Raw genomic sequence first — 57,671 nt, 5'->3', positions numbered from 1 at the left:
GCTTTAGCCCAAATTTTATACCATTAAATTTGACCTTTCAAATTACAGTCGGCCGCTCAGTTTGGGTTCTATAATCTGATGCCGGCTGTTATTTTGAACTAATTGATGGTCCTGAATTGTTTTTGCAGGGAGGATGGTTAAATTATAATCGGGGAGGAGGGTAGTATACCCCCACAAAGTAGAAGAGGTTTCCGAGCTATTTTTTTGCCGTTTCCACCAACTCCAACTGATCTACACTGACATTGGTGGTAAATATCCCGTAATTCACTACAGCCTTATTCTTTTCAAGACTATCTATACTTCCCACAGCTTTGCCGTCTGTCATCCTAACCCGGTCTCCAACTTTTAAAACTGGTCGAGGCGCGTTCCTTTCTTTGATTTGGACTTTCTTTTTCGCAACTTTCTTCTTTTGCCTGATTACTTTTACCTTTTGCTGTACCTCCTGGGTAACTTCAGCTTTTTTTATACGGGCTTCCTTGGCTTCTGCAGCAGTCTTTTTCTTTCGTTTACTATTCTCTGTCTCAACTATTCGCAGTAATTCCGAAACCAGAGGCCGTTTCTTCTTATCAAGAAAGTATTTCTCTGCAGCCTTATTTACTTTATTTCCCAAATGAATCATCCGCTGGTCATGATCATACAGCTCCTGATAATTTTCGAGCTTGGTTTTAATCTTGGCATTTAGTTTTTCTAGTTTATCCGCTTCACTTCTGGCTTTAGACTCTTCAAGTTCCAGTCTGGAGCCTGTTTTAGCCATCTTGGAGCGCTCTTTTTGCAACTTGGCTATAGTGGCATCAAAACGCAATTTTCCTCTGGCCACTTTCTTCTTTGCTTTGTTTATTAAATGGTAAGGGATGCCATTTTTTTGTGCCACCTCAAATGTAAATGAGCTTCCCGGTTGCCCCAGCTCCAATTGAAATGTAGGTTCAAGTGTTTTGGCATCAAAAAGCATATTGGCATTTGTGGTATGTGGCAATTCATCTGCCAGGGCTTTTAAGTTGGCGTAGTGCGTGGTAATGACGCCATATGCGCCTCGTTCATAAAACACCTCTAGAAAACTCTCGGCCAGGGCTCCTCCTAATTCAGGATCACTTCCAGTACCAAATTCATCAATCAGAAACAAAGTATCTTTATTACACTTCTTTAGAAAACCCCTCATATTTTTTAACCGATAGCTATAAGTGCTTAAATGGTTTTCAATGGATTGGTTATCTCCAATATCCGTAAGAATAGTATCAAATAAACAGACCGAACTTCTTTCATGAACAGGAATTAGAAGCCCTGATTGAAGCATTACTTGAAGTAATCCTATGGTCTTTAATGTGATGCTTTTCCCGCCGGCATTAGGCCCTGATATCACAATAATTCTGTTCTCAGGATGAAGTTCAATGGTCTGGGGCCAGGTCTTTTCCTTATTGCTTATGTTAGCTATGTATAATAATGGGTGATAGGCCTCTTTTAAATAAAGCCTGTTTTCCTCATTAATCTCTGGCATAATTGCATTTATGTCTCTGGCATAACTGGCCTTGGCGGCAGTAATATCTATATGTATCAGATAATCCTGATAATCGGATAATAGAGAAGCATATGGCCTGATTACGGCGGTAAGTTCATTGAGAATGCGCTGAATTTCCTCCTTCTCATCAAATTCCAAATTATTCAGGGCTCTACTATGTCTAAGCGAGGCCTCGGGCTCAATATATATGATACTTCCGGTCTTACTACTGCCCATCACTGTGCCTTTCACTTTCTTGCGATACATCGCCTTTACAGCCAATACCCTTCTGTTATCGACTACAGACTCCCTGATTTCATCTAAAAATTCAGAAGCCTTATACGTATTTAAAGCAGCACCAAAGCTTTGGTTGATTTTTGCCTTGACACTATTGATCTCCTGCCTGATGTTTTTCAAAGTAACCGAGGCATCGTCTTTTATTTCGCCAAAGCGATCAATTACGGAATTGATTAGCTCAGGAATTTCAGTATTATTTTCAACTTCCTCCGATAACTCCAGAAGGAGGGGGTAATATTCTTTAAATTTTTTAAAGAATTTTTTGTGAGTATTTACCGTGATACAAATGGCCCCAATACGCCTAAAGCCCCCTAATTCGAGTGTGGTATTTTCTATCTTCAGCAATTTCAATTCAGATGATATGGGGTCGAAACTGTGATTCGGGATGCGATTCTCATTGCTGAACGAAGCAATGTACTCAGAGGTTTGCCCTAACTGAGTTAGGATTGTCTGCCTGTCTGTGGAAGGCCTGATCGCCATAATAGCAGCCTTTCCCAGATCGTTATGCGAACGCTCGGTAACCTGTTCCAAAACTAATGGCAATTCCAGGTCCTGTAAGGTTTTGGTGAGTATAGCAGCCATTTTTCCACTTTAGATTGGCAAAGGTATGGATTAGACGGCAGAAGTAAAACCAGATATTATTAGTTGCTCCCAGACATCTATTGGCATCACATTTAATTCTTAACCACTGTAAATACCGTGTCTCTCTCTATACTATTAAGGCAATAATATAGGGGTAAATGCTGTTAATAGATTGTGTTTGGGGTCATTTATAACCCTCTAAAGACATTATTACCATGATTAAGCATGCTTTAAAATATATATCAATTGTGTTATGCGCCGTATTAACTGCCTGCAGTACTACACATCAATTAAGCATTAATACTGTTGAACCCGCACCGGTAGATCTTGCACACAACATCAGGCGCATTGGAATTATTAATAGCAGTATAGCATCAGAAAGAGCTGAATATAAAGACCGTCTTGACCAGATTTTGTCTTCGGAAGATCAGGAGTTGGTAAAACAAGGAACAGACGCGGCTTTAAACGGACTATTTCAGGAGTTGGTGAAAGACAGTAGATTTGAAAAAATACTACTGCTAGAAAATGTCCCTGAAGTAATGAAGGGTATCCATCCCATCCCTGATCAGAGGTCATGGACCACCATAGAGGAATTGTGCAGGAAGCACGATGTGGATGCTATATTTTCACTTGCCTTTTATGATACCGATACAAAGATTTCTTTAAAAAAGACCAAAATGGAACAGCGCGACCTGATGCGCGATTATGTAGAAGTTAAGGCACATGAGATCACCCTTGAAACGCTAATAGAAAACGGATGGCGAATTTACGACCCCCAACATAAAGAGGTTATCGATGAATTTACATTTAATGATCAGATAACTTCAACAGCCAAAGGTATTAGCCCAATCAGGGCTCTTAGAGCAATTACAGATAGGAAAGATGCTGTTCTTGACAAAAGTATGGATACTGGCAGCGCCTATGGATCCCGGCTGCAACCCTCAAAGCAAGTAATTTACAGAGACTATTATATTAACGGAACGGAGTCCCTGGAACAGGCCGATATCCTGGCGCAAAAAGAAGATTTCGAAGGGGCAACCGAACTCTGGAAAAAAGACATAACACATTCAAGCTCAAAAATTAGAGCAAGAGCCTGTTATAACTTAGCTGTTTATCAGGAATATAAAGGGGACTTAAGCAAGGCAATGGAATGGGCCTCTAAATCCTACGAACATGCCAAAAGTAAAAGTACGCAGCACTATATTGAAGCGCTGGAAAACAGAATTACTCAGCAAGAGCTATTGGCGCAACAGATGGCCTATATAGATATCCTCAGACCTTAAAATTAAAGGTAAACCCCCAAGGTCAGCCCAATCATGGCCAGCAGGCATAAAATGGCTACAAGCGGGAGGGCAAATCTCAACCATTTATCATAACCCACATTAACAATGGCCAATGACGCCAGAATGATTCCTGTCGGATTAATGATCTTAAACAAGCCCACACCATACTGATAGGCATTCACCATTACTTCTCTGCCTATACCCGCACTATCTGCAAGTGGAGACATAATTGGCATAGTAAGCACAGCCATCCCGGAGGAAGAGGAAATAAAGAATGTAAGACCGCTGTATATTAACAAAACGACGTTTATAAAGAGTCCTTTTGGCATTCCGTCTGTCACAGAACTTGCATAAAAGAGCAGCGTATCACTAACTAAACCATCTTCCATCAAAACGGTTACCCCTCTCGCAATTCCAATTATAAATGCCACTCCTAACAGATCACTAGCTCCCTTAATGAACTTATTCACAAATTGTTCTTCACCAATCCTGGAGATCAACCCTATGATTAAAGCTCCCGCCAGAAACACCGATGTCATTTCCATAAACCACCATCCCAACTGGGAGACTCCATAAACCATTACTATAAAGCAAAGGGTGAAAATCAGCAAAACTAAACGTAACCTCCAGCTAAGTGCCGGGACATTTGAGTTTTGAGACCCCTGAAACATTTTTTCTATTTCTGCTTTTTGATGGTATATGAGCGACTTTGAAGGGTTGTTTTTTACACGCTGGGCATAACGAATAATGTACAGTATGCAAATAATTAATCCGACAATCAACATGATTACCCTGGATTCAAGGCCTGTTGTCCAATTAATGCCAGCTGCGTCCGAAGCAATAATAGTGCTAAACGGATTTACTGTGGAAGCCAGGGTGCCTATCGATGAACCAATATAGATTGATGCAATGGCTACCATAGCATCGTACTTAGCAGCCAGGAAAATAGGGATTAAAATAGGGTAGAAGGCTATGGTCTCCTCCTCTAAGCCAAAGGTAGTGCCGCCCAGGGCTACTAAGGAAGTTACTATTACAATCAGTAAAAACTCCTTCCCCTTAAGCTTTACGGAAAGCCATGCAATCCCGGCTTCAAAAGCGCCCGTCGCATTCACTATGGCAATTAGGCCGCCTATAATCAGTACCAATAGAATGATGTCCGAGACCTGGATAATTCCTTTTAGGGGAGATTGTATTAGCGACCATATCCCCTGTGGTTGTGCTTTGAGTGGCTTATACGTATTTGGAATACTAATTGGTTTAGAAATAGCCCCTTCCCGGAATTTATCTAGAGGGATTTTTACCAGCAGGGCATCCAGTGATTCCTGGGTTGCCGGGAGTGATTCTGCCACCTCCTGGCTAGTTCTGACAAAAACATTGCTCTCAGCGTCATACGATAGCCGGTCGTACTGGCCAGCAGGTATCAACCATGTAAGGAGTGCTACAAATGCGGCAAGAATAACAAGAATGGTGTGTGCAGTTGGGAATTTATACTTCCTTGATTTAAACATAGGTTGGTTTAAAGGCTTATGGTATGGAAAGATATTATTATTTTTAATTTATAAGCGCTAATGAGCCAATAAATGCGAGTAGCTATAGAAGAGAGTTGGAAATTGCAACTGCAACAGGAATTTGAGGAGCCCTATTTCTCTGATTTAATACAATTTGTAAAAGATGAATATTCCCGTTACCCTTGCTATCCTGGTGGTAAGGAAATATTTGCAGCCTTTGAACACAGTAATTTCCTAAATACAAAAGTAGTAATCATTGGGCAAGATCCTTATCATGGCCCGGGACAGGCAAACGGACTGTGTTTCTCTGTCAATGAAGGGATTACTCATCCGCCCTCCCTGGTAAATATTTTTAAAGAAATTAATAAAGACCTTGGCGTTCCTTACCCAAAAAGCGGCAATCTTAATCGCTGGGCGGAGCAAGGCGTACTGTTGCTAAATGCCACTTTAACAGTAAGAGCACATATGGCAGGAAGTCATCAGAATAAGGGTTGGGAAAGGTTTACCGATGCTGTAATCCAGAAAATATCAAGGGAGAGAAAGGGGGTGGTATTCCTGCTTTGGGGAGGGTATGCTAAGAAGAAAGCCAAATTAATTGATAGTGGTAAGCACCATATTCTGAGCTCTGGACATCCATCTCCTTTAAGTGCCAATAGGGGGTATTGGTTTGGAAATAAACATTTTAGTCAGACCAATGCACTATTAACTAAAATGGGCAAGTCGACTATTGATTGGTAGCCGCTGACCACACGATTTCCTTGTACGATAGTTTATCTTTAATTAACTTTAAATGATAAAGTGTATTCTGTACATTATCAATAACTTGACTATCAATATTAGTTTGGCTCCAACTTGTTATTGAAAGCCATTCAACTACATCTGCCAATTCTAAACCATAGCTGTTGGCCAGGGTGCGATCTATGCTTGGAATCTTTTTAAATTCCGAACTATACAAGTTGATTATTTCCAGTATATGTTGCAGTACAGAAGTGTTTTGACTTATAAATTCTTCCCTTGCAGCAATAACAAAGCACGGCCAGGGAGTAGGGCAATCTCCCAACCGCCTGAAAATGCCTTTATCTACTAATGGTTTGGTGGTAAAATGTTCCCACATAAAATATTGCGCGTGGTCTTCTGTAAGCGCCGTAACTGCTCCGTCCAGATTGTTGATGACTTCGAACTTCAGACTGTCAGTATCCCAATTATGATTTTGTGCATTAACGTAGGCCATAAGGTGACTGCCACTGCCATAGCGACTGATGGCTGCCTTAGTGCCTTCCAGTGACGAAATGCTGTTATATTGGGATGATGCAGCAACATGGATTCCCCATTGCAGGGGAGAACCTATATACTCCTGTACAATTTTTACCGGATTTCCTTCTGTGATGCTTTTTACAATGCCTTCGGTAAGGATGATCGCCAGATCTGCTTCATTATCCTGGAGCATTTGACACATTCTGCCAGTGCCTTCCGGGACATCTGTCCATTGCAAACTTATCCCACGCTCATGAAAGGCTCCTTCGTCTATAGCAAGATGCCAGGGAAGATTAAAGTGCTCAGGGACTCCAATAATTCTTACTTTTTTCATTTATGCTGTTATGGCTTAAAAGTATATGGATAAGAATAGATTCATCTGGTAAGTCTATCCAGAACATATTGTATCAATTCATCTACAGCTTTGTGTGGATGCAGTGAAAACTCTCCTGTGCTTCGGTTGGCCAGGATGCAATTCATGGATACTGCCCTATGGCCAAGTAAAGCAGCCAGGCCGTAAATAGCCGAGGTCTCCATCTCCATGTTGGTAATTCTTTTTCCTTCAAACTCGAAGGAAGAGATCTTTTTATTCAATTGGTTGTCCTCTCTGCTAAGTCTGAGTTTTCTCCCCTGTGGCCCGTAAAAGCCAACATTGGTCGCGGTAAAACCAGGCTGTACATTGTCCGATCTTAACCTAATAGCAAGTTCCTCACTACAGCGTACTACATAAGGGATAGATTTAAAAACCGACCATTTTGTATGATCAATAAAAGCCAATTGAATGTCTGGGTGTTGTATTTCTTCGCTATCGTAAAAGTGCAGCATATTGTCGAACCCAATAGCAAGTTCACTCAATACAAATGTGTCTAACGGAATGTCGGGTTGTATAGATCCCGAGGTTCCTACTCTTACTATATCCAGGGAAGTATGTTCTGGTTTTACTGTTCTGTTATCAAAATCCATGTTCACCAGAGCGTCCAGTTCATTCATGACAATGTCTATATTGTCTGTGCCAATCCCTGTGGAAATTACTGTTAATCTTTTGTTGTTAAGCCGGCCGGTATGCGTTCTGAACTCTCTTTTGTGTTTTTCAACTTCAATAAAATCAAAATACTTGGAGACTTCCCATACCCGGTCAGGATCTCCTACGGTAATAATGGTATCTGCTATATCTCCTGGCAGTAAATTAAGGTGATAAATACTCTTATCGGCATTAAGGATAAATTCCGACGGACCAAGTTGCATCTAATGCTGGAATTATAGTTTTAATATTCTGTCAGAATCCGTATTGTAGAGGTAGTTGTATTTTAACGCCCCGCCAAGATAGGCCTCGTTGTCTTTAATAAGGGAGTAGTAGCTAGTCTTTCTATCCAGTATTTCCTTACCTTTTTTAGAAAGTCTTACAGGGTTGAAAGAAGTGAACAACGGTTTCAGATTTGTAATTACTCTATCGTACTGCGAATCTCCGAAGCCGTAGAGTCCCTGATCCTGAAGTACGTTATTAAGGAATGCCTTTTTAGATCTGGGCTTCTTTTCAGCTGCTACTTCCAAAACCTTGTTTTCAATAGCATTTAAACCGTTCTTAATACTGGGAAAACGCTTTAAATGGGCTTTAACCGCATCCCCCAGATAATCAAACTGGTAATTATTAAAATCCGTAAGGTTTTCCAAACGGATCGGGTTATCACTGCAGTAAAGTTGCCAGACATAATCTGCGTATTCTATATCACTGCGGGAAAGTACCTTTCTGTTTTCGTATAGATCTAATAATTGTTCATTCGATAACTCGTTCAGACCGTATAACTTATCTGTTTCATCTTCATCTCCACTGCATACCAATGAAATCTCTGCATCGCGCCGATACGTTTTAAGCCAACTAAGCACCGCTAGCATATTAATCTGGCAGAAAAGGTCGTATTCGAACCAGAGGATGATCTGGTCTTGTTGTTTATGGTTGCAAAGTGAGCGATACTCCTTAAGTGTTTTCTCTACGAACCAGGATTTACTTACTTTATAATTCTTGTGAAGAAAATCAAAACGGGTTTTCCAAAACGATTCACTACCTACGTTAGTTTCTGTCTTTCCCTCACACAGCATTTCGCGCCAGGTAATAATTTCTCCCTTTAGTTGTAATGATTCTAACTTTTGGGTAAAACTATCCCCGTTGGTAATGTGCAATTGGGAACTCATTTAGGTTTCGTTTTGATTCAATTCCTAAAAGTAACATTAAAAAGAAAAAAACAAAAAAAATTAACAGATTTCTGCGCAACGAATAATTTATTTTCACATCATAGCTGCTTGTCAACCACCTACGCGCTTTACCTGAAACCCTTTATTGATAAGGATATCCATGATTTTATCCCGGTAGTCTCCCTGAATAATAATTTTATCATTTTTAAATGAGCCTCCAACACTCAGAGTAGTTTTTAGTTCTTTCGCCAGTTTTTTAAAATCGGCTTCAGCCCCGGTATAGCCTTCAAGGATGGTAATTGGCTTCCCCTTTCTTTTTTCGTATTTGCAAATAATAGGCGCGTCTTGCATCCAAATGTCTGATGCTTTGTTTGAAACACTTTCTTCTTTGGAGGGTTTATGATCCGGAAAGAGGTTTTTTAACTGATCTTGAAGGTCCATTAAAGGTGCTTTATATAGTTGTATTTTAACTACTTAATTAATCCTAATTCAATTAAACGTTCATGTAAAAATTCTCCCGCTGTAATGTCGGAGAATTGCTTTGGATTGTCCTCATCTATACATTTTTCTAAGCAATTCAGCGGCATCTCACTTATAGGATGCATAAAAAACGGGATAGAATATCGGGAGGTGCCCCATAATTCTTTAGGTGGGTTAACCACCTGGTGAATTGTAGATTTTAATTTGTTGTTGGAAAGACGAGAAAGCATATCACCGACATTGATCATTAACTGATCTGGTGCAGCAATGGCATCTACCCATTCGTCTGCATGATTCTTTACCTGTAAACCCCGTCCGTGGGCTCCCATGAGCAGCGTTATAAGATTAATGTCGCCGTGAGCGGCGGCCCTCACTGCATTCTTTGGTTCTGAAGTAATTGGCGGATAGTGAATGGGTCTGAGGATAGAATTTCCGTTTTTAATATAGTCGTCAAAATAGTCCTCCTCCAATCCCAGATGCAATGCCAGTGCCCGCAACACATATTTAGCGGTTTTTTCCAGCATTTTATAGGTCTCTTTGCCCACTTCGTTGAAATGTTCCAATTCTTCTACTTCTACGTTATCAGGGTATTCCGATTCCAGCTTTGGATTGTTTTCAACGTACTGGCCAAAATGCCAAAACTCTTTAAGATCCCCTTCAGTTCTGCCTTTGGCATGCTCTTTCCCAAAGGAAGTATATCCTCGTTGCCCCCCTATACCTTCTATTTCATATTTGTCTTTTACCTGCTGAGATAATGAAAAGAACTTTTTAATTTCAGCATAAAGGTCTTCCACTAATTTATCGGAAAGGAAGTGCCCCCTAAGGGCTACAAATCCAATATCTTCAAATGCTGCACCGATTTCAGTAATGAACTTTTCTTTTCTTTGCTCATCTCCGGAGATAAAATCGCGCAGGTCTACACTTGGTATAGCACTCATAAACTTCATTTTTTAGTTCGCTCGTAAAGTTAAGAAAATCCGGGAGTAAAACTGCTTTGAAATTCTATGGTTTTGTTGCTTGCAATTTTCCTACTTTTGTTCCAAATATGTATAAAACGCCATAGTTCACCCTATGAAATACAAAGCCGAAGGCATTTCCGAAACACTTCAGTTAGAACTTTATAAAAGGATGCTGAAACCCAGGATGATAGAGGAGAAAATGCTAATTCTACTGCGCCAGGGAAAGATTTCAAAATGGTTTAGTGGCATTGGGCAGGAAGCTATTTCTGTTGGTGTTACTACTGCATTGAAAGACGAGGAATACATTCTGCCGATGCACCGCAACCTGGGTGTCTTTACCAGTCGTGACATTCCTTTATATAGATTGTTTGCCCAATGGCAGGGAAAAGCAAGTGGCTTTACAAAAGGCCGTGATCGAAGCTTTCATTTTGGAACCCAGGACTACAATATCATAGGAATGATCTCTCATTTGGGACCACAATTGGGTGTGGCTGATGGTATAGCACTGGCCAATTTGCTTAAGGAACAGAAACACGTGACGGCTGTTTTTACAGGTGAAGGAGGAACCAGTGAAGGAGATTTTCACGAAGCTCTAAATGTTGCAGCTGTTTGGGACTTACCCGTATTGTTCTGTGTAGAAAACAATGGGTATGGTTTATCTACACCTACAAACGAGCAATATCGCTGTAAGCAAATTGCAGATAAGGGTAAAGGATATGGAATAGAATCCTATACTATAAACGGTAACAACATCCTGGAGGTTTATAAAAAGGTAGATAAACTCTGTAGGAGCATTAGAGAAATGCCAAGACCTGTACTCCTGGAATTTAAGACTTTTCGCATGCGCGGACATGAGGAGGCCAGCGGTACAAAATATGTTCCACATAAATTAATGGAAAAATGGGCAGCAAAAGATCCCATTGAAAACTACCAGGAATACCTCCATTCTGCCCAGTTGCTCACCGAAGAACATGAGGTGGAAATAAAGAAGGAGATTATCCATGAAATTGATGACCATTTGAAACAGGCTTTTGCTGAAGATGCCATTGTATTAGATGAAAGTAAAGAATTATATGACGTATATAAAGAATTTATATATGAGCCAGTTAACCCTGGTAATGTCGTTAAAAATATCCGCCTTGTAGATGCGGTATCTGAAGGACTGAAACAAGCCATGGAAAAGCATGATAACCTGGTAATCCTGGGACAGGATATAGCCGATTATGGAGGGGTTTTCAAGATTACCGAGGGGTTTGTGGATGCTTTTGGAAAAGAACGGGTCAGAAACACTCCAATTTGTGAATCGGCTATTGTGTCTGCAGCTATGGGCTTGTCTATAAATGGTATGAAAGCAGTAATGGAGATGCAGTTTGCAGATTTTGTAAGTACTGGCTTTAATCCAATTGTAAATTATCTGGCGAAGGTGCACTACCGTTGGAATGAAAATGCCGATGTGGTGATCCGGATGCCCTGTGGAGCTGGGGTAGGGGCTGGGCCCTTTCATTCTCAAACCAATGAAGCCTGGTTCACCAAGACGCCGGGTCTAAAAGTGGTCTACCCGGCCTTTCCCTTCGATGCCAAGGGGCTATTGACTACCGCAATAAATGATCCTAATCCGGTATTATTTTTTGAGCATAAGGCATTGTACAGAAGCAGTTATCAGGACGTTCCTGTAGATTATTATACCTTGCCTTTCGGGAAAGCTAATCTGTTAAGAACGGGAGACCAGATTAGTATTGTGGCCTATGGGGCTGCAGTACATTGGGCATTGGATGTTTTGGACGCCCATACAGAAATTAAAGCAGATATTTTGGATTTGCGTTCCTTGCAGCCACTAGATACGGAGGCTATATTCACATCTGTAAAGAAAACCGGGAAACTAATCATTCTGCAGGAGGATAGCATGTTTGGAGGAATCGCCAGTGATATCTCTGCCATGGTGATGGAGAATTGTTTTGAATACCTGGATGCTCCTGTAAAACGTGTGGCCAGCCTGGAAACCCCCATTCCATTCGCTAAAAATCTGGAAAATAATTACTTGCCTAAAGACCGTTTTAAAGCAACGCTACAAGAGCTGCTGGTGTACTAGTTAAAACCAAAAAAAATCTAAAGCTGCAAAACGCTGCTAATAAGTTGTTTCCAAACTTATTTTGAACGGCAGATACATCTTATCGAAAAGTTTAGACTAAAAGCTTAAATAGAACGTATATCATAAGAGTTAATCTAAACGAAATATTATGAAAAAAACTTTGCTGTACCTGAGTGCAATAATTTTGTTGTTAAGCTCCTGCTCTATCACAAAGGGGGTAAGAGACCAAAGAAACCTAATAAGTGGTACCTGGATTCTTGATGATGTTTCCTTCGAAAATAATGAAGGAACCTTCAAGGCTGTGGTCTTTAATGATGCAGAAGCTATTTGTTTTGAGGGCAGTACCTGGTTCTTCAGAGATAACAACAGTACTGGGAAATATACTATAAAAGATGGTAGCCTATGTGCCGGTGGAGAAAGATTTATTCGCTGGTCTGTGCAAGAGCGGGCAGAAAATTATAACAGTCAATTCCAGTTTAAATTTATTGATGAAAAATTAAAGGACATCTCTGGAGGAGTGGGATATAGTTTAAACATTGCCTATTTAACGGCAGACAGCATGACTTTAAAATCGAATGTAAACGTGGACGGGCAACCAGTTACTGTGGTCTATGAATTCACTAAAAAATAAAAGAATGAGAAATATCGTATTGAAAAACGTAATGATGTTGGTGGTTTTTGGCCTGATAATGGGCTGTAGTGCTACCAGAAATGCTAATAATAAGCAAAAAGGAGCAGTGATTGGTGCTGCAGGAGGAGCAGTAATAGGTGGCGTAATCGGCAACAATGTAGGTAAGGGTAATACCGTTTTAGGCGCTATTATTGGAGGTGTTGTTGGGGGAGTTGCCGGTGGATATATCGGCGATAGAATGGACCGGCAGGCAGAGAAAATTGAGGAGGAAATACCCGGAGCGGAAGTTACTAGAATTGGTGAAGGAATAAACGTGACCTTCAATGAAGAGGCCGGTGTGCATTTTGATACGGCTAAGTCTAATGTAAAAGGGACTTCGGCCGAAACCTTGGATAAACTGGCGGAAATATTTAAAGAATACCCTAAGTCTGTTATTCTTATCGAAGGTCATACAGATAGTGCCGGCCCGGATGATTACAACATGAATTTGTCCAGGCAACGTGCAGAATCTGTAACCAACTATTTAATATCCAAGGGTATAGATGCTCAAAGGTTTACAACAAAATGGTATGGAGAAAACCAGCCGAAAGCAGACAATGCAACCGCAGAGGGAAAGGCACAAAACAGAAGAGTGGAACTAGGTATTATTGCGAGCGAAGCCCTTAAAAAGGAAGCGATAGACAAAACCAATAACTAAAAGAGGATACCTTCCAGAGATATTTATATCCCGCGGTCTTGTCTGGAATCATCAGGAGGGTCAGCGGGATTTTTATTCTGGAATATGTATCTTCCCTAAGTGAATGTATACGACATTGTAATTATTGGTGGGGGATTGGCCGGACTCACAGCGGCACTTCATTTATCGCAAAACAATTTTGAAGTTCTGGTCATCGAGAAACAGCGATATCCTAACCACAAAGTTTGCGGAGAATACCTTTCAAATGAAATTAAACCTTATCTGGATACCCTGGGAGTAGAACTTCCCAACCCCGTTTCCATTGACACACTTCAATTCTCTACCAGGGAAGGCAATCAGTTCATTGCCAAGCTCCCACTAGGCGGAATGGGAATTAGCAGATATGCCCTGGACAAGGCCTTGTATTTAACAGCGCTTACAAACGGAGTTGAATTTGTTTTTGAAGCAGTAAAGAATGTAAACTTCGCAAACAATCGGTTTACCTTAACAACTACATCAGGGAATAAATACAACTCAGAAATTGTAATTGGAGCATATGGCAAACGGTCGGTTTTAGATAAGGATCTGAACAGGAAGTTCGTTGGTCGCAAGTCGCCCTGGCTGGGAATAAAAATGCATTACCAGCTTAAAGATTTCCCGGATGACCTGGTGGCGCTTCATAATTTTAAAGGCGGATATGCTGGCTTGTCTAAAACAGAAACCGGAGCTATTAATTTTTGTTATTTAGTTAATTATAAGAGTTTTGAGTCTTATAAAGATATTGATCACTTTAATAAAAATGTAGTTTCAAAAAATCCTTTCCTGGCACAGTTCCTGCAAAATGCGACCCCAATATTTAATAAACCCTTATCCATCGCTCAGGTTTCCTTTGATCAAAAGACAACGATTGAAAGACATATGCTGATGTGCGGCGATACGGCAGGACTTATACATCCTCTTTGCGGTAACGGTATGGCAATGGCCATACATAGTGCTAAGATTGCTGCTGAATGTATTATTTCTTACTTAAGCGCTGTGGACAGATCACGGGAGGCACTTGAATCTGACTATAATAGCATATGGGAGGCTACTTTTAAAAGAAGACTAGCTGCGGGAAGAAAATTACAGACCGTATTAATGCAACCTGTTTTGGCTAAAGTCCTGATGAAATTAGCGGTAAAATCCCCGGGTATAGTAAAGAAAGTGATTAAAAGCACCCATGGAAAACCAATAACCATCTAATGAATTTTACTAACAGAACTTCGGAAACTGAACTTATGGACCAACCCGGGGTGGGTAAAACACGCTTAAAAGAAGTGTATCGCGACCTGGATAGGGTAAACAACATGCTGGGTGGTAACCGCATTACCATAAATGCGGTAAGCAACATGCTAAAAAACCAAGCTCCAGGGCCCTATACTATAGTTGATGTGGGTTGTGGTGATGGCAGCATGCTAAGAGCCCTGGCGAGATTCGGGCGCAGGCAAAACATTGAATTCAATTTAATTGGAATAGACCTAAGCCAGAATGCACTTGATATTGCTGAAGAACTATCTGAATCGTATTCGGAGATTAGTTTTCTGAAGAAAAATATCCTGTCCGATGATCAGGATACAATGGCCTGCGATGTAATGATATGTACGCTAACGCTGCATCATATTAAGGAGGAGGAGATGCCATTGTTTCTAGAGAAAATGGTTGATATCGCGTCTATTGGGGTAGTGATCAACGATTTACAACGAAGCAGATGGGCTTATTATCTTTTTAAAGTCTTTAGTGTTATTTTTATAAAAACAAAAATTGCTAAAAACGACGGATTGGTTTCCATACGCCGGGGTTTTGCTATGAAAGAGTTGCAACATTTATCCTCTTACTTGCCTTCCGTCTCACACAGCATAAAAAGGAAATGGGCTTTCAGATATGCCTGGGCGATGTACAAATCAGCAAATACGGTCTAATGAATAAAGTAACTATCTCGGGTGTAGCTAAGGTATTGCCGCCTTATAGCAGGACCACTAAAGATATATTACCCTATGTGGAGAGTTGGTTAAAGGATCAGGACGAAAGATTCCGGCGTAAGGTGCTAAAGATTTTCGAGGCTGCTGCTGTGGATACGCGCTACGGTATTATGGATATTGAGCAGGTTTTTACCGCTTCTTCCTTCGAAGAAAAGAATGCTGTATATGTAAAGGAAGTAAAGAAATTAGGGTCTGAAGTGTTGAAGAAAGCTTTGGAACAAAAACAATGGGATGCCGGGTCGCTAGACTATATAATAACCGTGAGTTGTACAGGGATAATGATCCCGTCTCTAGACGCCTATCTTATTAACGAACTTGGATTAAGACAAGACATAGTGCGTTTGCCGGTAACCGAAATGGGTTGTGTCGCAGGGATTTCAGGTATGATTTACGCCAGCAATTTTTTACGTGCAAATCCAGGAAAAAGAGCTGCTGTTATTGCTGTTGAAAGTCCAACCGCCACATTTCAACTAGATGATTTTTCCATGGCAAACATGGTGAGTGCTGCCATTTTTGGGGATGGTGCTGCCTGTGTTTTAATGTCGTCAGAAGAGAACGCCAAGGGACCCAAAATAATAGGAGAGGAGATGTATCACTTTAAAGACGCAACACATCTTATGGGCTTTGAACTTACTAACGGGGGACTTAAAATGATGTTAGATCAGGAAGTACCTGCCACAATTGCCGATAATTTTCCGGATATTATACATCCTTTCCTGGAGAAACACCAAACCAGTATTGCAGCTGTAGATCATCTGATTTTTCATCCTGGAGGAAAGAAAATTGTGCAAACCGTAGAGGAGTTGTTTGGGCAAATGGGTAAAAATATTGACGATACCAGGGAAACACTTCGTCTTTATGGGAATATGAGTAGTGTTACTGTACTCTATGTACTGGAGCGTTTCATGGAGAAGGAGATACCGCCCGGCGAGCAGGGTTTATTGCTGAGTTTTGGGCCTGGATTTTCTGCGCAAAGAATACTTATTTCATGGTAGTGGTAATTCTAAAATTTATGATAATTGGTAATGGAAGATAATCTGGAAAAAGAATGGGCGCTCATTTTAGGGGGTAGCAGCGGATTGGGACTCGCCACGGCCAAAAAGTTAGCTCAGCATGGTTATCACCTAATTGTAATCCATAGAGACAGAAGAGCTAAAATGCCTCAGATTACAGCCGCATTCGAAGAATTATCTTCTAATGATATAGAATTGCATAGCTTTAATGTAGACGCTGTTCATGAAGAAAAAAGAGCGGCGACCATAGAAGAAATAGAGAGGCTTCTTAAGAATAATGGCAAGATAAAGGTGTTGGTGCATAGTATAGCCAAGGGAAATTTAAAACCGATGGGGTTTTCCGAAGGCAAGAGTTTAACCAATCAGGATTTTCAAATCACCCTGAACGCAATGGCAATAAGTTTTTATGATTGGACCACTGAATTGCTGCAAAGACAGCTTTTCTCTGAAGATCCCCGAGTTATGGCATTTACAAGTGAGGGGAGTTCCCGGATGTTGCCAAACTATGCAGCTGTCTCAGCTGCAAAAGCCACACTAGAATCAATAACAAGAAGTATGGCTGTGGAATTTGCCAAAGACGGTCTAAAAGCCAATTGTATACAGGCCGGGATTACGGATACCGCGGCTTTAAATTTGATTCCTCAAAGTGATATTATTAAAGAGCAGGCATTACAGAGAAATCCAAGTGGAAGGCTTACCAGGCCAGAGGATGTTGCTAACGTAGTCTATTTACTTTGCAGTAAGGAAGCCAGTTGGATTACCGGCACCGTCATTACCGCAGATGGTGGCGAAAGCCTGATATAGATACTTAAGGAATTAATAAATGTTAAATAAGCAGGTGGCAGAAAAGAGATGAAAACGCAGGAAATAATAGAACAGCTTCCTTATGGTCAACCCTTTCTATTTGTGGATGAGCTTAAAAGTGTTGATGAAATGGGAACAATCGGAAGCTTCACTTTTCATGAAGGTTTGGATTTCTTTAAGGGGCATTTTAAAGACAAAGCTGTTGTTCCTGGTGTAATCCTTACAGAATGCTGTGCGCAAATTGGATTGGTATGCCTTGGGATATATCTTTTATCACCTTCGCCTAACAATGCTACTGACGACATATCCGTCGCTTTGAGCAGCACTGAAATGGAATTCTACCGCCCGGTATTTCCGGGAGAAAAAGTGGAAGTGCGCTCACTAAAGTCGTATTTCCGCTTTAATAAACTTAAGTGTACAGTAAAGATGTATAATGATAATCAGGAACTGGTCTGCAAAGGGGTATTAGCCGGCATGTTAAAATCTTATGAAGGTGAATAGGAGGGTAGTAATTACAGGAATGGGTGTATGTGCACCTAACGGAATAGGCTTGCCCGAGTATTATAATAGCCTGGATCAGGGGGTAAGCGGAATACGATTTCAGCAAGAGCTTTCTGATCTAAATTTTGGATGCCATGTTGCTGCAAAACCTTATGTTAGCAGCGATATATTAAACAATTACTTTACACCTTTACAATTGAAAGGATTAAACGCCAGTGGCCTGGTATATGGAGTTATTGCAGGTGTAGATGCCTGGCGAGATGCAGGATTAGAAAAGGCCGGTAAGGAAACCCCGGATTGGAATAATGGAGTAATTTTTGGAACGGGTATTCTGGGGGTCGATAAGTTCAGAGAGGCAATTCATGTTTTAGATGCAGGCAATGTAAGAAGGTTGGGAAGTACTGCAGTAATCCAGACCATGGCCAGTGGTATCAGTGCATACCTGGGTGGAATACTCGGCTGTGGTAATCAGGTAACGACAAATTCCTCTGCTTGCACTACAGGGACAGAAGGGGTAATAATGGCCTATGAGCGTATCAGAGCTGGCAGAGCAGAAAGAATCCTCACGGGAAGTTGCAGTGATAGCGGACCTTATGTTTGGGGCGGATTTGATGCCATGCGTGTCTTACCCAGAAGTTACAATGATAGCCCGGAAAAAGCCAGCAGACCCATGAGCGCCTCTGCGGCAGGTTTTGTGCCAGGAAGCGGGGCAGGGGCATTGGTGCTGGAATCTCTTGATAGTGCAAAAGAAAGAGGAGCTAGTATCTATGCAGAAGTAATAGGGGGAGCGGTGAATAGCGGCGGACAACGTTCTGAGGGGAGCATGACAGCCCCGAATAGCGAAGCGGTACAAAGATGCATTGTACAGGCAGTAGAAGCCGCTGCGATCATTGCGGATGATATCGATGGGATAAACGGTCATTTAACCGCAACTGCTAAAGATGCCACCGAAATTAGAAATTGGGCCCTGGCCTTAAAGCGCTCGGGAAAGGATTTCCCCTATATCAATTCCTTCAAAGATACTATCGGGCATTGCCTTGCTGCAGCTGGAAGTCTGGAGTGTGTGGCTACTGTATTGCAATTTAAACACCATAAGTTTTTTGGTAATACAAACTGTGATGATCTTCACCAGGAAATAGCAGAGGTGGTAGATGCATCCAGAATACCACTGGAGACGATACCTTTTCAACCAAAAATTTTGGCAAAGGCCAGTTTTGGCTTTGGAGATGTAAATGCTTGTGTTATTTTTAAGGCGATGTCCGACTGATATCATTCGGAAAGTGATCACAATTCTAAATTAATATTGAAGGTATTTTTAAATGGTAAATAAAGAACAGTATCAACAATTAAAGGATATTATTAAATTGTACTTGCCCGAAGATGTTACTGAGGATGCCATTGAGGCCGACAGCCATTTTATTAATGAACTCAATATTAATTCTGCTAACCTGGTAGATATAGTCCTTGATGTTGAAGATGCCTTTGATATAGTTTTTGAAAACGAAGACATGGATAAAATGCTGACAGTGAAAGATGCTCTGGCAATTATTGAATTAAAATTGAAACCCTGACAGATGTCCGAAATGCTACTATGGGCGAGGACTAAATTAAATGTAGACAGGCGGCTATTGCTTATTTATTGTATTGTCTATTTTCTTTGGGGCCTTGGAATGAACTGGTTTGGCACCGAGATGCAAATAGCAAAATTTACCTACTGGTGGCAAGTGATTAGTTGCTATATCCTTTATATGGTGCCCATTTCTTTATTACTTCGTAATCTTCCATTCCATACGCAATATGCCTATGGGTTGATAGCTATGGGTCTATTAGAATTTGGTGGATATTACTTTAATACTTCTTATGCCTTTCCCGATAATGTGATAGAAAGGGTATTTGGAATTCGGAATTTTGCACTGGGAATGGCGCTGTTTTTTGCACTTTATTTCCCTTTGGGAAATATGCTGGTGAAAAAGATATACGAGGCTGTTTTTCCTGATATCAGGAAAGAAAATAACTGAAGGTTCCAAACCAAAGTCAAAAACCTACTCCAGGTTAAATTTAAAAACCACCTCCACTTTGTTATCTTCCCGTTTCTTTTTAATCTGAATACCAAAGTCCGAACTATATAGAGTAGTATTTCCCTTAAGTTCGTTCTCAACAAGTATGAAATTTATAATTATGGGTTTGGTGATGTCTTTAATGGTAAGATCTCCTTCTACTTTTATTCCTTCCGTATCGGCAGTAATAGTCTTGCTTTTGAAAGTTATTAGGGGGTAGCTGTCTTCATCAAAGTACTTGCCTCCTTTAAGCGCCCAATCCCTAAGAAAATTTCCAGTTTTTATGGCATCCACTGCAACCGACCCTTCAAATAGAGAAGCATTTAAATCATCAAAATTAATGCTGCTCGAAGAAGCCAATCCGCCAATGCTGCCATCTACCTTCTTGGATACAAACTCGAACTCGATGGTCCCGGAAGCAATATTTTTTTGTGAACGTGTAAGCTGGAAGAAAAACAGCAAAAGCAGTAATACAAATATTCGCTTTTTAAAAAGAATAAGAACGGTTTTAAACATAGAAGTAAAGTTAGCATAATCTTCAATAACGATAAACTGCTAGAATATTCGATAGATCGCAATAATTCTTACAAGAAATATATAGACAAAGATACTAGAAATCAGTACTTTGCAAAAGAGAACTGCACTATATTGAAATGAGAGCGAGAACTTTATACGGACTTATTATATGCCTGTTTGCCGGTGCTGTATCCACACCTTTGTGTGCACAGGAAACTAAAAAAGGCGATAAGAAAGAAGTTGCTGTTGTTAAAAGGACACTCATAGAAAAGTACGAACCTGAGATGATACTCACTGCTGAAGACCGTGCCCGACTAAAACTGGAAAGGATGGCTTTAATTCAAAAGCGACACAGTATAATTGATACCCTGGATATATCGGAGCGAAGAAAACGCAGCTTATTAAAAGAGTTATATCGCACCCCGCATTCCTATAAGTGGGATAAACTAATTGCAGATCTGGAATTTAAAGATGAAGATGGTTATTAACTACCCAGGCTGCTATGGATCATAAATAACTACTTTAAGGAGCGCTTCATTTTTTCTTTTCTCCTTCGCAATTGCCTTTCTAAATCCTCAATAGATTCAGCTATGGCCGCCTCGTAACTTGCACCATTTGTTTCGGCGAACAGGCGCGGTCCTGGCATACTTAGACGAATGCTACAAATCTTTCCGGTGTCTTGTTCAGTGGTGTTTTCGGTCTTAAAAAAAACGTCGGACCTAATAATAAAATCGTACTTATCCTCTAACTTTTCTAACTTCTTACCTACCATTATTTCTAAACGTTCACTGGCTTTAACATCATCATACTCAAAGTTGATATTCATTGGTCGCTTATTTTTTATTAAAATAGGCAGCAACCTGGCCAAATCCAAATTTAATTCTGAGTTAACAACAATATTTTAAAGCCTTCCAAGTTTAATTTTTGTATAACAAATTGTTAAACTCTGATATTCCGAGCCTTAGGCGTAGGAACTTATATTCATTTTTACTAACTTAATGTCAGTTATTCAGTCACATATTCCCCAAAACACCTGTCCAATGAAAACAAGAACAGTCCCGCCTGATCGTAAGAACAAAACAAGCGCAATTTTGCGGCTAGAACGTATCAACAGTGAGTTGTTATCACTCAAGGATAATTTAAAATCCTATACCTGTGAACCTAAAACACCCAGATTGTTCGAACAGCGTGAAACAATTTATCAGGAGTTGGATGATTTGCGAAAAAACAATCAGCAACTTATTGAAGATATTCAATCTCCTGCTGATGGGAAGGAAACCCGCCACGAAAGCATCGCAGGACGACTTAAACAATTTCATGATTTAGAGAGAAATGTATTAGAATACATAGGGATGGCAAAGATGCATTGCTAAGGAAAAAGAGAAGGTTTATTAAAAAGGAGTCCGGTAGAAATACATCAGGACTCCTTTTCTTTTTCAGGAATCATTAATGAGGCTATTACGCCGGATGATAATGCAAGTACAATTACTGTCAGAGAAACCCATTCCGGTGGATGCACAAAGTCCGAGAACAGCATTTTTAAACCAACAAAGGCCAAAATAACTACCAGGCTGTAGTTGATATAGCGGAATTTCTGCAACATACGGGAAATCAGGAAATACATGGACCTCAAGCCTAGTATGGCAAAAATATTGGAACTAAAAACGATAAACGGGTCAGCAGTAATGGCCAGGATGGCAGGGATGCTGTCTAATGCAAAAAGAATGTCTGTTAATTCTATTACCACCAGCGCAACCAACAAGGGGGTTGCTGCTCTTACCCCACCACGTCTTATAAAGAAATTGTGGCCATCAATCACGTATGTAATAGGTAAAAACTTTTTTAACTGGCGAAAAACAAAAGAATTTTTAGGATTAAAGTCGTGCTCATCAGACTGCAACATTTTGTAAGCAGTATATAACAGAAATATCCCGAACACATAAATGACCCAATGGAACTTGGTGATCAGAGTAACCCCGAATACAATCATCAAAGCCCTGAATACTATTGCACCGAGAATTCCCCAGAACAAAACTCTATGCTGATACTTTGGTGGTATCTGAAAGGCAGAAAATATAACGGCAATTACAAAAACATTATCTATGCTTAAAGAAAGCTCTATAAGATAGCCGGTAATATATTTCATTACTGCGTTGCCGGGAGTCAGGGCAGAGGGGTTATCTATGATCCCAGATTGGAAAAGCCAATATATAATTCCGCTAAAAGCCATGGCTACGGTAACCCATAAAGCCGTCCACATACTGGCCTCCTTAGCTTTGATTACATGGTCCGATTTATTGAATACCCCAAGATCTAAGGCAAGAAAGATGATGATCAGGAATATAAATAAGGCCCAAACCAACATGGATAGTGTATTTAATGGGTAAAGATAAGCATTGGATTGATAATATTATGAATTGCTTTTTGTCAATTTCTTAACATCCCTATGGCGTTAAATATTAGTTAATTAGATCCAGATAAAACAGCTCGACCTCTAAAAATTAATATTTTTAGAAAAACACTCATCTCATGAAAAAACTAATTTATCTGGGTGCGCTTAGCGCATTAACTGTACTTACCATTTCCGCTACCTTTAATGACACCACTTCCGATTTAAAAGCAGATTTCATTTACGGAGATCCTGAAATTGCCTCTATTGAGGAACTTGCGTTCGGTCCTGATGGGATTCTGTTTATAGGAGACACAAAAAATGCTGCAATATATGCCCTGGATACCAGGGATGTTAGTGAAAAAGCTTCCGCAGAAAACATTAATATCACTGCATTTGATGAAAAAGTGGCGGCCGCGTTGGGGACAACTCAAGAAAATATTAAGATCACAGACATGGCGGTGAACCCCTTATCCAAAACAGTCTATTTTTCTGTTACCACCTCCGAAGGTACGCCCGTGCTGTTGAAATTAAACGGGGATAAGCTAGAAAACGTTACTTTGAAAAGTATTAGTTATTCAAAGATTAAGTTGCAAGATCCGGTGGCGGTTGATGCAAAAGACAGAAGGGAACGTCCTTTAAGAATATGGGCTATATCCGATTTAAAATACCACAATGGTAAAGTTCTAGTCTCGGGATTAAGTAATAAGGAGTTTGGCTCCACCTTCAGAAGTATTCCTTTTCCCTTTACTGATACACAACAGTATGCATCATTAGAGATCTGGCACGCTGCACACGGACAATTTGAAACCCACGCGCCCATCAAGGCATTTGATGTTATTAATTTAGAAGGTGCAGACTACCTTATGGCAAGTTACACTTGTACTCCTTTAGTACTCTTTCCACTAAATGAATTAAAAGAAGGGGTACATTCTAAAGGACGCACTGTTGCAGAGCTGGGAGCCGGTAATTCTCCTTTGGATATGATTTCCTATGAGAAAGAAGGAAAGAAGTACTTTCTGATGTCTAACAGCAACCGGCCGGTAATGCGCATTAAATATGAAACAATTGCTAACTACAAAGACAAGATCACGGAAAGTGTAGACGAGCCATATGTTTCCAGGGGAGTAGCCTATGACAACTTGCCGTTCCCATACGTTTTACAGATGGACAAGCTAGACGCAGGTAATGTTGTATATATTCAACGAACTTCCGACGGAGATATGGTGCTAAAAAGTCGTACTACCAAATGGATGTAACAGGTATTAATATATTACTCAAAAAGATCAAGTCTAACTTGGTCTTTTTTTGTGTGATTATCTTATTTGTCAATTGTAGTGAGAAAAAGGAAATTGAGCATCTGGAGGTGAATTACAAGAATGGGCAGGCCATTTCTGTAGAATTTAAAGCGAGTCAGGGAATTGAGGAAGCGGAAATCTTTATTGCTGGTGCTTCGACCACCCCGGTGCTGGGAGAGGTAAAGCAATTGGAAAACGGGTATCAATTTATTCCTGTCGTCCCATTTTCTAAAGGCCAGAGCTACGAAATAAGGGGCAATGGAGTAACGCTTGCCAACTTTATGGTAGCACCACCCCTTACCAAGGAATTGGGAGAGCTGGCAGTTATTTATCCCACCAGGGATACCGTCCCCGAGAACCTGCTTAAAATCTACCTGCAATTTTCCCAACCTATGCAGCAAGTAGGGGAGGCGCTAAATTTTATTAAGGTCACAGACGAAACTATTGGTGAGGAAATAGTCGTTTTTTTGGAATTGGAATCCGAACTGTGGAATAAGGCGCATGACCGACTTACCCTCTGGTTAGATCCCGGGAGAATTAAAACGGATCTTATCCCTAATAAGGAAAAAGGATTGCCAATTTTGCAGGGCCGGGAATATACAATACACATTTCCAGGGATTGGAAAACAGCCGAAGGGCAATCGCTAAAAAAGGACTATACCAAGAAATTAGTGGTTATCGCCAGAGACAGTAATAAACCCAATCCGGATAACTGGGAAATACTTCCTCCGGCTGCTGGTGAGAAAGGACAATTACAAATTATTTTTGAGGAGCCTATGGATGCCGTTCTGGCTTTGGAGGCGCTAACAATCAAAGATGCTAACGGCCAATTGGTTCCTGGAGATTTTGTACTGGGCAGATACGAAAAAAGGATATTATTTAAACCTGTTAATAATTGGAATAAAGAGGAATATAAAATATTAATTGAAGCTAAACTCGAAGATAATGCAGGGAATAATTTAAACAGGTTGTTCGACACAGATGTGCTCCAAAATCAAGGAAGAGCCCTGGCCCAAAAATCATATGAATTGGCCTTTAGAATAACAGATTGATCCTATAGTTTATTTAATAGGTTTCCTTAACTAATTTTATCTCATTTAGACCGATCATCAGAGTAGGACTACAATCTTTATAATAAAACACCGTGCCCATAAAAAAATCCTTGATTTCTTCTTTGTCTAAATCTCTATAGTCTCCGTCTGCCTTGTATCTTTTATGTGAGTTTTCTTCTCCCAATTCTATCCGTGTCAACATAAAGCTTTTAGAACCACGCGGAGTAGCCTCAACAGGCTCCATGGTTGCAGAAAGAGAACCAATGTGAACCCTGCGCTTTGTAGAACTTTGAGGAGGTCTTCTTGTCAGGGTAACATCAAAACTTGAGGTAATCTCATTTAAAGGAGATCTTTCAAACGTAATTAATATTGATCCGCTCACAGGTCTGTCCAGGGCTATGGCCATACTTGGAATATCTACCCGCCAGCTACCTAAAAGACATGGATCTACTTCGGCAATTTCGGTAGTGGTTGCTGTTGGTGTAATTAATTCGGCATTTGAAGATAAATCAAAAGTGAGCAGGGCAAATACAATAATCAGTCGAAATAGATACATAATTCAAATTTTTAATTGGATGATCGACAGGAGAATTTAACACTTCTAACAAGTCGATTTACTTATCGTTGATATGCTATATTACTAAAAATAAGATATTTAGCTGAGAATATTGTGTGAACACGGTAAAATTCTGTACGAATGACGAGGTGCTGTCGGGCCTATAGCTTTTTCCGACTGTTTTCCGAGAGCTCAATATAGCCCAGAATACCCAATGAAATACTGCTGCAAACCAGAAATCCAATAAACAGGGGGAGGGCGCTGTCTGTTACATATCGGCCAATTAACATACTAATGGGTACAGCCATCAGGGTAGAAACCAATCCGGTTATCGCTGCTGCCATCCCGGCAATATGGCCCACGGGCTCCATGGCAATAGCCCTTAGATTTCCAAAGAGAAAGCCTATTGCGAAAAACTGAAGTCCAAAAAACAAGAGTAAAAATCCTACTCGTGGATTATCTCCATTGTTAAAGAATATCACATAGAGCAAAGAAATTGCAAAGAACAACACCATAGAAATGGTTATTAACCTTCGCATTCCCAACCTCAAAACCAAAGTCCCGTTTAAAAAGATCGCTGAACCTATGGTTAGTGCCAGGCCGGCAAAAATATAGGGAAATTCATCCTTCATATCGTACTGATGCTGAAAGATCTGCTGCGAAGTACTCAGGTATACCAGAAAAGACCCTACTATAAATCCGGAGATTAAAGTATAGGCAATAGTATCTCTGTGTTTCATCAACTCTTTGAGTCCGTCCGTAAACAGATGCCCTGTTAGGGGTGTTCTATGCACTTTGAGCAAGGTTTCTGGTTGCCTTCGCCAAAACCAGAAGGCTACCAGGATGCTAAAAAACACCTGTGCAAGGAAGATAGACTGCCAGTTGTAGTTATCCAGGATATACTTTCCTGAGGCCGGAGCAATGATAGGCACCAATATAAATACTACGGTGACAAAAGACATGATTCTGGCCATATAGTCTCCACTAAAACTATCTCGGATCATTGCAATACTAATCGTCCTGGGAGCAGATAATGCTATGCCCTGAAGTATTCTTCCTGCTATCATCATCTCCAGGCTATTGGCATATACACACAGTAGGCTTGCTATGATAAACATTGCAAAACCCATATAGACCACTGGTTTTCTTCCTATACTATCCGAAACCGGACCAAATAACAAAGGGCCTATTCCCAGGCCAAAAAAGAAAAGAATTATAAGTAGTTGATTGTCGGCCGCATCAGTAGTGCCAACTGCCAGGCCAATAATATCTAATGCCGGTAAAAGCGCATCCAATGCCAATGCTGCTATTGACATCAGCGAAGCCATAAGGGCAACAAATTCGATTTGGGAAGACCGCTTTTTTAACATGCGCCAAAAGTAGCCGTTTTGTATGATATAAGACCCATAAGCGCTTTAAGATTTTAGGAGGTTAGGTTATAATTTTAGTCGTATTTTTAAATGAGCAAAAAAGCAGGGTGGTGCAGTACTCGCCTTATCCTGGTTGTGCCATCCTTGCTAAAGCATTGAACTTAACTATGAAGCCATTTAAAAGAAAAGTATCATTAACTGGCCCTACGGGGTTCACCGGATTAAGGCTTAAGGCTCCGGCCAAAACAGCAGCTGGGCGCCTGGGTGTAGTGGTGGCAATGAAGCATGCCTTTAAAGAAATGGGGGTATATAAGTCTATGCGGTCGTTACTGCATATGAACCAGCCAGATGGCTTTGATTGCCCTAGTTGCGCCTGGCCAGACCCTGCAAAACCTTCTAAGATTGCAGAGTACTGTGAAAATGGGGCAAAAGCGCTGGCAGATGAAGCTACTAATACCCATATAGGAAGAAAATTCTTTGAGAGTTATTCTGTCGAAGAGCTGTCAGAACTCTCGGATTACCAGATAAATAAACTGGGGAGAATTATAGAACCTTTAGTGCTAAAACCAGGGAAGTTACATTATGAACCCATTAGTTGGGGGGCGGCGTTTTCTATGATTTCTGATCAACTGCACCAGCTGTCTGATCCGGACGAGGCCATATTCTATACCTCTGGAAGAAGCAGCAATGAAGCCGCATTTTTATATGGCATGTTTGCCAGGGCTTTTGGCACCAACAACCTGCCAGACTGTTCTAATATGTGCCATGAAAGTAGTGGGGTAGCGCTCTCTGAAACCTTAGGGATAGGCAAGGGGAGTGTGGTATTAGAAGATCTCTACCAGGCCGAAGTGGTTATTGTAGCCGGGCAGAATCCGGGGACTAACCATCCCAGAATGCTTTCGGCCCTTGCCAAATGCAAAGAAAATGGTGGCAGTATAATCAGTATTAATCCGCTGGAGGAAGCCGGACTCGTTAATTTCAAGGACCCTCAGCAATTAAAAGGCTGGATTGGTTCCGGACAAGACCTGGCAGATCTTCATTTACCTGTAAAGATTAATCAGGATATTCCATTGATGAAACTCATCCTTAAAAAACTGTTGCAACTAGATAAAGAGAGAGGAGGGGTTTTTGATCATGATTTTATAAAAAAATACACCAATGGTTATGCAGCATTGACGGCCGATCTTGAGCAATACAATGCTACAGATTTACTGCGTATGACCGGGGTAAGAGAAGAAGCAATAAACCAGGCCGTGGACCTATTGGCCCGATCTTCTAAAATTATTATCTGCTGGGCCATGGGGCTTACACAGCACAAGAATGGGGTAGCAACCATAAAAGAGTATGTTAACCTGTTACTTGCCAAAGGCGCACTTGGGAAACCCAATGCCGGTACCTGCCCTGTTAGGGGGCATAGCAATGTACAGGGAGACCGAAGTGTAGGGATTATGCATTACGTTAACAAGGGACTTAATGAACGCATAGAAAAACATTTGGGGTTTAAACCTCCGGCCCATGAAGGGGTAGATACGGTTGGAGCCATGAAAGCTATGTATGAAGGGAAGGCTAAAATATTTATGGCATTGGGGGGCAACTTTCTAATGGCAGCTTCGGATACGGAGTATACCGCAGAGGCTTTACAGAATTGCAAACTAACGGTACAGGTGAGTACTAAACTTAACCGCACCCATCTGGTTACCGGGGAAACGGCGCTGCTATTGCCTACCATTGGGAGATCGGAAAAAGACAGCAGGGGTGGGAAGCAACGGTTTTTTACCGTAGAAAATAGTATGGGGCAGGTGAGGCAATCTAAAGGCCTGCTAAAACCAGCTTCTGACCAGATAATGAGCGAGCCGGAAATTATCTCAGGAATTGCCCATGCTTATTTTAAAGGAAGGCATGCCGTGGATTGGAAAGCCATGGGGCAAAATTATGAACTGATCCGGGAAAAGATAGATCAGGTAGCCAAGGGGTTTGAGAACACCAGTGAACGTTCTAAAGGGGCGGGGTATTATTTACCTAATAATGTGCGCGAACTGGATTTTAGTCACCTCCCCGGTGGCCAGGCACAATTTAGTGTTAACCCACTTCCCGATCATCAGTTGGCAGAAGATGAAATGATACTCATGACCATAAGGTCTCATGATCAGTTTAATACTACCATATATGGCCTGGACGATCGTTACAGAGGTATCTATGGCGAACGCAGGGTGGTACTGATGCATCCCGATGACATGAATGACAGAGGGTTGCAAAAACAAGATGTTGTTAACCTTACAAGTAACTATGATAGTACTTTGCGAAAGGCAGAGAACTTTAAAGTAGTGCCCTATAATATCCCCAAAGGGAATCTTGCAGCCTATTTCCCAGAAACTAATCTTCTGATACCTTATAACCATTTTGCAGAGGGCAGCAGAACGCCAATAAGCAAAAGTATTGTGGTGAAAGTCTCGCCAGTGAACAGTGAGCAGTGAACAGTAATCCATTCTATGACTATCGATCTAAAGCCCATGATTTAGGGCAAACGGCAGGGGAGAGGTACATCTCATTGGGCTTCGCATAAAATGTGTTACATTGTAGATGAACACAGTATGGTAATCATGAAAAAAGCGATATTTCTAGCAACAATGCTGGGGGTGTTTTTTATAGGAACAGCTCCCATTCTTGCGCAAGAGAAACCTCAGAAAGCCGCCAAAGAAAAGGCCGAAGGGGAGAAGGCTCCGGCATTGTATGATTATGAGCCCGGTTACCTGGCTGCAGAGGCTGCAAGAAGGGCGGAAATAGAACGTATCCGTCTACTTATTGATTCTATGGATATTCCTGCCTCCAGGCGCTTTAAGCTAATTCGCGATCTCTATAAAAGCAAAGAATCCAAACGCCTCAATAAAGTACTACTCACCAAGACGCAGTTCGAAGATAATAAGATGAAGAAAAATCCGGACTAATAATCCTTGAATCGCTAGATCTCTTTCTGTGGGTAATCTTTTGCCAAATTCATTTTCATTATTGCTGTTCAATGACTGTGATTAGTTTTGGAGTTTTTAATTGAATTAGTATCTCAGATAGATGATTACGTATTAACGAAAAATGCCCTTCATTATCCAGAATTTTTAGACTAGCATTAGGGAGGTGTTGCTGCAGATAGATACCCTTGTATTTTGGAGCCATCTTATCTTCTTCGCCATACCACAAATTAATATGAGGCTGTATGTCTTCCAGGTTAAATCCCCAGTCCCTTACGTACATTCGCCATTCCTGAACAACGGCATCTATACCTTGTCGATAAGATTCAAGACTCCCACGAATAAAAGCAATTCCGTATTCAGGTTTGCTGGTCATAAGCTCTTTATCCGGTTTTGGGAGGTATTTTTGTAGTTGACCCAACCTTTTTCCGGGCTTTTCTAAAAGCACCTTATATTCCTGGTTTATAAACTTCCTCAGATTTTTGTCTTTTTTTGAAGCGGCAAACCAATGCATTAAACGGATTGGAATCCAGCTGCCTTTTAATTTTCCCTTATAATCGTAAGGAGCTGTGCCCGATACTATAGTGGCATTCACGATCCTTTCAGGAATTAAATAAGAACAAGCCAAAACATGAGGTGCTCCGCCCGAAAGCCCAAAAACAGAGAAAGTCTTTAGCTTCAGGGCGTCTGCTAACTGCTCAACGTCTTTTCCCCAATCAAGGAATGTCCTGTAAGACTGATAAGACGATAAGCCAATTCCCGGGCGGTCTGGCGCTATAATACGGATGTTTAAGGATTTGGCAGTGCTGTCCATAAACTGGCTGGATAGTCTGCTCTCCTGACCGCCATGGAAGTAAAATACAGCATCGCCATTGGGGGCCCCATACTCGGCATATCCAAGAGTTCTGCCATCGTTAAGTACTATGGTTTTATCAGTATTCATATTAGGATCTTTTCGCGTAAATAGATAGGAGGGGAGTACCGGACATGGATCTGATGCCATAAAACCATAGAGCAAAGCTCCAAAACCAACTAAGAAAAAATAAAATAGTATGCGCCTTGTTTGATTTAAAATAATGTACATAAAGTGATTTTTGATTGATGAATGTTTTCATTGTGACAATTTGACACAAAGTTATATTTATTTCTTAACTTTACCATTAATTGGCAAATATTTAGGATTATGAACACCCAGGACATCAATAACCCCAAGGCATTATTAGATCAAATCAAACAAGGAGGAGAGTTGTTCATACCTGGTATATCAATAGACACTGTAATTTTCGGCTATGAGGAAAATTGTTTAAAAGTTTTGCTCACTCAATTACCAGATAACAAATGGATGCTCCCAGGAGGATATGTTTTAAAGGAGGAGTCCTTAGATGAGGCAGCAGCCAGAAACCTTTTACAACGCATTGGGCTATCTGGGGTGTATTGTAAACAATTTTACACTTTTGGGGATCCCAAACGGCAGTTTACCAATGAAATTGGCAATTTATTCCAAAAGCTTGGTATTCCCTGGGAAGAAGAACTTTGGATAAATAACCGTTTTATCTCTGTAGGATATTATGCTCTGGTCGCCATTTTAGAAGCCCAGCCGGGGAAAGGAATTTTCGATATCGGATGTAAATGGTTTTCTGTGGATAACCTGCCTGAATTACTATTAGATCACAGAGATATTGTAATTAAAGCCCACGAGCAATTGCAAAATGATATAGATGTATTCCCGATAGGTTTTCATTTCCTGGCGAAGGAATTTACCATGAGAGAACTTCAGGAAGTATATCAGGCGGTAATTTCTAAAAAGGTAGATCGAAGCAGGTTTCAAAAAAAGATGTTTGGTTATAAGGTATTTGAGCGCCTGGAACATCCCAGGGGAGGGGTGCCTCACAAAAGGCCATTTTTGTACCAGTATAAGATGGGATAGTGGCCATAATGTATCTTTTGAACTGTAACAATTTACTTTTATATTCATCCTTGAGATATAAATTAACCACACAAATGAGCCAAAACAGTTTTCTGATTACTGCACTATTATTTTCAACAATTACTTTTAGCCAAGCCATAAAACAAGAGGTATCAGACCCCTTTGCAATTATGGAACAATCCGAGTTGTATATGCTGGGGACCTTCCATTTTAAGGATGCTGGCCTGGACGGCTATAAACCGAAGCACGATGTAGACATCATGTCTGCCCAGCGCCAAAAGGAGTTAGAAGAGGTGCTGAATACCATCAGACGTTTTGCGCCAACAAAGATTGCGGTTGAATGGAATAAGGCGAGACAAGCAAAGTTAGACTCAATTTACAATGAGTACCTGGCCGGACGATTTCAATTAACCGCCAATGAAATCTTCCAGATAGGGTTTAGAATGGCCAAAGAACTGGGGCATAAAAAGATATATGCCATGGACGCCACTGCACGAAACTTTGATGAAGGGCTTAATAAAGAAACGTACAAGGATAAAGAGGCATATTTTAATGAAAAGTTTGGGTCCCAATTCCAAACCCGTGAGGAAATGCTCCACAACACCTTTATGGACATGTATGCCATGGAGGACAAGAAAAAGACGCAGCAAACACTTCTGGAACATTTGCTGGAAGATAACAGCCCTGAGAGAATCCGGATAGGTCATGGCCATTACCTGATTGGAAATTTTAAGATGAACGAGGAAGACGATTATTTTGGAGCGGATGGCGCTATTTGGTGGTATACCCGTAATCTGAGGATTTTTTCCAACCTCCTGACCATGACCACCCCTGGGAAAGATAAATTATTTGTTCTGATAGGAGCAGGACACCTGCCGATTCTTAATTTTCTGGCAGATGCCTCTCCGGATTATCGCCTGGTGCGCCTTGAAGAATTAATTGAGGGGGAGTAAGCAGTAAGCAATTAACAATAAACATTTAGCAATAAGCAATAAGCAATTAGCAATAATCAATTGATGTACTGTTGTCAACTTATGGCGCATTGCTAAAAACTACAGTTAACAAAACTTGTTCAAGTGTAAAGCCAGTTGATTTCCAATTTGATGGTAGTATACATTATTTGCCGTGACCTGTAACATTTTGTCCTGGTGATCGTCAGATTAGAAAGCACGGTGGCTGTGGAACCAACAATTATAAAAGACATATCTGTCTTACTCAATGCAGTAGGGGTGGGGAATTGTTTTTTGTTGTCGTACACTTATCTTTTAAAAAAAGATCCCAAAGCCCTGCCTGTTAGCCCTATACTTTCATTATTGTTCTTTGTCCTTGGCATTGTAATTCTTAATACTATCCTGAATTTTAGTAATTATGGTCATCAGTTATATGGCTTTGAACCCTTATCTAATGCCGTGTCTTATGCCATAGCACCGCTATTGTTCTTGTATATAAAGTCGTTAAGCTTTTCAAAAAAAATTCTACCACTTACTTCCAGCCATCTTGTCTTTTTTTATGTAATGACAATACTGACCATAATTGGCCTGGTATTTCCATCGAGTAGTATGGGTGTATGGAGCCAAAGCCTAGTGCAGCATCCCTGGTCTAAAGTGGCCTGGAACCTGCATTTTTTAGGATATCTGGTAGCATTGTTCTATGAAATTAGAAAAACAGATAAACAATTAACCTGGACTTCCGTGATTATTGTTGGAGGCACATCATCTATATGGTTTTTAAACCTGTTCTTCTATTTGTATCGGACATGGATTGAGCCCTTACCAGATGTAGTGCACCTGAATATCACCCTGTTATTTTCGATGATGACCTTATACCTATTCTACAAAAAAATTGGAATAGGAGTAGAGCCTCTGAGTAAAATAGCAAGAAGAAAAACAGTTGGTTCCACAGTAGTTAGCACCAATACAGACCCCATTATACAAGCCATTTGTGAACATAAATATTATGCCAACCCCGATCTGGACATAAGAACGCTTTCCCGGCAATTGCAGCTTCCGTATCATGAGCTCAGCAGCTATATCAATCAGCATTTCGGGCAAAATTTTAACACCTTTATCAATGCACTCCGTATACAAGAGGTAGTGTCTGCTCTTGAGACACAACAGCACCAGTCGTACACTATCATGGGGCTGGCTCAAAAAGCAGGTTTTAAATCGGCTTCTGCCTTTTATGCTGCCTTTAAGAAAGAGAAGGGAACCACACCTTCGGCCTACTTAAAGCAAAGCGCCTGAGACCCCTTTATTCTGTTCTGATTTGTAAATGCAAACAAGCTATAATTGTAAGCCGCAGGTTTAATTAATAGTATTGTGGAAGAAATTTCATATTCATCAATTAAATCAAATCATCATGAAACAAATCACAAATTGGCTATTACCACTCGTAATGGTAATAAGCCTGCATTCAGTAAATGCTTCCGGGGGAATGTCTGCCCCGAACCATCAGAAAGATCAGATAAATTATAGTATTACCATAGCGGAAAGCGATAAGCATACAGCAAAAGTTGAGATGACCTTTGTGCCTAAAGACAGCTTGTTGTTTATGACCCAGGGCGCCGGACAGTTACCAGACCGCTGGGCTACCTTTGTACAAGATCTGAAGGTGTCCGATGCAAGCGGCGAGGAAATAGCAGTCAAAGACATGACCGATGCCCTATGGATGCTTCCCTATACCCCAAAAGAGAAGATCATAGTAAGCTACAAAGTACGTTTAGACCATGCCAGCCATAAATGGGATGGAGGCCTGGACGGGGTTGCCTATGCAACAGATTGGGGGGTCTTTTATACCGGCAGGGCCATGTTGATTTTTAACGGTGCCGACTGGGGCAACATCAGGGTAGATTTTAACCTGCCCGAAGGCTGGCAGGTGAGTACCCCCTGGAAAAGGGTAGGAGATGGCCCACATTCTTTTAAGCCACATAATCAGGCGGCCTTAATGCTTTCGATGATCTTTGCCGGCACACACAAGGAGCTTTCCTTTAAAGAGGGCGATTTTGAGCTCCTTTTTGCACTGGGAGGGGACGATGTACTGGCAGAGCAGGAAGTATACCAAAATATGGCCTCAGGAGTACTAAATTACTACATAGACCTTATGGGTGGACCTCCCAATCCTGCTCCCGATAATGTAATAGAGAAAGCTTTGGTCATCATAAATGTAGGCGATATGACAGACGGGGAAATCATAGGCAGTAATATCAGCATCATTCTGGAGAAAGATGGGGACCCAATGGCCAAGATGATATCGCGCTTTATTTTTGCGCACGAATTTTTCCATATGTGGAACGGAAAAACTTTTACCCCGGACGATCAGGAAACGCAATGGTTTAACGAAGGGTTTACTAATTTTTATACCCTAAAAGCCTTGCGGCATATAGGTTTTCTGGACGACAATGCCTATTTCGGAGTCCTGAATAACCTTTTTTATCAGCGATATACGGCGGATAGTGGCCTGGGAAATCTATCTATGACCAAAGGGGAAGAAAAACACGATCATTGGGGACTTATTTATGGTGGCGGACTCTTTGTGGCCATGGCACAGGATATTAGTATCAGAAAGGCGACAGGGAACACCAAAAGTGTAGACCATTTAATGCGGCAGTTCTATAAGCGCTACGGTGGTACAAATGACCAATATGTCATAGATGATGTGGAAGAAAGCTTGTCGGTACTCAATGGGGCAGATCAGTCTGATTTTTTTAAGGACTATATATGGGGCACACAACCCCTGCCTATTGAAGATTATTTGTCAGTAACCGGTTTGGATGCAAAAGTGGAGGAGGGGCAACTTAAAATTGCCATAAAGGACCAACTGAGTCCGTTCCAGCAAGATGTTATTCAGGGAATTTTAGGGAGTAATACCCCTTAATTGTTTTAAAACAGGCAATTATGAAAAGAGGTATACTTACTATAGCCCTGGCCGTGCTGAGCCTTATGGGCAGCAGGGCACAGCAGGCTTATGAATTGGTCTCGCTTACATCTACTACGGTAAAAGCCAATGATGGCAATACCTATAGAGGGGAAAAGGGACGTATAAAAGTACCGGAAAACCGGGAAAACGAAAATTCTGAATGGCTTGAGTTGCCTTTTTTCAGAATGAAAACGGAGCATGAGCGTCCACTAGCGCCCATCTTTATTTTTGAGGGCGGACCTGGAGATGACCCTTCAGCCTTGCAGCGCTTATCAGAATTTGCCCCGATCTTAAAGGCTTTTGCAGAGCGGAGTGATGTGGTGCTGGTAGATCAAAGAGGCAACGGTGGGGCAATACCTAAACTGAGTTGCCCCAATACGCTACAGTTTTCATTGGATACCCCTCTGGACTTATCTACTTTCAGGAAGGTGTACAGGAAATATATGGAAGATTGCAGCGGGTCCTGGCAAAAGAAGGGGCGGGATTTAAGCGGGTATAATGTAATTAGTATGGCTGATGATGTGGAGGCATTACGGCAGGCTATGTCTTATGGCAAGGTTATGCTGTTTGGAGGTAGCTTTGGCAGCCATCATGCACTTGCGTATATAAAGCGGTACCCTGAGAATGTAGACCGAATTTTACTAGACAGCCCCGAAGGGCTTCCACATACCGTAAAATTACCTTCGTCGGCAGACGAAATATTGGAACAGTTGTCTGGCTTGGTAAAGACCAATGCGGAACTATCTCAGGAGATCCCTTCATTTACAGATCTGGTGAGAGACGTGTTAGAGGGGTTGGAGCAGCACCCGATACGTGTAAGTACCACGCACCCTATAACCAGCAAGGAAGTACATATTGTACTCGGGAAATTTGATTTGCAATTCATTACCGGGATAGACCTGGGCAGAAGAGCGTATAGGGAACTCCCATATCGGTATCTTCAAATGAAAAAGGGGGATTATTCCTGGCTGGCTTCAAGGGCGATACATCTGCGCCTTGCCCATATTGAAAGTTTAATGGCAGCACTGACAGACTGTGCTTCGGCAACGGCTTCAGATAGAATGTTGGCTGTGCAAACGGAGGCAAAGGAGGCTATTCTGGGGAATGCTTTAAACAATGTCATCTTTGAAGTGATGGATATTTTACCGATTAAAGACATTAGTAAAGAATTAAACCAATACTTTAAGTCGGGGATCCCAATAGTTTTAATATGTGGAAGACAAGATGCGCGTACACCAGTGAGTAATGCGGAGGAGATACTGGAAGTTTTTACCAATGGCAGGTTAGTAGTGGTAGAACACGGCTCTCATGATTTGTTCAGTGAAGCCCTGGACCAGCTGCTGCCAATTATGCAGGGCTATTTAAAGGCAGAGCATCCTTTGGAGTTTGTGGTTCCCGAGCGCATTGTGGCGCCTTTAAATCTAAGGACAAGATGATCTTTTGAGCAATAAGCACGAGATCTTTTTTGATTATCCTGTGGATGATTAAAAAAGGCTGCGAGATGATGCGGCTGGAAGAAGTAGGCAGTGAGCAGCGCCTGGTCATCTATGCTGTTAGCGAACCTTCAGCATAAAGAATATCATAAACATTAGTCCAAAGCGTAATTTTAGAATTCCCCGGGGAACTAACAATATCAGACTCGTGGTAAATGGTGTCAAATAGCAGGCGTTTGTCTTCTACCTGATCGGTTTTAGTGTTCAGGTTGTTAAAGACCATGCTCCAATCTCTAAATAAACGCAGCGGGCTAAAAGCCGAATGCAATAACTGTACATTGCTGTGACGAGGATCTTCTAGAATAGTAGCGTAAAGTGTTTTTACTGTAATTTCATTGCCTTCAATGAGTTGAACAAATTTATTATTGTGATACAGCAGACAACCAGTGATCCCCAGGCGTTTGTTCTTTTTCTGTGATTTCAACAACATCTTTAAAATGTCTTTTTCGTCAAAAGATGGGTCGCAGACAGATCTATAGGTAATGCTGTACATAACTAAAGTAGTTTCAGAAATTGGTTAGCAATAGCTGTATGTTGAGATAATAGATCAATTCAGGGGAGCATCCTCATTGAAAATTACAAAGATTTTTACTTCTTGAATAATTTTATGAGGAATTTATAATTCAAACAATGCGCTTTGGGGTAAAGAGGTAGCCGTATCAGTTCGTATTTATAATAACCGTTCAGTGGGGCTATATCAAAAAAAGCTATTTGACATAATATAAATTATAGAACAAACATGTCAGTAATTTGTGTATAGCCCGTCAGGGCTATTGCTCAGGCACAAGGCGTATAAGTCTACCCGACCCCTCGACCACAATGTAAAGATACCCGTCGCTACCCATATGTACGTCTCGTACCCTGCCTATACCATCTAAGAGTGTTTCATGGCCAATGACCTCGTTGCCATTCATTTTTAAGCGATGAAGGTGTTGGGCTGCGAGCGCGCCGACGAACAAGTCGTTTCTCCAATTTCCATAAAAATCGCCGGAGACAAAGTCCATACCGCAAGGCGCAATTGATGGAACCCAGTAGTGAACAGGCTGTTCCATACCATCCATTTGCGTAAGATCTGTAAAGGTGGTACCATCATAATTGATACCATAGGATATTACCGGCCATCCATTGTTGTTGCCCGCTTCTAAAAGATTGATTTCATCACCTCCCCTTGGTCCATGTTCGCCTTCCCAAACAGCTCCGGTTTCCGGGTGCAGACTCATACCCTGAGGGTTTCGGGTGCCATAAGTGAAAATAGAATTGACCGCTCCGGCCGTATTATAAAAAGGGTTGTCAGTAGGAATCGCGCCATCGTCATGGATGCGGTGTATTTTCCCGATAGCATTGTCTAATGCCTGTGGGTAGATGTCTCTTTGTCCACGGTCTCCAACAGAAACGTAGAGGTATCCAATGTTATCAAACACTAGTCTTGAGCCATAGTGTGTACCGCTATTTAGGTATGGAAGTGCCGTAAAAATGGTCTCCACTTCGCTCAGGCTGTTCCCATTGAGTATGGCTCTTGCCACAGCGGTGGTTGTTTGTGATGAATTATTAGGATTGGCCCTGGAATACGATAGATAAATCAAGGAATTGTTTTCAAAGTCAGGGTGTATATTCACATCCAATAAGCCACCTTGCCCCTGCGAAACAATATTCGGGAGATTATCAACTTCTGCCAATTGCCCGTTACTTTGAACCAGGAATAGTCTTCCTCCTCGCTCTGTAACCAAAATATCCCCATCAGGTAATTGTACTACACCCCAGGGAATGCCGGGAATGTCATCCGTTATGGTTTCCACTCGAAAACTAAGGTCATCTGAAGTAATCAAGCCAGATAAATCTGGGTTTTCCTCCTCCAACATGGCTTGTGTTTTCCCTTCAATTTCCGAAAGTATATAATCAGCCAATTCCTCAATTTCTTGTTCGCTTAAAAGAGCGCTATATGCCGGCATACCATTGTTAGTATATCCATTGGTGATGGATTGCACCAGTTCTTCGGCAGAATTGCCATAGGTCCAATCGCGTTCTACAAATGAACTCATGTTTTGCCCATGGCAGCCTCCACAGTGATTTTGATAATTGGCCGGGGCTCCTACCAGATCCACCGTGTCATCGTCCGGATCAATTACTTCTTCTTCTAGCGAATCGGGATCCATTGAACTGTTACAGCTCAGCAGTATGGGCAAAAAAAACAACAATGCAAATTTCGTTGTTGCTTTCAACCATTTGTAAGTATCATTTAGTTTGAAAGCTATCTTAGAATTCTGATTTGGGGTGTTTGGGGCCAACATAATTCTTTATATTAACGGTGACGAAAACTAACAGCAAGCGTTGCGGCAAAATCATGTTCAACTTCTTATCCTACCACAGACGAAGCTATTTTACAATATCATAGCACCTGGTGTATTAACGTTATATATATTAACGATATTTATTAGAATAAATTATTGCTTTGGGATGCCGAAAGCGTTTTCGGTATTCGCGGATAATTAATTAAAAGTTTTGGAAAAATTTAAAAGGCTTGGGCAGGTGACACTATCCTTCTTTCCCACCTCCCGCTATTCGGAGCAGGGGCCGCTCGCCCATTGTAAAAACCAAATTAGTTACAGCTTTTTTTATCGCTAAAAGCGTCGGCTTGATCAAGAGCATCATTCTGGGAAATATTTTCCCTGTACAAAAGCATCCTGTCTATACCGTGAAAATCAGATCTGGCAGACACCTGTAATTCATATACCCCCGGAGATTCAAAAACTACGTAAATATCGTGGCCATCATGGTCTGAGGTCATGGCCTGCCAACTGAAACTATTGTTGTTTCCGCTTCTGTAAATTTTAAACCAGCCGTCTTTTGTGGCACCGTTGGGATTTGGCGACTTTCCACTACCACTGGGATAAACTACGCTGCCATTGCCCTTCTTGCCATAGAAATCCTTGGCATCCGGGAAACTTAACCAGGTATCGTTGTGTTCCGTACCATTGCTGCCTTTTCTAAAAGAGGATCTCCAGGTAAACTTATACGTACCCGTAGTTGTGATCATTAGCGGAAAGGTGACCCTTCCATTACCAGGAGTTCCCAAGCTAGGGCTTCCCTCCCATTGCATATAGCCCTGACCGGAGACATCAGCCACATCATTTTTTAATTTCCAACCTTCGGGAAAATCATTGTTTTCGAACTCAATGCTAATAATGCCGTTGCTTTCTTCAAATATAAAACCAACATCCGGGCAACTGTCTCCTTGCTCATCAACAGATTCTTCGTCCTCCTGCCCAATATTGTCTTCAATAAATTCTTCCTCTATTCCTAATTCTTCAGTACTGCAGGAAATAAATAGGAACAAAACTAAAACGGGCAGGTAATATAAAGCTCTCATGATAAGGGGTTTAATTGAGGCAACGCTGGTGAAGATTACATATTGCGCCTAATGTCCAACTTTCGATAAAATCCACAAAAATGTTAAGATTTTTAACCAAATATCCCAAAGACGGGAGGTAGTGAAGTAGTTTTAACTACAGACCTTCTAAAATTAAACCGAATGTGTCAGCCGTATTAGCTCGCCCCCAATCGCAAACATTCACAGGATGTATTTGCCCGTCACGTATTTAAAAGCAATTATCCACTTTTTAATTGTTCGTAACTGTTGTTGTTGCAATTGAAGATGAAATAATCACAACCAGCATTGCTAATATAACCTCATGCACTTCTTTAATGGTAGCACTAATAGCGCTGCTATTTTTTGCATCAGCTATAATTGCTTTTATGTTGCCTTTACATCTCTTGGAACGATCCTTACCATAAACTATTCTATTTAAACCACAAGTATCAATAAGACTGATCAGCATAAGCTCTTCTAATGTTGGCTTTTTACTATATTCTATTATTTCGCATAATCTTTTTCGTAGGATATTTTCTGGCTTAGAGTTAACAGTTGGGAATTTATCATTGTTAAATACCCATAAAAACTTTTGTTCTCTTTTAGCTAAAATTCCTTTCAATATTAGCTTATCAAGGATTTCTTTTTTAATCAATCGTTCTTTGTTTCCAAACTTTTCTACCCAATATTTAAGAGAGCGATTTTTCTTTGAACGTACCAATAGCTGTAAATAACTATCAAGCAAAGCATCATCAATTCGTTTTAAGTTATTTACAACAACTTTTTTGTCAACTATTTTGATACATTCCTTTAATGAAAGTTCTAATAATATAGCACCAGCTAATCCATAAGTTAAAGCAAATGGCCCGGATACAAATGTTCCCTTTTCATCATCTAATGCCAGTAACAGCAATTTATCTGCCAGGTTCAAGTCTATCATAAAATAAGTTTATATATATATTAGTTAATTAAAATTCAGGAATGTTACAATAAAAGGTTTATTAATTAACGTGAGAACATTATAAAGTTCAAATAGGTCTGTACTGTAAAAGGACATATACCAGGTATTTGCAATAATATCAGGTGTTACCAGGGGTGTGCGTATTATAAGAATGCAGGAACATCAACTCGCCAACAATTCCAATCATCTCTGAAAACGAGGAATTATTTAATATTCAAAATCCTTTTAAAGATACGTAGTTCGCAATGGTAGAACTCAATAAGGCGGGTTTTAAAAGTATTTTCTTTGGAAGTATTTTTCATGGATTATATGTCTTGTTTATCTATTAGTACATAGACATTCAAAATTGTCACACATTAAATACTATTATATTTCATTTTGTTAAGCTTTGGTACAGAAACTATTCGTAAGAAATTGTAAGCAATTTGAATGCCCTGCATCAATTGGACTTATATATAGCTCTCAGATATGATCAAGCTATTTCCGCGGTTTTAATTGTTTGCTCTTTAGGCACATTACTTTGTTTATCAGCTATTTATGTCCATTTGCACACTTTTTCTTACCACCGATATAATACCATCTGGTACTACTTAAGATTTAAACTACATTGTAATTGAATTAATATATACAGTTATGAAAACACAGAAATTTATTTATTTGATCGTTCCAATTATTACACTGCTTATTTTCTTTGGTTGCAACCCCAAAAAAGCGGAATCTCAGGAGGAAGATGTTGTTGAAACAGTTGAAAAGACTGAATCCATATCTGCCGTATCAGAGTTTAGGACTGCCTTATCTAAATTACATCGCTCGGATCAAATTAATGTATTCGCTTCGCTTGACCCAAAGATTAAAAGTGCGTTATGGCAAGATAGAATTGCATCTAAATTGCAAGAATTAAAGGAAACCGAGCGGACATCATTTCTCAATGATTTACTTCAAAAAATTACACCAGCACTTTATACGGATTCAATTGCTGGTTTAGAATTTGGTGAATTCATGGAAAATAATTGGCAGAAGGCACTTCCGCTCTTTGATGGTGACAGTTTAAGCCTAAATAAATTCTACACCAAAATCGGACCCGGCCCCGAGGCAATGGTTCAGATGATCAAGGCTGATGTAGATTGCAATTGCAGTGTGGCGTTTTCCGGTACAATTAGAGGAGATTGTAGATATACCGATGAAATCTGTGCAGATGTTGATTGCAATGTAACTTGGCCTGGCTGCGGCACAGGATGGGTATTTTCTTGTACGGGTATTTGCGAACCCAAGTAAATTGTTTAGCGCATCAATTGTATCCAAAGGAAAATTCTTTGCATTAAGAAAATGTACCTTAAGCACAGTTATAGTCAAGAATGCTGGTAGGGGGACTTTTTTTAATAAGGTCCCCTACTCTATTAAGTTTAACATTTTGCCTCTATATTCATGAGCCTCAAATAAAGTTTAGCCATCACTATTCTTCCTAGTACATCAAAAGGCCTACTAGACCTTTTTCATTTGGCCTTATTCCAAGCTCAAATCACTCCATCAAAGGTGAAGTAGGCATAGCATTAATCATTATTTCACGGACAACACAACCAACTCCATCCGCCATCAGGACATGGGCACATCATAAACGAAAGCTTGGCAGACTTGTTAGTATAATCCTCAGTAATACCTTGAGTATTTATTGAGTCTACTTCAAAAATCAATCTTACATTACTCATGTCATCAATTCCCAATTTCTTTTTAAGAAAATTTTGTTGTGCAGCAGTAAATTCAAATTTTTCGCTCATAATGTATTTACTTTTATTAATTAATTATTGCAATTTTAAGTGTATCAATAATAGGTTGTGATAGTCCAAGGGCAGGAATTTCCCCATAAACTTTAATAGTATCAACTTTGGTCTCTGTTGAAATCTGTAATGTTGCTGTAGTCTCTGATGATTCAATATAAACTTCACGAGGGAAAATAGTTACATCTGCATCAGTGTAAAAAATGAATTTAGTATTGTCACTGGGAAATCCACTATTATTAAAAAAAAGTGCTCTCAATTTTGTAGAATTCCCAGGAGTTAATTTTAATTTAATTGAATCTGATATCACCTGAACAAACGAGGGTAATTGCGGAATTGATTCAAAATCTTCTGTTCTTAGATGATCAGAACCTTCATTTACTTGTATTGTGAATGGACCTGCTGTTCTTGAGGCTTTAAGTTTAATGGTATCAACATAGGCGTCATCATTACTATTATATTCAATAAGCATTTTAGCGGAAGTAGAATCATTGGGCCATAAGCCCCAAGTACTTTTTAAAGTAACCTCCTTTGAATCACCATACTTTACACCAGGTAGTTTTACAACAAAATTGTAACTAGAAAATCCATCGGCTATTAGACTGTCGCGAGATTCTATGAGATTGAATTGAAATTCGTCAATTGAAGTTAGGTCCTCACTAGGATCATAGCAACCCATCAAGAACAATAAAGTTGCTAAAAAAAATATACTATTAATCTTCATTATTTTTATTTTATAGATTTAAATGAGCCGTAAATACCTTCAAATAAGGACTTAAGCTTTAAATTTATCCCTACAGATACGGTATGTGCAGAGTTGGTCTTGAAAGTACTATCCCCATTTACATTACCATCTAAGGATTTGAATAGTATAGCTCCATAGCCAATTCTTATAGCATGTGATAAATTAATTCCAATTCCTCCGTAAAGGGAAAAGGTATCTCCAACCAAATGTTTTCTTCGCTCACCCTTTGTAAGCTCTTTTGCAAATAATGGTACTCCCAGCTGGACTGTCAAAAATTTTTCCCACCCTTTAATCTGCCAAAAAGGAACATCTTCATTGGTAGGACGAATATCAAAATGTACACCTGTGTAAGGAGCAAAGCCAGAAAACCCGTCAGAAAAGTAATAAAGTAGGCCAAAATCTGGTTTGATTAGTCTGCTGTTTCTAGCCACAAATTGATAGTTGAACGTATTGTTTTGAACAGTGTTTGTTTGCAATCCTACAGGAACGTTTATATTATTTAAGTATTTATCTATATCGCTTCTCACTTTAAGCTTATCCTCGATTTTTTTCTTATTCTGATCGGCTACTTTATTTACTTCCTCAAAGTAATTATTATACTCATGAAAATTTAAATCTACTTCAGGTGTAAGAAAGTACAAGTACTGCCTAGATGAACTAATATGCTGTTGCGTATTTATAATATTGTTAAGTCGAGAACTAAGACTAGTAGTTGGTTTATTAATATTGACACTTAATCTACCAATTGAATCAAAACTAATTCCATATGTACCTTGAATTATAAGATCTCCATTATTTCTTAATGTTGAAAGTAATCCATTGATTTTTAGATAACCTTCTACCATAGGATTAATAACAATAGATGAATCCTTAATTACATGTGATGGTAAAAAAGGACCAGGATGTTTCAGTTTAGGCGGAAGTTTTGTGTACTGAATTTCTTCTGAATCTGATTTGAATAACTTGGTTAATCCTTCTTTTGAATTATCCAAATCTTTCCTTAAATGCCGAGGATTTATTATGAACTTAATTGATTTATTTTGGGGTAAATTCCTCTTTGGAATCAAGAACAGCTCTATTTCATCAAGTGCTTCATTGCTATAATAATTTTTTGCTAAGCGCTCTAGAACCGCTACTTTCTTCGCCTCATTAGTGGCGACAATTAAATACCTTTTATTTGGTCTTAATGGTGGAATCTTTACAGTAACGCTATCACCATTTCGATTTATTATTTCTAGGGGAGGAAGCAATTCTGCTCCATTTTTTTTCTCCTTGATAAACCTTGTTCTTTCACTTATATCTTTTAAATATTTTACATCTTCTTCGTACTCCTTAATTTTTGATTCATTATTTTTTATTTGATACTTTAGTTTAAGGAGTTCGCTGGTAGTTTCCTGGGTACTCGATATTTTGTTTATCTCTATTGATAATTCCTTTAAACTGTCTGATTTTCTTGTCCATTTCGAAACTATGTCTTTATTAGCTTGAATTCTCTTAATAGTGGAAACTGAATCTTTTGCAATTTTAAGGTTTATCAAAGAGTCCAAATTTGATGAGCGTAACCACCCGAGTTTAATCAAAGAGGTATTCCTGTCAAAAATAACTTCCTCCTTATTATTAAGTCTAAACAAATATGCATGTTTTATTGGAGTATTTTTTTTACCTATTAGTTGTAAGGAAAATTCAAGATCGTAGGGAAATACCTGAGTTTTCGCGGTATCTATAGCAAAACTAGATCGAAGCTGTTGTGCACAGAGTTCTACACTTAAGGGGCCTATAATAAGCATTATAAGTAATAGCATTTGACTTATTCTACTATTGGTAACCCATAATGGAGAATCTACTGCTTTAGATATCATAATTATTCCTATTAATTAAGATTGCATAACCTAGATATTAGATGCTCCTACTTACAAAGGAATACCTAATCTACAGTCAAAATTTTAATTTTATATTGGGGAAATAAAGCGTAAGTGCTTTAATTTTTGAGATTCTAAAAATAGAAATTGAACCTTAAACCACACTATATAAAAACCATAGTATTTCTATGGTTTTACTTTGATATTATTAAGGTTTTGGTAGAAATACTACTGCATCATATAGAGGAAAACCTCCCCAGATACATGAGAATGCAGCAGCTGGGATGCATATTGTGAATATTGATTGGCAAAACTATAGCTTTGTTTGTAGCATGTCTGGAGATAAGCTCCTCCCCTTTTATCAGGGCCAGGTAGATCTGCAGTGGTTTATTCATTGGCCAAGACAGAAGGAATCTTTTTCAATACTCTCGTACAGATTTTACATCTGATGTCACCATATTATGCATAGCATTGATTAATCTAAATATCCAGATAGGCTTAGTATTTCGTTGGGGGTCAATTCACTTAGTTCTAGAATGTCTATCCCTGAATTGGACAAAGCTTTCCTAACCAGATAATTTCCACTTCGATAACCAATAGACGTTCTGCCGTCGGGATGTTGAAACATCCATTTTTGATAATCCGCATCTTTAGGCAATTCCATTATTTCTTTAACCCAACTATCGGCAATTGAATCTTTTGGTGGACTATTTGCTTCCAATATCAAATTGGTATACACTTCAGAAAAAACAACGGCCAATCCTTCGTTTACAGCAGCTATTGCTATTCCTTGCTCAAATTTGTTATCCTGAATCGCCCACCCGCGGTATAAATGATGAAATTCGTGGAAAACAACATCTTTTAAAGCAGTTTTAACCGCATTTGCGATCCCGCCTGGAAATCTATAAGATACCTGAATTTCTACTAAAGGAGGTATATTAGATGCTGTTCGGCCGGTAACCCCTCCTACTGATTCAATATCCCAGTCTACAACTTCAACCACTACTTTTATACTATCCGGGAGCTCAGGTAAAAGCGTGCGGACTTCCTTTTCTGAATTAAATATCACTTCACGGATCAGTTGTTTTTGAGGCATTGTAAATTTGCTCGAATCTTCTTTAAAGGCAATTTGCAATTTTGTTGATTCACCGCTGTTAGAGTCATTTTTACAATTGCTTATTGTTAACAAAGTAATTATTAATGACAGTATCTTCAATAGTTTCATTAGGTCTATGTTTTGTTATGAAGACTTCCATAAAGCATAAATGTTACAATAGACGCAAAAAAGGCAGCATGTTGCCATACTGCCTTTTTTATCTTTTAGCCTGTTGTAACTATGGTGCCACCAAGGCCAACTCCGTGTTTTGTTGGGTTTTATTCCCTGCAATTATTACAATATTTTCTAAGCTTTGCATTTCATAGCCTTCTTTTTCTATGGTAATACTATATGTGCCGGCATCCAGGCCCATAATTGCATAACCTCCTTCGGCATCAGTAAAGGTAGACGTAATTACTTCTTCCCCATTATATACTGTGACTTGTGCCCCTTCTACAGCAGTAACCACATCCTCTATGGTCTCGGTGACCAGGCCTGTGAGTGTTCCTGCAATAGTCATATTACTGGCCTTTATTATAGGCTTAAAATTAAACCCTGTAATGGCATCTGCACTTCCTTTAGGAACAAATGATCTGCTCACATCAAAGTCTAGCAATAGGTCGGATGTCAACCCCCCATCGACCACCAATTCTGGTTTTATAAAGATTTTAATGCCGGTGGCGTCTCCGCTAGGTACCTTAAGGTTGTACTCGGTGCCCTCTTTAAGGACCACATTTACCCCTTTAACATATACCCGGATCAGGTCATAAGAACCTGCAGGTACCTCCGTATTTACAAGGGTTTCTGTAACCCCATTAGTAAGTTCTAACAGGTTTACTTCCTTTTCTTCCTCAGACACTATTATAAATCCGTTTTCTTCAGATTTCGCTCCCTCCTCCTCGGGCATTTCCCCCTCGGATTTGTCTCCCTTATAACGTACCTCTACTTTAAAGATAGTTACATTAGCCTCCGCTACATCGTCTGTCGGGAAAGGGGCATCGGTAAGTTGCACTATTAACTTGCCCATTTCCGGGCCATCATTTTCATTAGAACAGCTAATCATTACCATTGCTGCCAATAGGAACAACATTAAAGATTTAATTTTCATACTTCTAGTTTTAACGTTAATTAAAATCAAATAATCGCCCCAATTTTTGTGCAGTATAACATTTTATCCACTTCTAACTTTAATTTTAAGGTATATTTTCGATGAAATACGGTCTCCCTATCCCTTTTATAGACAAAATGGCAGGCATAATCTATAAACAAAACCACGCAAAATAGGCCATATATCATTACTAATTTCGAATTATGAAAGATTATTCTTACTTTCAATTCACTACACCGGTTAATCATTAAAAGCGAAACACATGAGTTATATAGCTAATTTTTTTGTCTCTATTGATCAATTGGGAAATGTTATCGCGGGGGGTAATCCAGACAACACAGTATCCTCCAGGATTGGCTACTACAATCAGCACAATTCGTCAGGAGAAAAGGCCCCATGGCAATGGCGGCTTTTTGAAAAAATCATCAACTTCTCTTTTTGGCCCATAGACGGCCCGGGGCATTGCCACGAAGCATTTCATAATGATGCCGGAGAAGAATTTGACGAAAACACCAACAACATTATATTTGCCATCCTGGCCTCGGTAATAATAATCCCAAGTTGCCTTTTTATTTGTATCCTCTTGTATACTTTATATGCATTCGGCATTGTTTCTCCCAAAAATATTGATAGAAATAAGAACATTAAAAAACGCCTGAAGTTAGCCAAAGCCAAGTTAGATGGTACGCTGCACGAGTTAAATGAACATAAGGTTACAGTAGATGAAGAACTAAAATTAGCCTCCGAAACAACTATCAAATCTGCAAATGAGGTGTCCGATAAAATAAATGGGATGTTAAATTTAATGAAGCGACTAAGTAACTAGAGCGGCACTATACAATCTCGTTATATAAAGTAGCGATTTAGTTACTGCAGGTTATAAATAGAATTATGTATTTTAAATGAACATATGTCGATTCTAAGAAGCATCTTATTTTCTTTTATTTTCATAAGTTATCCAGCACTTTGCTTTGGGCAGCTAACAGCCGGAGTAGATTCCATATCAAACAACAATAGTAACACACAGCAAACTTCACTTCTTAAAAAAATGATCCTTCCTGCAGCCCTTACAGGAAGTGCTATATTGATCAATAAGAGCAAATTTGAGCAAGATTTGCAGCCAAAAATATACCGCAACCTAACCACCAATATTGACAATTATACCCGCTATGCGCCACTCGCAGGCGTATTCATAGCAGACTGCATTGGTATTGAAGCTGAAAATCATTGGTTTGACCAAACAAAAAATGCGACATTCTCTTTATTGCTTACGCAATTCATTACAAAAGGATTAAAAGCAAATATAGATAAAGAAAGGCCAGACAGCACAGATTACAGAGCCTTCCCATCAGGCCATACTTCGACAGCATTTGCAAGCGCTACAGTACTCTATGAGGAATTTAAGAACACTGCACCATTTTTGGCCTATTCTGGTTATGCATTTGCGTTGGCCACCGGGTATTTACGAATGGCTCAAAACAAACATTGGCTATCCGATGTGTTGATGGGTGCTGCTATAGGAACGGCAGTCACAAAAATAATCTACCATTTTGATTATCTTTTTAACTGGAACCCTTTTAAACAATCAGAAAAATTAGTGCTATCTCCAAAACTGGATCACGACAGTGCCGGATTTTATTTTGTGCTGGTATTTTAGAAGTTTGTTTTCAGGCTGGGCTGAATCCCCATCTTGTCCTGCATCTTTCCCCGGAAGTAACGCTGATTATAATTAATGTATCCCCCGGCAATTGCCTTCTAAGGTAACCTGAATCTTATCTATTTCTGTGGCCCCTGGAGGTATTTCCTCCATGGTTAACCCCTCATAATCATTGGCTGCTTTCCAATTGGCAATGGTTTCACTAAAAAACTGAGAAGCTGCTGCATTGGTTTCGTATACTATTAAATCAAAAGATTCGCCCTGGTCCCCACCAAACCTGGTAACCACCTGCCACTTACCACTTTCTTTATAGGAGGTGTTGGTATAGTCCGACTGTGGATAGAATTTTTTGTCTGTAGGCATTAGCAGTACCCAAATGTCCTTATCATGGTTTTCCGGATAAACTCCCATAGTAAGGATTCGGCATCTTACCGCATCACCATCAACCGGAGATATTACCTGCACATCTTTTACCGGATACTCAACTTGTAATTTATTACCGGTGTCAAAAGTTTCAATTATGGCTAATGGGTGCATTGCCCCATAACTATATCCACCATAAAACAGTAACACCACACCTATACTACCTAATGTTATCCTTAGGCTCGTATTCTTTTTATACAGGATGGCAATTAGTAAACAAATGGCCCCAACTATGACCGAAATTATTACACTGGTTAGCATCTTAAATCAATTTAATTTTGTAAATAACTGTATACTACAAGATAAGAAATTTTATACTACTATTCTAAGTAGGACTACTCTTAAGTGGAATAAAGTAGTACTCAAAAGCTTTAGCTATAATAACTAGCTGCAAGCTACTAAATCATTCTTTCATTTTTTAATTCCAGAAAAAGGCTATTAATAAGATGAAGTACCTCATGGCCCGAAGACTAATTATTATTTCTTAATTTCAATCACTTGCAAATGAAAAGAGATCTATAGATAAGCTTTAACCCAACCTTCATGATAAACACTTTTAAAACCATTACCGTAGCCCTCCTTTTATGTATAGCACCTCCGATTCTATCTCAGGATGATCATCATTACCAGACCGATTTCTCTGTTGAAAATTTTACCCAGCGACGTACAAAACTGCTAGATGCTATAGGCAACAATGCTATAGCACTGATTCAGGGTGCAAGCGGGCATGCCGGATTCAGTATTTTCCGCCAGTCTAATACTTTTTACTACCTCACCGGATTAGAGACAGATCACGCCTATTTATTATTAAATGGCAAGAACAGACAAAGTACGCTGTACCTTCCCCATAGGGATAAAGGCAGGGAACAGGGCCAGGGAAAAGTGTTGTCGGCAGAAGATGCGGAACTGGTTAAAAGCCTCACCGGGGTTACTAAAGTTAAAGCTTATGAGTATTTGTCGGCAGACCTGCTCAGGACAGGTCTTATAAAATCTGCCACTCCCCTACTATTTACACCTTTGGGCCCGGCTGAAACCGGTAATGACAGCAGGGACGAGATTTTATATGCACAGGGGCGTATCGCAGCAGATCCATGGGATACTACCCCAGCAAAAGAGGCCCTGTTTGTTCAAAAAATAAATTCGCAATTTCCACAATTTCAGATCCGTGATCTTTCTCCAATCCTGGATGAGCTCAGGCTCATCAAGAGTGAAGAAGAAATCCTACTCATCCGCAAAGCCACACAAATTGCCGGATTGGGCATCATAGAAGCAATGCGTTCTACCAAACCCGGAATTTATGAATATCAACTCGATGCTGCTGCCAAATACGTTTTTCACCTAAATGGCTCTCGTGGAGATGGCTATGCCTCTATCATAGGAGGAGGTACCAATGCTTATATGGGACATTACTTTCATAAGACAGATGTCCTCAATGCCGGTGACTTGGTATTGATGGACTATGCACCGGACTATAAATATTATACCAGTGATGTTACCCGGATATGGCCCGTCAATGGGAAGTTTAACAAGACACAAAAAGCACTGTATGACTACATTGTAGCCTATAGAGATGCCCTTTTTAAATATGTAAGACCAGGAGTTACTTCAGACGAGGTGTTAGACCGTGCCGCTGCTGATATGAAACAATACTTAAAAGGAAAAACCTTTGCAAAACCACAGCATTTAAAAGCTGTGGAAGAAGGAATAAAATTCAGGGGGCATTTTCAACACCCCGTAGGGATGGCGGTTCATGACGTAGGCGTTGTACATCATGTACCCTTGCAGCCGGGTATGGTCTTTACTATAGATCCGATGATCTGGATTCCTGAAGAACGGTTATACATACGCATAGAAGATGTGGCCCTGGTTACAGAAGATGGTGTAGAAAACCTAAGTGCCTTTGTACCTTCTTCTATTGAAGCCATAGAAAAAACGATAAAAGAAGAAGGTTTAACAGAGTTCCATCCGCCAAGCCAACTGCCTTTTAAAAATTAGCATCCATTTTGATACTACGAAAGACATATTTTTCACCTATGAAATTCTGCTTAATCCTCTTTGCAGTGACTGGGTTGATCACTCCTGTTTCGGCAGATACGCTTACAGACAATTATCCGAAGAATCCCAAAATAGATGCAATTAACTATACATTCCGTATCAGCTTGTCTGATGTCACAGATGAAATTCGTGTCAGAGAGACCATAGATATCCGCTATCTGGCTGCTGGGGTAACAAGTTTACGCTTAGATCTCATCAAGGCTTCCGAAAAGTTAGGCAACAAAGGGATGTTGGTTAGTAAAGTGGTTTCTGAAGGTGAATCCTTAACGTTCACCCATAAGAATGATGTGCTGACCATACAGCTACCGGCCCCATCTTCCCACAATCAAAAAAGCAGCTATACGATATCTTACAAAGGTATACCGGCAACGGGGCTCATAATTGCAAATAACAAATATGATGACCGCACATTTTTTAGCGATAACTGGCCCAATAAGGCCCGAAACTGGTTGGCCACAATAGACCACCCATATGACAAAGCTAGCTGTGAATTTGTAGTTACTGCACCTGGGCACTATCAGGTGGTTTCTAACGGATTGATGATGGAAGAAACCAACTTGGCAAATGGCATGCGTCTTACGCATTGGAAACAATCCGTACCTATTGCCACATGGCTGTATGTTCTGGGAGTAGCCAGGTTTGCGGTGCAATATGTGGGCGATTTTAATGGGAAATCTATCCAGACATGGGTATATCCCCAGGACAGGGAGGCTGGTTTTTACGATTTTGCTATACCCACCAGGAGCGCATTAGAATATTACAGTAATCAGGTGGGCCCTTTTTCTTACGAAAAACTGGCCAATATACAGTCGAACAGTGTGGGTGGTGGCATGGAAGCAGCTTCTGCCATTCTTTACGGGGATAATTCTGTGGTAGGCGATAGAAACGAGCGCTGGCGTAATGTGGTAATACATGAAATTGCCCATCAATGGTTCGGAAATGCTGTCACGGAGTACGATTGGGATGATGTATGGCTTAGTGAAGGATTTGCCACCTATTTCACCTTGCTCTTTATTGCCCATCAATATGGCCATGATGCGTTTTTGGAAGGACTCGCAAAAAGTAAAAAAAGAGTAGATGATTTTTACAGGACCCACCCGGATTATCGAATTGTCCATGATAATCTTTCTGATATGTCTAAAGTAACCAGTTCACAGACCTACCAAAAAGGAAGTTGGGTATTACATATGCTTCGAGGAGTAGTAGGTACAGACAATTTCTGGAAGGGAATCAGATCGTATTACAAGAAATACAAAGATGCTAATGCTACTACTGCCGATTTTCGAAGAGAAATGGAGGAGGCTTCAGGGATGAATCTTGAATATTTTTTTACGCAATGGCTCTACAAAGGAGGGGCATTGAAATACAAAGGCACATGGCATTATAATAGCCAGAAAAAAGAAGTAACCGTACTACTTGATCAGGTACAGACCGATGGGAGTTTTTTTAAGATGCCATTGGAGCTGGGGATTTACGGGCCGGATCAAAAACAGCATCACATCAAAAAGTTACAGATGGATGAAAAATCAAAGCAGTATACTTTTTCCCTTGATTTCGTTCCAGAAAAAATGGTTATCGACCCCAATTCATGGGTATTGATGGACGCAGATTTTAAAGAAAAGCACTAAGTTATTCTTTTTTTAATCCCGCATATAGCATTACTCCTGAAGTATAAAGAATAACCACAATTACCACCCATCTGAGTACATCCAGAGGTAACGACTTTACTATAAAAGCGGCAATGGCTACTGCAACAATCCCCGGAATCGCCATGGCTACGGCGGCCTTTTTGTTATACGCCTTTTCACGAATAAAACGAATTGAAGCCGGAGGCATCAAAAAAGCACAGGAACCCATCATAATTGGAAAGGCTACTTTGGGAGACATCCCAAGGGCAAAGACCAGAGCCATGCAAGGGGCATAAAGTCCAATCCCAGCAGTCATCAAAGCTCCTAATCCAAAGTTGGCGATTACCGCAATGGCAAGTTTGCCGTTAGAGAGGCCTATGGCCTCACCCCCGCCCTGTATCCATTCCATATTGGTCGCTAACATAAAAAAAGCAGTGACCAATAATGCAAAGCCCATTACCAATCTGATCTTCTTTTCTGATAATTTGGCGACAATACCGGCGCCCAGAACTGCACCCAGTGCTGCAGCTAAGAACATGGCTACCAGGGTTATGGGTTCTACTTCAATAATGGTTATAAAAATTAGTGCCTGTAACAACACCGGAAGCGTATTGGCAACGTTCATGGTACCCGGGATATGCTTGTCTTTGGTTTGTTTTGTAAACTTTAGCAGGGCGGTTTGCGGGGCAAATGCACCAATGCCAAGGACATCAAAGAAATTTACAACAAAGCCTATAACAGAAGTTTTAAGCCAACTGCTGTCTTCCAGTGTCTTTCTGTGCGTAAGAAAGTCCTTGGTTAAAACAATAGCAAACCAGAGGGCAAGCCCGGCCAATGAAATCCAAATTGCTGTTATCATAGATGTAATTTAAAAGCCTGTTTTGCCTTAACCCTATGGTCTTGGTCTAGCATACTTTATAAAAAGCCTTGCCTTTAATTGTTTCCCCTTTTGCCAATCTGGCTTCTATCTCTTTTGCAGTTTTTGTAATGGCCAAACCACCCAGTCCGGTACAGCGGTGCGTATTGGGAAGGGCATCCCCTACCCTTTTCATTGTAGCTATAACTTCGTCTAGCGGAATTAAATGGTCGTATTCGGACAGCGCCATATTGGCGCAGGAAATGGCATTTGTAGCTGCCATAACATTTCTGTTCAGACAAGGCGCCTCTACCCTGTCTGCAATCATATCGCATATCATTCCCAGGCTCGACTGCAAAGCTGTAGATGCTGCGGAAAGCGATTGATGCAGGCTGCCTTTTTGTAGCCCTACAATCCCCGCGGCTGCCATCCCAGATCCCGATCCGCATTCGGCCATACAACCTCCAACTTCTGCTGCGAAAGTAGCATGAGCTGCAATAAACACCCCTATCATACCTGCAGCCAATAGGGCCTTTACCATTTCATCTTCCGAGAGTTTTAAAGTATGGCCAATCCCGATAATTGCACCGGGAAGCGCACCACAAGAGCCGGCTGTAGGAGCTGCAACCACAACGCCCATGGCACTTTTTACCTCCATCATTGCCGAGGTATATAAGATCACGTTATTCAGGATATCTCCCTCTACCAGTTTTTTCTCTTTTAACTTCTTCTGATACTCCTGGGATTGTGCTCCCAAAATCCGGTCGTCATATTGGGTGCCTTGTAAACCAAGATCAATGGCGTTCTCCATGATGCCTAGAATATCACGCATTTTTTCAAATACTTCCTGCTCTGAAATACTTCCACGTTCACTTTCATAAGCCACCGCTAACTGCCACAATTCTAAGTCTTTATCTGTATTGTATTCTAGCATTTCATCACAAGTGATAAAGGGAACACTTAGGTCTTTACGCGCCATTATCGGCAGTACAGGATGAATTTTCTTTATGAAAAGCACTTCATCTTTGGCCAGGAGTTCCTGCTCTAGCTGTTTACTAAGGAATTGATTTGATTTAATTTCAATAAAAGTAGCGCTCCCCTCTCGCACCGCAATTTCATCACAGGGAAAGGAATTTTCTATTTGCTCTACCAGAGGGCCAACTGATGAAACATAGACAAGGGTCTGATAAAAATCGCCGGCCATGCTCACCCTGGCCCCATCAATTTCAATTACCTCTACCATACCTCCCCCTAGAGAAAGGGCGGTTACGTATCCTGATTCCTTATCATTTTTTAGGGTGATCTTATAAGTATTGGGATGTGTGGCACCAATGGGATGAATGTCTATTTTAATTGAAATCCCGGCTTCTTCTATCGCTTCTAAATAATTGGGCAGGCGCTCATCGTCTGCATTCCATCCCAGAAAACCTCCAAATAACCCCATGTCCGATCCCTGCCCTTTGTGCGTAGTGGCCAGGGAACCGTTTGGATCAAACTCGATATACACTTCTTTAATATCCCCATCCATTAAATCACGGCACATTCTGCCAATGCGTAAAGAAGCCGCACAGTGCGAACTGGAAGGGCCGCGCATCACCGGGCCAATGACATCATTAAAGATACTGGGATATGTTTTCATTTGGCGAATTTCAATTCATATTTGAAAATCAAGGGTTTAATAAAGATATAAGGATTTTGTCAATGACGTATCAAATGCATCCATTTATTGAGACCAAACATCCAAATTCACTTATTTAATTGAACGTCATATTTCATTATAGTTTTTGTAGGTCAGGCAAATACACTGGCAATTGCCTTGTCTTAAAATTAAAAATCACTATTTTAATTATTGAATATAAAATTGATGCTCATGGGCCTTACCCCCTTGAAAGCACAACGATAAATAGCGCAAAATGAAAACACGAATCGTCATCCTTTCATTGGTATTCTCCTTCGTCTTTAATCTTTTTGCATTGGCTCATGATGGGCACCATGATGCAGATCTTGCAGAATTGAACGACTACCTAATGGCAATACAACTGCTGCGGATAGAGGATTCCCGGGCCGCTGAAATATTCAAAACCTGGCAAGAACTCAAATACGAATCCTGGACAATACGAAGACTTACAGATGATCAGGATTTACTGATCAACTCTGAAGACGTGATGGAGCAGATTGCCAAGACCAAGGCCAAGCAGGGACAACTCATGGAGGAATGCCGAAAGTACTTTGCAGATTTAGTGCAAAACCAGCCGGCTATCAGATTTAGCCTGGACCAATCTATAAGCAGCGATTGGGATGCTCCTGTTATAGCCGTTCAGCTACAGCACTTTAAAGTCTTGCTGGTGGAAATACAGAACAATAGAAATACAGTAGCCAATGTAAATTTGAATAGCGCTGCAAGCGATGAAATATTATTTTGGAACAAAAATATTTCGATAGCCGCCAATGCCACCAGATATACATTTGTAGTGTTCGCGCCATTAAACCAAACGCTGACGACCAGTTCACTGAGCATAAATGACGGTAATGGAAATATCGCTACAGCCCTGATTAAACTAGACGGAACTCCCCAGCGCGATAACAGATATACCTTGCTGCCTTCAAACGATAATCTGACACATGTAAACTTACCATCTGATGTTGATAGTGTTACTAAAACAGATTCCTCCTTTAAAGAGGTCATTGATTTTAATATTACAGACAAAGAGAGTGGTGAGCCCTTAGCGGTAAGGGTGGAAGTCAGTGATGCCAGGGACAACAAATATTGGACTCCAATCCAGGGGGCTTACTATGCGGTTGATCGAAACAGGAAAGTAGGCTGGAAC

55 protein-coding genes (1 of these 55 only partly in view) are annotated in these 57,671 nt (G+C 40.4%); 30 read left to right on the top strand and 25 right to left on the bottom strand.

Features of this window, described 5'->3' with window-relative positions:
- Positions 1-196 precede the first annotated feature (196 nt).
- Positions 197-2,371 carry an endonuclease MutS2 gene (locus J1G40_RS03685; protein WP_265241083.1) on the bottom strand — a complete coding sequence of 725 codons (2,175 nt, stop codon included), beginning with the start codon at positions 2,369-2,371 and terminating at the stop codon, positions 197-199.
- Positions 2,372-2,586: 215 nt separating this feature from the next.
- Between J1G40_RS03685 and J1G40_RS03680 the strand changes: the two genes are divergently transcribed.
- Positions 2,587-3,654 carry a DUF6340 family protein gene (locus J1G40_RS03680; RefSeq protein ID WP_265241082.1) on the top strand — a complete coding sequence of 356 codons (1,068 nt, stop codon included), beginning with the start codon at positions 2,587-2,589 and terminating at the stop codon, positions 3,652-3,654.
- A gap of 2 nt (positions 3,655-3,656) precedes the next feature.
- Here J1G40_RS03680 and J1G40_RS03675 read toward each other — a convergent pair whose 3' ends face one another.
- Entirely contained in the window at positions 3,657-5,162 is a 1,506-nt protein-coding gene (locus J1G40_RS03675) for a YfcC family protein (protein WP_265241081.1), read from the bottom strand.
- 72 nt (positions 5,163-5,234) lie between these two features.
- On the opposite strand from J1G40_RS03675, the gene ung reads away from it, so the two are divergent.
- Complete coding sequence (gene ung / locus J1G40_RS03670; RefSeq protein ID WP_265241080.1) at positions 5,235-5,900, top strand: uracil-DNA glycosylase; 666 nt, start codon at positions 5,235-5,237, stop codon at positions 5,898-5,900.
- Here ung and J1G40_RS03665 read toward each other — a convergent pair.
- From J1G40_RS03665 to J1G40_RS03645, 5 genes are all read right to left on the bottom strand, one after another.
- The gene (locus J1G40_RS03665; protein WP_265241078.1) at positions 5,887-6,750 is read right to left on the bottom strand and encodes a substrate-binding domain-containing protein; all 864 of its coding nucleotides are present in this window, start codon (positions 6,748-6,750) and stop codon (positions 5,887-5,889) included. The genes ung and J1G40_RS03665 overlap by 14 nt on opposite strands.
- Positions 6,751-6,791: 41 nt before the next feature.
- Positions 6,792-7,661 (bottom strand): nucleoside phosphorylase, encoded by an 870-nt coding sequence (locus J1G40_RS03660; protein ID WP_265241077.1) that lies wholly within the window; start codon positions 7,659-7,661, stop codon positions 6,792-6,794.
- A 12-nt stretch (positions 7,662-7,673) separates the two neighbouring features.
- Complete coding sequence (locus tag J1G40_RS03655; RefSeq protein ID WP_265241075.1) at positions 7,674-8,606, bottom strand: DUF1835 domain-containing protein; 933 nt, start codon at positions 8,604-8,606, stop codon at positions 7,674-7,676.
- Positions 8,607-8,717: 111 nt separating this feature from the next.
- Positions 8,718-9,047 carry a translation initiation factor gene (locus tag J1G40_RS03650; RefSeq protein WP_265241073.1) on the bottom strand — a complete coding sequence of 110 codons (330 nt, stop codon included), beginning with the start codon at positions 9,045-9,047 and terminating at the stop codon, positions 8,718-8,720.
- Between the two features lie 29 nt (positions 9,048-9,076).
- Positions 9,077-10,024 carry an isopenicillin N synthase family dioxygenase gene (locus J1G40_RS03645; RefSeq protein WP_265241072.1) on the bottom strand — a complete coding sequence of 316 codons (948 nt, stop codon included), beginning with the start codon at positions 10,022-10,024 and terminating at the stop codon, positions 9,077-9,079.
- A gap of 133 nt (positions 10,025-10,157) precedes the next feature.
- Here J1G40_RS03645 and J1G40_RS03640 point away from each other — a divergent pair, with 133 nt between their 5' ends.
- The 11 genes from J1G40_RS03640 to J1G40_RS03590 all read left to right on the top strand — a co-directional run bounded on the left by J1G40_RS03640 (position 10,158) and on the right by J1G40_RS03590 (position 19,795).
- The gene (locus tag J1G40_RS03640) at positions 10,158-12,134 is read left to right on the top strand and encodes a dehydrogenase E1 component subunit alpha/beta (protein ID WP_265241070.1); all 1,977 of its coding nucleotides are present in this window, start codon (positions 10,158-10,160) and stop codon (positions 12,132-12,134) included.
- A 148-nt stretch (positions 12,135-12,282) separates the two neighbouring features.
- Positions 12,283-12,765: a lipocalin family protein gene (locus J1G40_RS03635; RefSeq protein WP_265241068.1), complete on the top strand. Its 483-nt coding sequence runs from the start codon at positions 12,283-12,285 to the stop codon at positions 12,763-12,765.
- A 4-nt stretch (positions 12,766-12,769) separates the two neighbouring features.
- Entirely contained in the window at positions 12,770-13,462 is a 693-nt protein-coding gene (locus tag J1G40_RS03630) for an OmpA family protein (RefSeq protein ID WP_265241066.1), read from the top strand.
- Positions 13,463-13,561: 99 nt separating this feature from the next.
- Complete coding sequence (locus J1G40_RS03625; protein ID WP_265241065.1) at positions 13,562-14,683, top strand: NAD(P)/FAD-dependent oxidoreductase; 1,122 nt, start codon at positions 13,562-13,564, stop codon at positions 14,681-14,683.
- The gene (locus J1G40_RS03620) at positions 14,683-15,399 is read left to right on the top strand and encodes a methyltransferase domain-containing protein (protein ID WP_265241063.1); all 717 of its coding nucleotides are present in this window, start codon (positions 14,683-14,685) and stop codon (positions 15,397-15,399) included. The genes J1G40_RS03625 and J1G40_RS03620 overlap by 1 nt, the downstream gene beginning before the upstream one ends.
- Positions 15,399-16,454 (top strand): type III polyketide synthase, encoded by a 1,056-nt coding sequence (locus J1G40_RS03615; RefSeq protein ID WP_265241061.1) that lies wholly within the window; start codon positions 15,399-15,401, stop codon positions 16,452-16,454. Before J1G40_RS03620 ends, J1G40_RS03615 begins: the two co-directional genes overlap by 1 nt.
- 30 nt (positions 16,455-16,484) lie before the next feature.
- Positions 16,485-17,276: an enoyl-ACP reductase gene (locus J1G40_RS03610; RefSeq protein WP_265241059.1), complete on the top strand. Its 792-nt coding sequence runs from the start codon at positions 16,485-16,487 to the stop codon at positions 17,274-17,276.
- 48 nt (positions 17,277-17,324) lie between these two features.
- Positions 17,325-17,777 (top strand): 3-hydroxyacyl-ACP dehydratase FabZ family protein, encoded by a 453-nt coding sequence (locus tag J1G40_RS03605; RefSeq protein WP_265241057.1) that lies wholly within the window; start codon positions 17,325-17,327, stop codon positions 17,775-17,777.
- The gene (locus J1G40_RS03600) at positions 17,770-19,044 is read left to right on the top strand and encodes a beta-ketoacyl-[acyl-carrier-protein] synthase family protein (protein WP_265241055.1); all 1,275 of its coding nucleotides are present in this window, start codon (positions 17,770-17,772) and stop codon (positions 19,042-19,044) included. Before J1G40_RS03605 ends, J1G40_RS03600 begins: the two co-directional genes overlap by 8 nt.
- A 52-nt stretch (positions 19,045-19,096) precedes the next feature.
- Positions 19,097-19,348 (top strand): acyl carrier protein, encoded by a 252-nt coding sequence (locus J1G40_RS03595; protein ID WP_265241053.1) that lies wholly within the window; start codon positions 19,097-19,099, stop codon positions 19,346-19,348.
- A 3-nt stretch (positions 19,349-19,351) separates the two neighbouring features.
- Positions 19,352-19,795 (top strand): hypothetical protein, encoded by a 444-nt coding sequence (locus J1G40_RS03590; RefSeq protein WP_265241052.1) that lies wholly within the window; start codon positions 19,352-19,354, stop codon positions 19,793-19,795.
- Positions 19,796-19,819: 24 nt separating this feature from the next.
- Here J1G40_RS03590 and J1G40_RS03585 read toward each other — a convergent pair whose 3' ends face one another.
- Complete coding sequence (locus J1G40_RS03585; protein ID WP_265241050.1) at positions 19,820-20,350, bottom strand: YceI family protein; 531 nt, start codon at positions 20,348-20,350, stop codon at positions 19,820-19,822.
- A gap of 137 nt (positions 20,351-20,487) precedes the next feature.
- Here J1G40_RS03585 and J1G40_RS03580 point away from each other — a divergent pair, with 137 nt between their 5' ends.
- Positions 20,488-20,838 carry a hypothetical protein gene (locus tag J1G40_RS03580; protein WP_265241049.1) on the top strand — a complete coding sequence of 117 codons (351 nt, stop codon included), beginning with the start codon at positions 20,488-20,490 and terminating at the stop codon, positions 20,836-20,838.
- Between the two features lie 29 nt (positions 20,839-20,867).
- Here the strand turns inward: J1G40_RS03580 and hpf are convergent, their stop codons facing one another.
- On the bottom strand, positions 20,868-21,176 hold the full coding sequence (hpf, locus tag J1G40_RS03575) for a ribosome hibernation-promoting factor, HPF/YfiA family (protein WP_265241048.1): 309 nt from the start codon (positions 21,174-21,176) through the stop codon (positions 20,868-20,870).
- Positions 21,177-21,390: 214 nt separating this feature from the next.
- Here hpf and J1G40_RS03570 point away from each other — a divergent pair, with 214 nt between their 5' ends.
- Positions 21,391-21,723 carry a hypothetical protein gene (locus J1G40_RS03570; RefSeq protein ID WP_265241047.1) on the top strand — a complete coding sequence of 111 codons (333 nt, stop codon included), beginning with the start codon at positions 21,391-21,393 and terminating at the stop codon, positions 21,721-21,723.
- Between the two features lie 44 nt (positions 21,724-21,767).
- On the opposite strand, the gene J1G40_RS03565 is transcribed toward J1G40_RS03570, so the two are convergent.
- Positions 21,768-22,715, bottom strand: coding sequence for a TerC family protein (locus tag J1G40_RS03565; RefSeq protein WP_265241046.1), 948 nt, complete (start codon positions 22,713-22,715; stop codon positions 21,768-21,770).
- A 164-nt stretch (positions 22,716-22,879) separates the two neighbouring features.
- Between J1G40_RS03565 and J1G40_RS03560 the strand changes: the two genes are divergently transcribed.
- Positions 22,880-23,998, top strand: coding sequence for a hypothetical protein (locus J1G40_RS03560; protein ID WP_265241044.1), 1,119 nt, complete (start codon positions 22,880-22,882; stop codon positions 23,996-23,998).
- Positions 23,999-24,051: 53 nt separating this feature from the next.
- Positions 24,052-25,089 (top strand): Ig-like domain-containing protein, encoded by a 1,038-nt coding sequence (locus tag J1G40_RS03555; RefSeq protein ID WP_265241042.1) that lies wholly within the window; start codon positions 24,052-24,054, stop codon positions 25,087-25,089.
- Positions 25,090-25,102: 13 nt separating this feature from the next.
- Here J1G40_RS03555 and J1G40_RS03550 read toward each other — a convergent pair whose 3' ends face one another.
- Positions 25,103-25,645 (bottom strand): hypothetical protein, encoded by a 543-nt coding sequence (locus J1G40_RS03550; RefSeq protein ID WP_265241040.1) that lies wholly within the window; start codon positions 25,643-25,645, stop codon positions 25,103-25,105.
- Between the two features lie 161 nt (positions 25,646-25,806).
- Positions 25,807-27,015, bottom strand: a complete 1,209-nt coding sequence (locus tag J1G40_RS03545) for a multidrug effflux MFS transporter (RefSeq protein WP_265241039.1) — start codon at positions 27,013-27,015, stop codon at positions 25,807-25,809.
- A gap of 167 nt (positions 27,016-27,182) precedes the next feature.
- Between J1G40_RS03545 and J1G40_RS03540 the strand changes: the two genes are divergently transcribed.
- Together J1G40_RS03540 and J1G40_RS03535 are read left to right on the top strand one after the other, a co-directional pair.
- On the top strand, positions 27,183-29,489 hold the full coding sequence (locus J1G40_RS03540) for an FdhF/YdeP family oxidoreductase (RefSeq protein ID WP_265241037.1): 2,307 nt from the start codon (positions 27,183-27,185) through the stop codon (positions 29,487-29,489).
- Between the two features lie 126 nt (positions 29,490-29,615).
- Positions 29,616-29,960: a hypothetical protein gene (locus tag J1G40_RS03535; RefSeq protein WP_265241036.1), complete on the top strand. Its 345-nt coding sequence runs from the start codon at positions 29,616-29,618 to the stop codon at positions 29,958-29,960.
- Positions 29,961-30,018: 58 nt separating this feature from the next.
- Here the strand turns inward: J1G40_RS03535 and J1G40_RS03530 are convergent, their stop codons facing one another.
- Positions 30,019-31,062: an alpha/beta fold hydrolase gene (locus tag J1G40_RS03530; protein ID WP_265241035.1), complete on the bottom strand. Its 1,044-nt coding sequence runs from the start codon at positions 31,060-31,062 to the stop codon at positions 30,019-30,021.
- 99 nt (positions 31,063-31,161) lie between these two features.
- On the opposite strand from J1G40_RS03530, the gene J1G40_RS03525 reads away from it, so the two are divergent.
- From J1G40_RS03525 to J1G40_RS03505, 5 genes are all read left to right on the top strand, one after another.
- Positions 31,162-31,905: an NUDIX hydrolase gene (locus J1G40_RS03525; RefSeq protein WP_265241034.1), complete on the top strand. Its 744-nt coding sequence runs from the start codon at positions 31,162-31,164 to the stop codon at positions 31,903-31,905.
- A 74-nt stretch (positions 31,906-31,979) separates the two neighbouring features.
- Positions 31,980-32,858 (top strand): DUF5694 domain-containing protein, encoded by an 879-nt coding sequence (locus tag J1G40_RS03520; RefSeq protein WP_265241033.1) that lies wholly within the window; start codon positions 31,980-31,982, stop codon positions 32,856-32,858.
- Positions 32,859-33,053: 195 nt separating this feature from the next.
- On the top strand, positions 33,054-34,148 hold the full coding sequence (locus tag J1G40_RS03515) for a helix-turn-helix domain-containing protein (protein ID WP_265241031.1): 1,095 nt from the start codon (positions 33,054-33,056) through the stop codon (positions 34,146-34,148).
- A 115-nt stretch (positions 34,149-34,263) separates the two neighbouring features.
- Positions 34,264-35,778: a M1 family aminopeptidase gene (locus J1G40_RS03510; protein WP_265241030.1), complete on the top strand. Its 1,515-nt coding sequence runs from the start codon at positions 34,264-34,266 to the stop codon at positions 35,776-35,778.
- A 20-nt stretch (positions 35,779-35,798) separates the two neighbouring features.
- The gene (locus J1G40_RS03505; protein WP_265241028.1) at positions 35,799-37,256 is read left to right on the top strand and encodes an alpha/beta fold hydrolase; all 1,458 of its coding nucleotides are present in this window, start codon (positions 35,799-35,801) and stop codon (positions 37,254-37,256) included.
- Positions 37,257-37,365: 109 nt separating this feature from the next.
- On the opposite strand, the gene J1G40_RS03500 is transcribed toward J1G40_RS03505, so the two are convergent.
- From J1G40_RS03500 to J1G40_RS03485, 4 genes are all read right to left on the bottom strand, one after another.
- On the bottom strand, positions 37,366-37,806 hold the full coding sequence (locus J1G40_RS03500; protein ID WP_265241026.1) for a BLUF domain-containing protein: 441 nt from the start codon (positions 37,804-37,806) through the stop codon (positions 37,366-37,368).
- Positions 37,807-38,083: 277 nt separating this feature from the next.
- The gene (locus J1G40_RS03495; protein ID WP_265241024.1) at positions 38,084-39,601 is read right to left on the bottom strand and encodes a PQQ-dependent sugar dehydrogenase; all 1,518 of its coding nucleotides are present in this window, start codon (positions 39,599-39,601) and stop codon (positions 38,084-38,086) included.
- A 308-nt stretch (positions 39,602-39,909) separates the two neighbouring features.
- A complete protein-coding gene (locus tag J1G40_RS03490; RefSeq protein WP_265241023.1) occupies positions 39,910-40,680 on the bottom strand; it encodes a hypothetical protein in 771 nt (256 codons plus the stop codon).
- A gap of 250 nt (positions 40,681-40,930) precedes the next feature.
- Entirely contained in the window at positions 40,931-41,620 is a 690-nt protein-coding gene (locus tag J1G40_RS03485) for a GOLPH3/VPS74 family protein (RefSeq protein WP_265241021.1), read from the bottom strand.
- A gap of 654 nt (positions 41,621-42,274) precedes the next feature.
- On the opposite strand from J1G40_RS03485, the gene J1G40_RS03480 reads away from it, so the two are divergent.
- On the top strand, positions 42,275-42,916 hold the full coding sequence (locus tag J1G40_RS03480; protein WP_265241020.1) for a bacteriocin fulvocin C-related protein: 642 nt from the start codon (positions 42,275-42,277) through the stop codon (positions 42,914-42,916).
- A 287-nt stretch (positions 42,917-43,203) separates the two neighbouring features.
- Here J1G40_RS03480 and J1G40_RS03475 read toward each other — a convergent pair whose 3' ends face one another.
- The 5 genes from J1G40_RS03475 to J1G40_RS03455 form a co-directional block, all read right to left on the bottom strand.
- Positions 43,204-43,416 carry a hypothetical protein gene (locus tag J1G40_RS03475; RefSeq protein ID WP_265241018.1) on the bottom strand — a complete coding sequence of 71 codons (213 nt, stop codon included), beginning with the start codon at positions 43,414-43,416 and terminating at the stop codon, positions 43,204-43,206.
- Between the two features lie 16 nt (positions 43,417-43,432).
- Positions 43,433-44,140 (bottom strand): hypothetical protein, encoded by a 708-nt coding sequence (locus J1G40_RS03470; protein WP_265241017.1) that lies wholly within the window; start codon positions 44,138-44,140, stop codon positions 43,433-43,435.
- Between the two features lie 5 nt (positions 44,141-44,145).
- Positions 44,146-46,020, bottom strand: coding sequence for a hypothetical protein (locus tag J1G40_RS03465; protein ID WP_265241016.1), 1,875 nt, complete (start codon positions 46,018-46,020; stop codon positions 44,146-44,148).
- A gap of 475 nt (positions 46,021-46,495) precedes the next feature.
- Entirely contained in the window at positions 46,496-47,245 is a 750-nt protein-coding gene (locus tag J1G40_RS03460; RefSeq protein WP_265241015.1) for a DUF2268 domain-containing protein, read from the bottom strand.
- 109 nt (positions 47,246-47,354) lie between these two features.
- On the bottom strand, positions 47,355-48,224 hold the full coding sequence (locus J1G40_RS03455; protein WP_265241014.1) for a DUF4382 domain-containing protein: 870 nt from the start codon (positions 48,222-48,224) through the stop codon (positions 47,355-47,357).
- Between the two features lie 262 nt (positions 48,225-48,486).
- Between J1G40_RS03455 and J1G40_RS03450 the strand changes: the two genes are divergently transcribed.
- Together J1G40_RS03450 and J1G40_RS03445 are read left to right on the top strand one after the other, a co-directional pair.
- On the top strand, positions 48,487-49,050 hold the full coding sequence (locus J1G40_RS03450) for a hypothetical protein (protein WP_265241013.1): 564 nt from the start codon (positions 48,487-48,489) through the stop codon (positions 49,048-49,050).
- An 84-nt stretch (positions 49,051-49,134) separates the two neighbouring features.
- On the top strand, positions 49,135-49,881 hold the full coding sequence (locus tag J1G40_RS03445) for a phosphatase PAP2 family protein (protein ID WP_265241012.1): 747 nt from the start codon (positions 49,135-49,137) through the stop codon (positions 49,879-49,881).
- A 72-nt stretch (positions 49,882-49,953) separates the two neighbouring features.
- On the opposite strand, the gene J1G40_RS03440 is transcribed toward J1G40_RS03445, so the two are convergent.
- Positions 49,954-50,565, bottom strand: a complete 612-nt coding sequence (locus J1G40_RS03440; RefSeq protein WP_265241011.1) for a hypothetical protein — start codon at positions 50,563-50,565, stop codon at positions 49,954-49,956.
- Between the two features lie 282 nt (positions 50,566-50,847).
- On the opposite strand from J1G40_RS03440, the gene J1G40_RS03435 reads away from it, so the two are divergent.
- Together J1G40_RS03435 and J1G40_RS03430 are read left to right on the top strand one after the other, a co-directional pair.
- On the top strand, positions 50,848-52,299 hold the full coding sequence (locus tag J1G40_RS03435; protein ID WP_265241009.1) for a M24 family metallopeptidase: 1,452 nt from the start codon (positions 50,848-50,850) through the stop codon (positions 52,297-52,299).
- 38 nt (positions 52,300-52,337) lie between these two features.
- Positions 52,338-53,987: a M1 family metallopeptidase gene (locus tag J1G40_RS03430; RefSeq protein WP_265241007.1), complete on the top strand. Its 1,650-nt coding sequence runs from the start codon at positions 52,338-52,340 to the stop codon at positions 53,985-53,987.
- Position 53,988: 1 nt separating this feature from the next.
- On the opposite strand, the gene J1G40_RS03425 is transcribed toward J1G40_RS03430, so the two are convergent.
- Together J1G40_RS03425 and J1G40_RS03420 are read right to left on the bottom strand one after the other, a co-directional pair.
- Positions 53,989-54,846 (bottom strand): sulfite exporter TauE/SafE family protein, encoded by an 858-nt coding sequence (locus J1G40_RS03425; protein WP_265241005.1) that lies wholly within the window; start codon positions 54,844-54,846, stop codon positions 53,989-53,991.
- A 46-nt stretch (positions 54,847-54,892) separates the two neighbouring features.
- Positions 54,893-56,482: an L-serine ammonia-lyase, iron-sulfur-dependent, subunit alpha gene (locus J1G40_RS03420; protein ID WP_265241003.1), complete on the bottom strand. Its 1,590-nt coding sequence runs from the start codon at positions 56,480-56,482 to the stop codon at positions 54,893-54,895.
- A 274-nt stretch (positions 56,483-56,756) separates the two neighbouring features.
- Between J1G40_RS03420 and J1G40_RS03415 the strand changes: the two genes are divergently transcribed.
- Positions 56,757-57,671, top strand: partial view of a CehA/McbA family metallohydrolase gene (locus J1G40_RS03415; RefSeq protein ID WP_265241001.1) — the 5' end (the start) only. Its footprint extends 1,326 nt past the window's final position; 915 of the gene's 2,241 nt are visible here — the first part of the coding sequence; its start codon is at positions 56,757-56,759; its stop codon lies beyond the right edge, outside the window.

The sequence above is a fragment of the Muriicola sp. Z0-33 genome, assembly GCF_026126425.1.
Classification (GTDB): Bacteria; Bacteroidota; Bacteroidia; order Flavobacteriales; family Flavobacteriaceae; genus JAFMPW01.
Note: the sequence above shows the minus strand (reverse complement) of the source record. Positions and strands in the feature narration are given on the sequence as shown.

Bases quoted from the DNA above. Each gene is read 5' to 3' on its own strand.
- J1G40_RS03490 (WP_265241023.1), bottom strand. From the start codon at position 40,680: ATGAGAGCTTTATATTACCTGCCCGTTTTAGTTTTGTTCCTATTTATT.
- J1G40_RS03605 (WP_265241057.1), top strand. From the start codon at position 17,325: ATGAAAACGCAGGAAATAATAGAACAGCTTCCTTATGGTCAACCCTTT.
- J1G40_RS03465 (WP_265241016.1), bottom strand. From the start codon at position 46,020: ATGATATCTAAAGCAGTAGATTCTCCATTATGGGTTACCAATAGTAGA.
- J1G40_RS03525 (WP_265241034.1), top strand. From the start codon at position 31,162: ATGAACACCCAGGACATCAATAACCCCAAGGCATTATTAGATCAAATC.
- J1G40_RS03620 (WP_265241063.1), top strand. From the start codon at position 14,683: ATGAATTTTACTAACAGAACTTCGGAAACTGAACTTATGGACCAACCC.
- J1G40_RS03650 (WP_265241073.1), bottom strand. From the start codon at position 9,047: ATGGACCTTCAAGATCAGTTAAAAAACCTCTTTCCGGATCATAAACCC.
- J1G40_RS03475 (WP_265241018.1), bottom strand. From the start codon at position 43,416: ATGAGCGAAAAATTTGAATTTACTGCTGCACAACAAAATTTTCTTAAA.
- hpf (WP_265241048.1), bottom strand. From the start codon at position 21,176: ATGAATATCAACTTTGAGTATGATGATGTTAAAGCCAGTGAACGTTTA.
- J1G40_RS03460 (WP_265241015.1), bottom strand. From the start codon at position 47,245: ATGAAACTATTGAAGATACTGTCATTAATAATTACTTTGTTAACAATA.
- J1G40_RS03655 (WP_265241075.1), bottom strand. From the start codon at position 8,606: ATGAGTTCCCAATTGCACATTACCAACGGGGATAGTTTTACCCAAAAG.
- J1G40_RS03420 (WP_265241003.1), bottom strand. From the start codon at position 56,482: ATGAAAACATATCCCAGTATCTTTAATGATGTCATTGGCCCGGTGATG.
- J1G40_RS03640 (WP_265241070.1), top strand. From the start codon at position 10,158: ATGAAATACAAAGCCGAAGGCATTTCCGAAACACTTCAGTTAGAACTT.
- J1G40_RS03570 (WP_265241047.1), top strand. From the start codon at position 21,391: ATGAAAACAAGAACAGTCCCGCCTGATCGTAAGAACAAAACAAGCGCA.
- J1G40_RS03545 (WP_265241039.1), bottom strand. From the start codon at position 27,015: ATGTTAAAAAAGCGGTCTTCCCAAATCGAATTTGTTGCCCTTATGGCT.
- ung (WP_265241080.1), top strand. From the start codon at position 5,235: ATGCGAGTAGCTATAGAAGAGAGTTGGAAATTGCAACTGCAACAGGAA.
- J1G40_RS03485 (WP_265241021.1), bottom strand. From the start codon at position 41,620: ATGATAGACTTGAACCTGGCAGATAAATTGCTGTTACTGGCATTAGAT.
- J1G40_RS03590 (WP_265241052.1), top strand. From the start codon at position 19,352: ATGTCCGAAATGCTACTATGGGCGAGGACTAAATTAAATGTAGACAGG.
- J1G40_RS03520 (WP_265241033.1), top strand. From the start codon at position 31,980: ATGAGCCAAAACAGTTTTCTGATTACTGCACTATTATTTTCAACAATT.
- J1G40_RS03445 (WP_265241012.1), top strand. From the start codon at position 49,135: ATGTCGATTCTAAGAAGCATCTTATTTTCTTTTATTTTCATAAGTTAT.
- J1G40_RS03530 (WP_265241035.1), bottom strand. From the start codon at position 31,062: ATGTACATTATTTTAAATCAAACAAGGCGCATACTATTTTATTTTTTC.
- J1G40_RS03580 (WP_265241049.1), top strand. From the start codon at position 20,488: ATGAGAGCGAGAACTTTATACGGACTTATTATATGCCTGTTTGCCGGT.
- J1G40_RS03550 (WP_265241040.1), bottom strand. From the start codon at position 25,645: ATGTATCTATTTCGACTGATTATTGTATTTGCCCTGCTCACTTTTGAT.
- J1G40_RS03430 (WP_265241007.1), top strand. From the start codon at position 52,338: ATGAAATTCTGCTTAATCCTCTTTGCAGTGACTGGGTTGATCACTCCT.
- J1G40_RS03675 (WP_265241081.1), bottom strand. From the start codon at position 5,162: ATGTTTAAATCAAGGAAGTATAAATTCCCAACTGCACACACCATTCTT.
- J1G40_RS03540 (WP_265241037.1), top strand. From the start codon at position 27,183: ATGAAGCCATTTAAAAGAAAAGTATCATTAACTGGCCCTACGGGGTTC.
- J1G40_RS03645 (WP_265241072.1), bottom strand. From the start codon at position 10,024: ATGAGTGCTATACCAAGTGTAGACCTGCGCGATTTTATCTCCGGAGAT.
- J1G40_RS03660 (WP_265241077.1), bottom strand. From the start codon at position 7,661: ATGCAACTTGGTCCGTCGGAATTTATCCTTAATGCCGATAAGAGTATT.
- J1G40_RS03510 (WP_265241030.1), top strand. From the start codon at position 34,264: ATGAAACAAATCACAAATTGGCTATTACCACTCGTAATGGTAATAAGC.
- J1G40_RS03610 (WP_265241059.1), top strand. From the start codon at position 16,485: ATGGAAGATAATCTGGAAAAAGAATGGGCGCTCATTTTAGGGGGTAGC.
- J1G40_RS03425 (WP_265241005.1), bottom strand. From the start codon at position 54,846: ATGATAACAGCAATTTGGATTTCATTGGCCGGGCTTGCCCTCTGGTTT.
- J1G40_RS03470 (WP_265241017.1), bottom strand. From the start codon at position 44,140: ATGAAGATTAATAGTATATTTTTTTTAGCAACTTTATTGTTCTTGATG.
- J1G40_RS03680 (WP_265241082.1), top strand. From the start codon at position 2,587: ATGATTAAGCATGCTTTAAAATATATATCAATTGTGTTATGCGCCGTA.
- J1G40_RS03635 (WP_265241068.1), top strand. From the start codon at position 12,283: ATGAAAAAAACTTTGCTGTACCTGAGTGCAATAATTTTGTTGTTAAGC.
- J1G40_RS03560 (WP_265241044.1), top strand. From the start codon at position 22,880: ATGAAAAAACTAATTTATCTGGGTGCGCTTAGCGCATTAACTGTACTT.
- J1G40_RS03435 (WP_265241009.1), top strand. From the start codon at position 50,848: ATGATAAACACTTTTAAAACCATTACCGTAGCCCTCCTTTTATGTATA.
- J1G40_RS03440 (WP_265241011.1), bottom strand. From the start codon at position 50,565: ATGCTAACCAGTGTAATAATTTCGGTCATAGTTGGGGCCATTTGTTTA.
- J1G40_RS03500 (WP_265241026.1), bottom strand. From the start codon at position 37,806: ATGTACAGCATTACCTATAGATCTGTCTGCGACCCATCTTTTGACGAA.
- J1G40_RS03685 (WP_265241083.1), bottom strand. From the start codon at position 2,371: ATGGCTGCTATACTCACCAAAACCTTACAGGACCTGGAATTGCCATTA.
- J1G40_RS03505 (WP_265241028.1), top strand. From the start codon at position 35,799: ATGAAAAGAGGTATACTTACTATAGCCCTGGCCGTGCTGAGCCTTATG.
- J1G40_RS03630 (WP_265241066.1), top strand. From the start codon at position 12,770: ATGAGAAATATCGTATTGAAAAACGTAATGATGTTGGTGGTTTTTGGC.
- J1G40_RS03585 (WP_265241050.1), bottom strand. From the start codon at position 20,350: ATGTTTAAAACCGTTCTTATTCTTTTTAAAAAGCGAATATTTGTATTA.
- J1G40_RS03455 (WP_265241014.1), bottom strand. From the start codon at position 48,224: ATGAAAATTAAATCTTTAATGTTGTTCCTATTGGCAGCAATGGTAATG.
- J1G40_RS03535 (WP_265241036.1), top strand. From the start codon at position 29,616: ATGAAAAAAGCGATATTTCTAGCAACAATGCTGGGGGTGTTTTTTATA.
- J1G40_RS03480 (WP_265241020.1), top strand. From the start codon at position 42,275: ATGAAAACACAGAAATTTATTTATTTGATCGTTCCAATTATTACACTG.
- J1G40_RS03565 (WP_265241046.1), bottom strand. From the start codon at position 22,715: ATGTTGGTTTGGGCCTTATTTATATTCCTGATCATCATCTTTCTTGCC.
- J1G40_RS03450 (WP_265241013.1), top strand. From the start codon at position 48,487: ATGAGTTATATAGCTAATTTTTTTGTCTCTATTGATCAATTGGGAAAT.
- J1G40_RS03665 (WP_265241078.1), bottom strand. From the start codon at position 6,750: ATGAAAAAAGTAAGAATTATTGGAGTCCCTGAGCACTTTAATCTTCCC.
- J1G40_RS03595 (WP_265241053.1), top strand. From the start codon at position 19,097: ATGGTAAATAAAGAACAGTATCAACAATTAAAGGATATTATTAAATTG.
- J1G40_RS03615 (WP_265241061.1), top strand. From the start codon at position 15,399: ATGAATAAAGTAACTATCTCGGGTGTAGCTAAGGTATTGCCGCCTTAT.
- J1G40_RS03495 (WP_265241024.1), bottom strand. From the start codon at position 39,601: ATGTTGGCCCCAAACACCCCAAATCAGAATTCTAAGATAGCTTTCAAA.